The organism is Pseudoalteromonas sp. 2CM39R (genome assembly GCF_023161845.1).
The window spans coordinates 129,207-186,877 of the sequence record NZ_JALNTM010000005.1 but is presented as its reverse complement, the minus strand read 5'-3'; the positions used below and the strand labels follow the sequence as shown (position 1 = coordinate 186,877).

Genomic DNA, 57,671 nt, shown 5'->3' with positions numbered 1-57,671 from the left:
TTAGATAAGCACGGTATTGCTTACTACCCAGTACCACCACGCTATAAGTCTTGCTACTTCAGCCACACCTTTGCCGGTGGTTACTCAGCGGGTTATTACGCTTACCTTTGGACTGAAGTATTCGCAGCAGATGCGTTTGCACACATGACCGAAGAAGGTGGTTTAACACGTGAAAACGGTGATAATTTCCGTAAAGAGATTTTATCTAAAGGTAACAGCCGCGACTTAATGCAAAGCTACATTGAGTTCCGTGGTCAAAAACCAACAACAGACGCACTATTAAAGCGTCGTGGTTTAGTTGAATAATCTAAAATTATTCGCAAAATGATGAAAGCCCGCAATTAATGCGGGCTTTTTGTTATAGTGCAATTTTTAAAATTACAAATTAATCAAACATGACCTACTTATTTGCTGTAACCCTGCTTTGGGCCTTTTCGTTTAGTCTTATTGGTGTCTATTTAGCAGGCCAAGTGGATGCATGGTTTAGTGTGTTAATGCGCATTGGCTTGGCAACTTGCGTGTTTTTGCCCTTTTTACACTGGCGTAAAACCCCTAAAGCCTTAGCACTAAAGCTCATGGCAATAGGCGCAGTACAGCTTGGTGTGATGTACAGCTTCTATTACCATTCCTTTTTGTACCTTAGCGTGCCCGAGGTACTGCTATTCACGGTAATGACGCCACTTTACATCACTTTGTTAAACGATTTGCTTGAAAAGCGTTTTAATGCCAAGTTTTTATTCGCCGCAATGCTAGCTATTTTAGGTGCCGTTGCTATTCGCTATGAAGGCGTCGATGAAAACTATCTCATTGGTATGCTAATGGTTCAGGCTGCTAATATTTGCTTTGCTACCGGTCAAGTAACTTACAAACGTTTAATGCAAGATGAGCAACTCCCCCACTCTCGGGTGTTTGCTTGGTTTTTCATTGGCGCTTTAATTGTCGCACTAATTTGTTACGGCTTATTTGGTGATACCAGTAAGCTACCCACCACAACGACACAATGGGGCGTGTTAATTTACTTAGGCACGATTGCTTCAGGGCTTGGTTATTTCGCGTGGAATAAGGGCGCAACTATTGTCAATGTAGGTGCCTTGGCCGTAATGAATAACCTACTGATCCCAGCAGGGATCATCGTTAACATTGTGATTTGGAATCGTGATGCCGATATCATCAAGCTTGCCATCGGCGCAGCGATTATCTTATTAGCACTTATTATAAATCAGAAACTTAATAAAACTGCCACGGAGTCATGATAGGCTAAACTCTATTCGATTAGAGGGATGCTGTTATGCGCGCACTGGTTTTATGTTGTTTAGTTTTCGTTATTCAAGGCTGTAAGAGTCTGCCTGTGGATCAGGCAGTGCAAGTGGGTGCTAGGCCTTACTATTTAATCGACAAGATGACAGATGGGCCGTTAAAGCAGCAACTTGCTGAATGCGGTAGTGGCCCTTTCTATAAAACTGATTTTGTAATTGGTCATCGCGGTGCCCCCATGCAGTTTCCTGAGCATAGCAAAGAGTCATATTTAGCCGCTGCAAGAATGGGCGCTGGCGTACTTGAATGTGACGTTGCCTTTACTAAAGACAAACAACTCGTGTGTCGCCATTCACAGTGTGATTTACACACCACTACCAACATTTTAGCGATTCCTGAGCTGGCTGCAAAATGCAGCCAACCTTTTACCCCGGCCAAAGACGGCCAACCAGCTCAGGCTAAATGCTGCACCAGCGATATCACCCAGGCTGAGTTTTTAACCTTAAAGGCTAAAATGGATGGCGCCAACCCAAACGCCAAAACCGTCGCAGAATATATGCAAGGAACACCAAGCTGGCGCACTGATTTATACGCAAACAGTGGCACTGTTATGACCCACCAGCAAAGCATTGAGTTATTCAAATCATTGGGTGTAAAAATGACACCCGAGCTAAAAAGCCCAGAAGTTAGCATGCCATTTAACGGTTTTAGCCAGCAAGATTATGCGCAAAAAATGCTTGATGAGTATCGGGCTTTAGATGTGAATAGCCAAGATGTTTATCCGCAATCATTTAATCTTGAAGATGTGAAGTATTGGCTAAGCAATCACCCTGAATTTGCAAACAACAGTATTTATCTTGATGGTCGAGATGAGCAAGCAGACTTTGATGCTATGGATGAAACAACTTGGCAGCCATCAATGCAGGCTCTATATAACGATGGAGTACGCATTATCGCACCGCCAATGTGGATGCTTTTGAGCCTTGATGAGTCAGGTGCAATCGTGCCTTCCCTTTATGCTATTAAAGCTAAACAAGCCGGACTGAACATCATTACTTGGAGTTTAGAGCGCTCTGGTCCATTAAATAATGGCGGTGGTTATTATTACCAGTCGATTGCCCGTGTAATTAAACAAGATGGGCAAATGATGAAAGTGGTAGACGTCCTTGCTAAGCAAGTGGGTGTGATGGCTATTTTCTCTGACTGGCCTGCTACTCTTACCTATTACGCAAGCTGTATGCAGTATCCTGCCTCAGATAGTTAACTGAGTATCAATAAATTTCAAGGGCTTTTACTCGTCCAAAAGGTGGGGCTGAGGTATTATTAGCTAAACCGTTTTTTACAAGGATAAACATGATTATTCAGCACCATAGCCACGACATAGCGACCAACACAGGTGTAATGCGCACCAGTATTTATCGTCCTGTAGAAGAAGGTAAATACCCGTGTATTATCTTCTACTCTGAGATTTTCCAAGAAACAGCACCAATTGCACGCTCTGCGGCAATACTTGCTGGTCATGGTTTTGTCGTGTTAGTGCCAGAAGTTTTTCATGAGTTAAATCCTATTGGGACAGTACTTGCCTATGATGATGCTGGTAAAGACAAAGGCAATGCCGACAAATGGGCAAAACCGCTTGAGAGCCATGACTCAGACACTGACGCTTTAATTACATTTGCACCTCAGCAAGATTACTGCACAGGGAATGTAGGTGCGATGGGCGTATGTATTGGTGGTCACCTTGCATACCGTGCTGCTTTAAACCCAAGTATCAAAGCCGCTTTTTGTTTATACGCAACAGATATACACAGCGATACTTTACCAGCACAAGCAGGTAATAACTCATTTGAGCGCATGGCAGATATTAAAGGTGAGATCCACTTTGTTTGGGGTAAACAAGACCCACATGTACCAAAAGAAGGCCGCCTTAAAATTTACCAACAAGCGGTGGCAACAGGCATTAATTACCAGTGGCAAGAAGTGAACGCCCAACATGCGTTTATGCGCGACGAAGGCGACCGATACGACCCAGCTCTTGCCATCAGCATGTATCAACAAGCAGTCGCTTTATTTAATCACACACTTGTTTAAATCGTCATAGTGGCTACTTGATTAGTAAAATAATCCTTCAAGTAATCAAGTAAAACCCGCAGCTTTTTACTTCCCGCCGCCCCTGGCGGGAATACGCCATAAAGTTCAATATCAGCAGTTTTGTAATCATCTAAGATTGTGCGTAACAATCCTGCTTTGATCCTTGGCAATGCATCATAAACTGGGATTTTCGCTAAGCCATGCCCGGCTTCTACAAAGGCAGTTCGTGCTGCAGCGTTATTGGTACTTATGCCACCACTAACTGCCACCTCAAAGCGGCGTTTATCTTTTTCGAGCGTGACAACAGCACTACTTGGTTGATACACCACCCATGTATGATCTGCTAAATCGGCGATGCTCTTTGGTATAGGGTTTTTTGTAAAGTAATCGACTGAGCCACATAAGCAAGTAGCCATACTTGCAAGTTTAGTGGCTTGTAAGTTTGAGCTTTCAAGGGCCACGCCTCTAATCGCTAAGTCGTAGCCCTGTTTGATGATATCAACCACATCATCACTAAGCTGTAAATCAATATCAATTTTCGGATACAAACGCTTAAACTGAGCCAGTGCCGGTACCACAAGTTGCAAGCCTACATTCACCGGGCAACTCAATTTAATAACCCCAACCGGTTCACTCTTTAAGTTTTCAAGGTGTAAGTTAGCAGCCTCAGCGTGCTCGGTGATAGCCTGACAACGTTCATAATACGCCATACCTGCTTCGGTGAGGGTCATGGTGCGTGTTGAGCGATTAAGCAAGGTAAGCTTTAGTTGCTGTTCTAATTTCTTTAAGTGATAGCTAACAACAGCCCTTGATAAACCAAGTTGCTGAGCTGCTTTAGTTAAGCTGCCTTGCTGCACAATGTGGGCAAACACCACCATACTTTTTAGCTGCTCAAACGATACTTTCATACAAACTCCTAATCTAACCTGAATTATTGTATCAATTATTAAACCAATGAAGTCAAATTTATCTGCGTTGTTTAACTCTATTTTCACCCCTATAGTGTTATCAACGATGTTTAATACACAAAAAGGGATTCACTATGTCAGCTAAGAAAATTTTAATGGTACTCACTTCACACGATGAACTTGGCGATACCGGCCATAAAACAGGCTTTTGGGTTGAAGAATTTGCAGCGCCCTATTACGCATTTATTGATGCTGGTGTAGAGGTAACTTTAGCCTCTGTTAAAGGTGGCCAACCTCCGGTTGATCCAAACAGTGCAGCTCCTGATGCAGCAACCGATGCCACAAAACGTTTTGAGCAAGACAGTGCGGCAAAAACTTTAATGGCTAATACTAAACCTCTGGCTGAAGTTAAAGCCGATGATTTTGATGCGGTATTTTACCCTGGTGGCCATGGTCCGTTATGGGACTTAGTTGATAACCAAGATTCAATTAGCTTGATAGAGCAATTTCTTAACTCAGAGAAACCAGTGGGTGCAGTATGTCACGCCAGTGCCGTATTACTGAATGCGAAAAATGCCGCTGGTAAATCTGTGGTGTTTGATAAAAAAGTAACCGGCTTTAGTAATTCAGAAGAAGATGCCGTACAGCTTACCAATGTTGTGCCATTACTTGTTGAAGATGAGTTAATCAAACAAGGTGGTCAGTATCAAAAAACCGATGATTGGGGCGAGCTTGCGATTGAAGATGGCCTACTAATCACAGGGCAGAACCCTGCAAGTTCTGAGCTTGCTGCGAAAAAACTACTGACCAAATTAGGTTAAACAAGGTCAACATGCCCTAGGCCTTTAGTAAACACCTTGCATATCAAGGTGTTTACCTTCACTTTTAATAAGTTATACTCATTCGGTCACATTGATTTAAGAGCTTCTCATCATGACTGAAAAAAAAGCTGTCAAAATTCCTCCTATCAGTAGTAAGCGATTCGCAATTTTAGGCATTATGCTGGTGTGCTTGGTACTGCAAATAATTAATACCCTACCCGGCATAAACTTAAACGGCTTAGGTATTTTGCCAAGACAGATATCTGGTTTATCAGGGGTGTTTTTTGCGCCATTTTTACATGGTGGCTGGGCACACCTTTTTAGTAACCTAGTGCCATTTGCTATTCTCGGCTGGCTAGTTTGCCAATTTAGCGTAAAACGCTTTTGGCTGGTGTTTGCAGGCACAGCGCTCATTGGTGGATTACTAGTATGGCTATTTGGCCGCAGCAATATTCATGTAGGACTAAGTGGTGTTATCTACGATTTATGGGGCTACTTAATTAGCTACGGCATTATGCACCGCTCATTCAAAGCCATTTTAATCAGTATTGCGGTTGTTGTGCTATACAGCGGCCTGATTTGGGGTGTCTTCCCGCAGCGCATTCATATTTCATTCGAAAGTCATTTATTCGGCGCAATTAGCGGCGCATTCATTGGCTATATTATGGCAAAGCGTGATAAACAAAAGAGCCCTAAGCTTTAAACTGAAAGCTTTTAAATAATAATGACCACACCTTCACTGTTTAAGAAGCTCTTTCGTTTTGAAAAAGGCAGGCAACTTTCAGGCTACGATAAAATGCTAATTTGCACAGCCCGCTGGCCAATTAAATTTGATATGTATATTTTGCGTTTTCCTGAGGGCAGTGAAATAGCGGCTCACACCGATAAAGTCGCTAGTGGTAAACATTTCAGGCTTAATATTGTACTCAAAAAAGCGCGTGCAGGTGGGAAGTTTATCTGCTCTTCCCCACTCTATGAAAGCTCACGAATCAAATTATTCCGTCCTGATATCTGCGAACATCAGGTGACGCGGGTAACGTCTGGCAGCCGATATCTTTTAAGTATCGGCTGGATAAAAAATTAATAAGTTAACTCCCACGTTTAGAGCTATATTTCAATTGTTTATATAGGCTCATAAAAAACCTAAATAACAATACTAGTGCTACTACTGTAAGTAAAAATAATACGTAAAATAAAGACGTAGTAATGTTACCTTTCATTTGAACAATAACAGATGTGTACTTTATTACGAATAAAAGTAGGACTACTCCACCTAGAATACCCGCTACCAACTTCCATTTGAGTTTAACCATCAAAGCTTGCTCCCTTATAGCTTATAGTTCAACACTAGCAGCAGAAAGTGGTCAGTTTCAACTCCTTAACTTCATTGTCACCATCACAACGCCATGGTCGGTACTTTGATCGTCATAGGCAAACTGTGGGTTGATTAAGTGCTGATCATAGGTGTGATAATCAACCACCTCAAAAAAGCTGCCCTGAAACCCGGCATCAAACTCACGGGATAACAAAATATAATCAAATACTGAGCTGCTACTGCCAAAATAGTGGGTGGCTTCTCTGTCGTTCTCGGTGACAACATGGCGCTGATAGAGTTGCCAACTATCTTGTAGTTTGAACTCTGAACGAGATGGGCTATTTTGCCTATGACCGCTAAAACGAAGGTGGTCAGCGATTAAATGGTTGAGCACACCATCGTGTAACTCATTATTAAAGTCCCCCATCACAATTACAGGGTTATTGGTGTGCGCTCTGCGCTTAATGATTTCAACGAGTAACAGCGCTGCTTCACTGCCACGCTGCATACTTGATGCCCAGCGCCCAAGGGCTTGCGATTTTAACTGCATAACTAAGTTTTGCTGTTCGCTGTGGCTTTCATCATCTTGGTGATGGAGCATGCTGCGCTTTGATTTAAAGTGCACTACATAGCAATCGACGTGTCCTAAGTGAGGTACTTCAAGTGTCGCGCGAATAATACTGCGGCTAAAGTTAAAATTATCCCTCAAGCCCATCGCTAAAATATCATCTTGATCTGCCTCAACCTGACTGACAGCAACAACTTTATAGCGTGAGGCAATGGCCACAACCGGATCGCGATAAATAAAGTCATCAATCACCGTTGGCTCATCAACCACTGCAAAATAAGGGTAACCCTCTGCGTTAACTTGTTGTTTTAGTTCATTGATACTGAACACTTCTTGAAAGCCAATAATATCTGGCAGCTGATTTTTAAGGTAATCGGCCAACCAGCGCTGCTTTTTGGCCCACTGCTCAGCGCTATAAATACGCTGAAAATCATAAAATGCGTCAGGTGGCGCTAAATAATTATATAAATTAAACGTTGCCACCTTTAGTTGACTGTTTTCTATCACTTAATTCCTTATTCGTGTAACCACTCAGTGGCAATAATTGGGTCTTCAAAGTATTTCACTTCGCCACTGATAAACCAGTTACCCACTTTGCTTGCCACTTGTTGCCAGTTTTTGTTACCAAGCACAGCTATACGGCAAAACTCTTTGTTATGTTTAAGGCCTAACTTAAAATCATCCCACGCCGCTTGTAACTCCCAGCCTTCTAACTCAGTAATATCAACATAGGCTCTTATTTTTGCACTCGGAACTGCTGCTACAGCATTATCTATAAGAGGAGTGAGAGTTTTATAATCCTCGTGGGTAAGCTTTCCGACTACTTTAATTGTGAGATAAAAAGTCGTGCCAGTTCGCTCAAGGCCAATGGCTAAACCATGCTTTTTCATGTCATCCTCCTTGTTATTCATAATTAATAACTGTACTTCCCTTGCTCTATCTGATCAACTAGGATGGTAGTCTCGTAATGACATTCATTAAAGCACAATTTAGGAGTTTCAATGAGTAATACCGACAGTTATACGCCACCTAAAGTGTGGCAATGGGATGCAGAAAACGGTGGTGAATGGGCGAAGACGAATCGTCCGGTCTCAGGTGCAACCCACGAGCAAGACTTGCCCGTTGGTAAACACGATCTTCAACTCTACTCGCTTGCGACACCAAACGGCCAAAAAGTCACTATCATGCTCGAAGAGCTATTAGAGCTTGGTATTGATGAAGCCGACTACGATGCATTTTTAATTAAAATTGGCGATGGTGACCAGTTCTCTTCAGGGTTTGTAAGTGTTAACCCTAATTCAAAAATCCCAGCCTTAATGGATCACAGTACAGCGCCCGTTACTCGCGTGTTTGAGTCAGGTGCAATTTTACAATACCTGGCAGAAAAGTTTGATGCGCTGATCCCAAGCGATCACGCTAGTAAAACAGAATGTCGAAATTGGCTATTTTGGCAAATGGGCTCTGCCCCATACTTAGGTGGAGGCTTCGGTCATTTTTATAGTTATGCCCCTTTCAAAATGCAGTACCCAATTGATCGCTTCACCATGGAAGTAAAACGCCAGTTAGACGTATTAAACCGCCATTTAAGCGACCATGACTACATGGCTGGTAGCGAATATTCAATTGCCGATATCGCTATTTGGCCTTGGTATGGCAGCTTGGTACTTGGCAATTTATATGATGCGGCAGAGTTTTTAGATGTTGAGTCATATAGTCATGTGATGCGCTGGGCAAAACAAATTGAGCGCCGCCCTGCTGTACAACGAGGTCGCAGAGTTAACAAAACATGGGGTGATGAAGCTGAGCAGTTAGCAGAGCGCCACTCTAGGGAAGATTTTTAAGGGCTTAAGTGCCCTTTTTCATAAAAACAAAAAGTATGCAAAAGCTCAGTAAAGAAGATATCTACCAACGCCTCAGTAACACCGAGGATGCCCGTGCCTGCAAAGCGATTGATGAAGCTGCTTGTAAAGTGGTGCCCGGCAATTTCCTTACCTTATTAGTAAGCCAACTATTTAGTAAGTTTGCAGATGCCCTGTTAAACCCTAAAGTGACCCTGCCTTGGCTTCTACAAAGCATTAATGTACCAAGTAGTTTTATTGCTTGGCTTGTGCCTATTCGTGAGTCAGGCTCAATGTTGCCACAACTAGCCATCGCCAGTGCTATTCGTAGGCTGCCTGTTAGAAAGTGGGTTTGGGTGATTGGCGCCATAGTGCAAGCCTTGTGTATTGTTGGCATGCTTATATGTGCTTTAACACTCCAAGGTGCAACGGCAGGTTTTGCTATCATCGCTATTTTGATTATCTTTAGCCTTGCTCGTGGCTTTAATTCCATTGCTGCAAAAGATGTATTAGGCAAGGTCATACCTAAACAACAACGAGGCAGCATTAGCGGCCTTGCTGCGAGTTTTGCCGGATTTGCAACGCTCACTTTTGGTCTTGGTTTATGGTATCTACAAAGCCTTGGCTATGAAAATGGGGTGTATGTAGCTTTAATGCTGGCCGCTTTAATGTGGCTGTTTGCAGCGCTCAGTTATAGCCGCATTCAAGAATACAAGGGCGCAACCGAGGGCGCTGAAAACGGCTTTTTACATGCTTTATCAAAATTAAAACTGCTTTACCAAGATAAGCAATTTGCTCACTTTATTATCACTCGTGCGTTGTTGCTATGTTCTGCTTTGAGCGCACCGTTTTATATCGTTCTTGCCAGTGAACAGGCTTTCGACTTTTCACTACTTGCTACGTTTATGGCGCTTTCTGGGCTTGCCAGCTTAGTCTCTGCGCCTATCTGGGGTCGACTAAGTGACTTATCGAGCCGCAAGGTATTAGTGTTTGCTGCAATGCTCGTCACCCTCAACGGTTTCGCCGTTTATTTAGTTGCTTATCTGAGCCCACAAACGCTCAATGAGTTTTGGCTATTACCGCTCTGTTATTTTTTACTCACCGTAGCTCATCAAGGGGTTCGCCTTGGTCGTAAAACCTACCTTGTTGATATGGCTGAAGGAAACAAGCGCACAGACTATGTCTCTGTTAGTAATACAGTGATTGGGGTTATATTATTACTGCTAGGTAGCGTCGGCTTACTAAATACCTACTTAACGACTGCTGAGTTAATTTTTTTCTACAGTATCTTAGGCTTACTTGGTGCAATTAGTGCGTGGTTTTTACCCGATGCCTAGACCCTACAGTAAAAAAAGCGCATAATCGCGCTGATTTTATTTCCAAAAAGGACTTACTATGAAAAAGGCAGCTCTTGCACTTCTTACGCTACTTACACTTTCTGCTTGTAGCACCAGTGTGCCTATTCGTAACTTTGACGCAAACCCTGTACCGCAAATGGCGTCTGGCCAACATGACCTTGAAAGTATCAAAACCAATATTTTAAAAGCATGTATGAAACTAGGCTGGACGTGTCGTTCAAATGCCGAGGGTCAAATCTTAGGTAAACTTGATATTCGTAAACACCAATTACGTGTTGATATTACGTTTAACGAGCAAGAATATTCTATTGATTACAAAGATTCGATAAACCTTGATTACAATGGCAAAAAAATCCACCGCCAATATATCAATTGGGTTACCAACTTAATGCGCAATATTGATGCTGAATTAGCTTATAAATAAAATTGACGCAAAATCAGGTATTAAAAAAGGCGACCTAGGTCGCCTTTTTCTTTGCTAATTCTAGTTTTTTAAGTTCTTATCGAAGAACTCTAAAAACGCTTTCAACGTTTTAATTCTATACGGCTGGTGCGATAAGTAATGGTCGCCATCTTCGAGCTCAATGTAAGTAACATCTTTGCCTTCGTCTTTAAGTTCATCATCCATTTCACGGCTATGATAAACAGGCACCACGTTATCATCAGAGCCATGAACCAATAGCACCGGACGATTAATTTGCTTTGCAAAATTAACAGGCGACACTTTTTCTAGTTTATCGCCATCAGTTCCAAATTGCTTACGCACAATTTCTTTATTAGTGAAATAACGCGCTTTACTAACAATACGCTCAAGATCAGTAACGCCAGCAAAGCTTGCTGCACATTTGAATGTTTCTGGGTGTTTAACCACCGCCATTAATGCAGCATAACCACCATAACTTGCCCCGCCAATACAAATTTTATCTTTATTTGCGATACCTTCTTCAACAAGCCAATTCGCCGCATCTTGCAAGTCATCTTGCATTTCATTACCATAACCTTGAACTGCAGCCATCTCAAATTCATGGCCATAGCCACTCGAACCACGGAAGTTTGGTTGCAGTACTGCATAACCATTATAAGCAAGTAACGCAGTCCAATAGTCAAAACCAGCGTAATCACGAGCCATTGGCCCGCCATGAGGGAACACAATAGTTGGTAATTTATCCCCTTCTTTGTAGCCCACAGGTAAAGTTAAATACCCTTCAATAGTTAAGCCATCACGAGCTTTATAACTAATTTTCTTTTTACCGCTGTAAACAGTTTCATCAACATCTGGAAATGCCGAGGCAAATGCAGTTAATTCGTTAGAATCTCGGTCACCCAGCATATAGGTACCAGGGATTTGCTCACCTGAAACGTAAACCACATATTGACGCTGTTCTTTACTAGTATCAATAATATCAATATCAAACTTATCTGCCGGCAATACAGCGCGTAAGCCATTATAAAGGTTGTTTAAATCTTCATCCCAGTAACGGATCCCCTCATCTAATTGAGAGTGCGTAAACCCTGCTACTTCACCTGTAAGAGATGAATAGAATATATGACCGTCGAAGTCATAGTTATCATCGCTGAACACTAACTCTTTTTTCATGGTCGTTAGGTCCATTTTATAAAGCGCATCATAGCCATCTTTAAGAGCTTTGAAGTAAAGAATATTAGGGTCTTTATCGAAGCCCAAAACAGTCACTACATCAGGACTAAATGCTTTATATTTGAATAACGTTTTACGGTTATCTCGATCTTCGTCATAAAGAATATATTCAAATTCGTCTTCATCCATTTTTAGAGCAATACGCACATTACCTTGGCGGTCTGCTGTCCAATCGATAACTTTACTACGTGAGCGCTGAATTTTTTTCTTACGAAGTGTACTTAAATCAAGTTCATACACGCCAGGGGCATTGGCAACATCAAAATCACCTTGAACTAAAATTTTATCTTTTTTATCGGGTAAAAAGCTGATGACCTGATCACCAAATTGCGGTTGGCGTTCATCACGATTAAAGTTAGGCTTTATAGCCAGTTTCGCCTTGCCATCACCACCAATTTTATATGCATATAAACGCGTAGAGGTATATTTAGGGCCGCCAAATTGGCGTTGAATATAGCGGGCACCTAAAAGTAGTACCTCATCATTTGCCCATTCATACCAATCGAAGAAAATAGTGTGATTATCTGAACGAATAATAGAATCAGCTTCTTTAGTTTTACGGTTATAAACCATTAAAACCAGCTCACCATTTACATTTCGAATAAACGATAAATTTTTACCATTTGGCGAAAATTTTACTTGGCTAAAAGCGCGTAATGAGGCGAATGATTCTACAGGGAGTTGTGTGTTTTCAGCAGCACGAGGCATTAAGCTCAGCACTGCAAAAAGAGTAAGCAGTAAGTACTTCATAATAAAGTCCATTTCTTTTTTATTGTCGCGGCAATAGTAACATTAAATTACAAAAAAAGACTAATTCAAAAAATTAGACACCTCTTCTATTCGTTTAAAACGAACGTAATGCTCGATTAATAGCATTATTAATTTATTTTTTGCTAATTATAATAGCTGCACAACTTCAGTTTTCTTAGGTGACATGATGAAAAAAGTACTTGTGTTAAATTCATCTTTAAATGGTGAACAAGGTAATTCAACCAAGCTTAGCCAACTATTTGTTGAGCAGCTTGCTAACAACCAACAAATTTCAGTAACAACTCGCGATTTAAGCGACAATGCGATTGCTCACTTAACGCAGACAGAAATGGCTGCTTGGATGACTGATGCAAACGAACGTAGCGATGAGCAAAAGCTACTTGCTGCAATTTCTGACGATTTAATTGCTGAACTTAACGATAACGAACTGATTGTTATTGGTATGCCAATGTATAACTTTGGTATTCCATCAACATTCAAAGCTTGGATTGATCGTATTGCTCGTGCTGGTATTACATTTAAATACACAGAGCAAGGCGCTGTAGGTTTAATTAAAGACAAAAAAGTAGTGGTACTTGCTGCCCGTGGCGGTATCTATCAAGGCACAGAGATAGATACACAAACTAAATACTTAAATGATGTACTTGGTTTTGTGGGTATGACTGATGTTAACTTTATTTACGCTGAAGGCCTTGCGATGCCAGGTGCAGAGCAAAGCTTAGAAGCAGCACAAAACGAAATAAAGGCTTTCACCGCGTCACTTTAATATGTGATTAATAAAGCTAGATATAAAAAAGCGGTCATCATGACCGCTTGGTGATTTACACTGTGACCGATAAAAGCGAATCACCTTCAGATAAACCAAACTTTTCTTGCACAGAGGCTAGAATCGCTTCTTTATCTTCTTCTCCCAGTTGATCAGAATATTGCGCTAACAACTCATCTAAATAACTGACAACTTCTTCGCTATCAACCTGCTCAAGTGAATTACCACTTGGCGGTGGTGGTGGCGGACCAGGCGGACGCTCACCTTCAGGACGACCTAATTCACCGACTTCAGCGGCATCAAAGCCAGCTTCAGCCATAATTGCTTCCATTTCTTGACCCGGTTGAATTCCCGCATCCATAAATGTTTGCATAATAGATTGTGCATCTTCTGCAGTTAAGTTTTCAGGATCAAATTGAGCTAAGGTTTCATTCATTAACTCTGTTTGTTCACTGGTCAACGGCTCTGCTTGAGGTCGTTGCATGGGCTGAAAATTCGCACCCGATGAAACACTGTTGATCATCGTTGATTTTCCTTACGTTTTAGTGGTTTATGGTTGTTGAACTCGTCTTCAGTTACTTCACCATTTTGATCAGCATCCATGTCATTAAAAATGGTTTGCAGCATATCTTCAGGCATAGGCTGTTCACTAAACTCAGTAAAATCAATCGCCCCATTGCCATCTATATCAATCGATGCAAAGTCAGGTCGCTGGGGTGGACCGCCTTGATGGTCGCGAGCAAAGTAAGCGGGCGCTGTGGCTAACAACGAAATAGCTAAAACAGAAAGTGCAGATAATTGCTTCATAGCGAACCTCTTATGTCATTCAATTGACCGTAAGCATAATCTGAATACCATCCAAAAGTGTGTGGGCAATATGCTACAAATGTGGAAACTTTGTGGATTGCTTTAGTAATTAATCTAAGTTGCGACTTGCTACGTATAAGCACCAAAGCAATTTTCAACTCCACGTTTATGGCAGGCTCAAAAAAACAAAAAGTAAATCTTGTTTGGTTTAAACGTGACCTACGACTATCTGATCATCAGCCACTTGCCAGTGCAATTGCATCAGAGCTGCCTTGCTTACTTATTTACAACTTTGAGCCCCTATTACTCGAAGACCCCCATTACAGCTTTAGGCACTGGCGTTTTATTGCTCAGTCACTTAAAGACATCAACCAACAGCTCGAAAAATACAACGCTGAAATCGCTATTTATAATCAAGAAATGATTACCTTGTTAAAAACCCTTAGTGAAGATTTTGATATTGCAGGGGTTTATAGTCATGAAGAAATAGGTCTTTACAATACCTTTGAGCGAGATAAACAGGTCAAACGCTGGCTAAACAGCAAAGCAATTCCTTGGCATGAAACGCCACTTGGAGGTGTAAAACGAGCGCGGCCAAAACAGTTTGATTGGCAAACACATTGGCATGGCGTGATGAACCAACGCCTTGTAACGCCAAATTGGCAGGCTTTTAATGCAGTGCTGCCTCATAATTACCAAGCAGCAACCTGTGCTGATGATTTTCTAAAGCACGACCCGAAGTTTCAATATGGTGGCCCTCATGCAGCTAGAGCTTGCCTACAGAGCTTTGTAGAAGAGCGTGCAAAGAGCTACCAAAGTGGCATCTCGAGTCCTTCCAAAAGTAGAGATTCATGCTCTAGGCTTTCGCCTTACTTAGCTTTTGGCAACTTGAGCCTCAGACAAGTTTATCAAACTCTAAAATACTATTTAGCAAAGCAGCCTTTAAGCTGGCATCGCTCATTATATGCTTTCGAGTCAAGGCTTCACTGGCATTGCCATTTTATGCAAAAATTCGAAACTCAATGCAGCATGGAGTTTGCACCGCAAAATGCGGGCTACAAGCACTACCCTTATCGTGATGATGAACATCTTGCTGAGCACCTAAAGCGCTTTGAGCAAGGTCAAACAGGTATTCCCATTATTGATGCGTGCATGCGCTGCCTAGCAGCAACGGGTTACATTAATTTTCGAATGCGCGCTATGTTAGTCAGCTTTATGACTCATCATATGAACATTCATTGGCAATCCGTCAGCTTTATTTTATCGCGTTATTTTTTAGATTTTGAGCCTGGTATTCACTACCCACAAATCCAAATGCAAGCATCTGTCACAGGAACCAACACGATTCGTTTGTATAACCCAATAAAGCAATCTGAAGATAAAGACCCAGATGGTATATTTATTAAAACATGGTGCCCTGAGCTTAAAAACTTACCCATAGAAGATCTCCACCAGCCATGGCAACAGCCGCCAATGGAGGCCTTATTTAATAACTTTAAACTCGGCGAAGACTACCCTGAGCCTATGGTAGACATTGAACATGCAGCCAAACAAGCACGTGAGCGATTATGGTCATTTCGAGAACGTGATGATGTAAAGCGTGGTACAAAAGCCGTACTGAATAAGCATGTGATAAGCCTTAAAAGACAACGCCATGGCTCATAAAAAGCTTAATTTACCCAGCAAAACCTGCCCCGTTTGCGACAGGCCATTTATGTGGCGTAAGAAGTGGCAACGTGACTGGGAGCATGTAAAGTACTGCTCAGAACGTTGCAAGCGTGAAGCAAAAAGAAATATTGGCGTTTAAGTTGCACTTATATCGTTAACTCACAGTTTTCGGCACAAAACCCTGAAAGCCTTTCACGGTTGTCGAAAAAATTACAAAGGAGATGATGATGACGATTAAAAAATCTGCACATACGAGTTGGTCTGGTGATATTAAATCTGGCAAAGGCTATATTTCTAGTCAAAGTGGCGCGCTTGAGAAACAGCCATTTGGCTTTAACACTCGCTTTGAAGATAAGCCGGGCACTAACCCTGAAGAGCTGGTTGCAGCGGCACACAGTAGCTGTTTTAGCATGGCGCTATCGCTTGCACTAACTGAAGCAGGCTTTGTCGCTGACGACATAACGACCAAAGCAACAGTGAGTCTTGATGAAGTTGATGACGGCTTCGAAGTGAGCCACATTGCACTTGATGTTAGTGCTAAGATAAAAGAAATTTCGAGCGAAAAGTTTGAGCAACTTTGTGAGCAAACCAAGCAAGGCTGCCCTATTTCTAAACTGATGAATGCCGAAATATCACTCACCACAACGCTTAATTAATCTCTGTAGGCCAAGCACTGCTTGGCCTTTTCACAAACTAACAGACCCACAACACTTTATTACAATGTAAATACCTACTTGTTGTATTATCTTGATGAAGCAAAACCAAATACAACAAGGATATGTATGTTTAAACAACTTGCCCCTATTGCTCTGGCAGCACTTGCTTATTCAAGCAGCTCTATCGCAACAGAACAACAGATGAGTAAACAATGGTTCAATAGTATCGACTATACGCACATAGAGAGTAACAGATATAGTTTTAATGCTTACCAATTAGTGAGTCATTACTACTTTGAGGAGCAGCAGAGCTCTGGGGTACTTGATGATTATGGCTACCTAGATACAGATTCCAACATCCGAGTGAATTACTTTAATAGCGATTACACTGATTATCTTGGCATGTTTGGTGAAGGATTTTATAAAAACTGGTTTGTTACAGGTGAAATTTACGATGTTGATGATGCTGATGACTATACCTTAGGAATAGGCTATTTATTTGCCGATGCCTTAAAGGTCTCTGTAAATAGGGATGTGCGTGAATATGGTGATGATTATTTCCGCTTAAAAGCGCAGTATAACCTCCAAATAAACGATAAGGATTACCTTGGTTTTAGCGCGGAAACAGATGATGAACTCGACGTTTGGAATGTCTCTGCCAGATACTTTAATCATTTAAGTGGTAGCCATTACATTACTGTCGATGTTGGCCACCAAGACAGCCTTAATGATTCAGCAAGCAATGCCATGATCAGCTACTACTTCGGCGATCACTATGCCATAGGCGCAGGTTTGGATGATTCTGAACTCGTTTTACAAGGCAAGTACTTTATTAATGATAAATACTATTTAACCGCGAATTACACTGAAAGCGGCTCTGCTGAACTTTATAACCTTAAGTTTGTTGCCCAGTTTTAAACTGATATGAGCCAATAGCTTTAAACAAAAACGCCGCTATAAAGCGGCGTTTTCAGTTTATAGAATTACATATTACCTAGCTTAATCATCATTGCAGTGTACATTTTTAAGTTCAGTTCTAACTGCTCTTCAGTAATAAACTCATGCTCTGAGTGGCCTGTGTACTTTTTACCTGGCATTGATGGACCAAATGACACCGCATTATCAAATAACTTAGCATTTGTGCCACCACCTATTGATACAAAGCCCGCGTCTTTATCGCCGGTAAAGTGCTTAAAGATATCGAGTAACGCCTCTGCATGAGGCGCACCATCTAGCAGCATTGGCGTACCAATCACAACTTTAGTGTCTTTTAACGTAACACCATTAGTGGTTTGCCAAGCGCTAAGTGCTTCATTAATTTGCTGCTCAAGCACCGCTTCTTGTTTACCTACCGGACGACGCATATTAATCGACAATTTAATCTCGTTACCGTCACGGCTTAATAAGGTTGGCGAAACAGTCATCGGGCCCATAAAGTCATGCTTGTAACCAATTTCACCGAATTGTGCGCCGTATAAATCAAGACCAATTAGCTGATTGATAAACTCAATTGCTTGACCATCGCTATTGTTCTCAAGATCAATACCTTTAAAGATTTCTGCAAGGTGCGCAATGGCGTTTTCACCCGCTTCTGGCTCAGAAGAATGCGCTGAAATCCCCTTCACTTGTACTAACAAGCCATTTGTTTGCTCAGTCATCGCCACTTTGACGTTTTTAAGCTGAGCAACATTATCGTGCAATTTAGCCACAGTTGCTGCATCAGCGTTATGTACTAACACACTGGCATCTTCAGGGATTTGGCTAACAAAGGCGCCGCCTTTTAAGTCACTAACATATAAGCCTGTTTGTGCAGAGGTCGCTGAGAAAGTCGGGGCAATTAAGCTCCAGCCTTTTTCTGCAACAACCACAGGGTATGAAGCATCAATAGTGACAGCGTATTTTGGTTGCTGATAGGTTTTCATGAACTCTTCGAGTGGTGCCCAGTCAGACTCTTCTGCAAGGTAAACCATTAATTCAATACGGTTATTTAATGTAATACCCTTGTCTTTAATCGCCTTCATTGCATGCAGTGCAGTCGCAATTGCGCCTTTATCATCTTCTGTACCACGTGCAATTAGCTTTCCTGGCTCAGAGGTTTTATCCATTTTAAATGGACTTTCCTGCCATTTACTGGCATCTGCAGGTTGTACATCACCATGGGTTACTATGGTTACTTTTTCAGTTTGGTTACCCATGCCAATTAACACTGTGTAGCCTAAATCTTGATAATCAAAACCAAACTGAGCCGCTTTCATTTTTAAGAACGACTTAAAGCCAATGAAATCTGGGTTATCAGGAGTCGCTAGACCTTCTTTATTTACCGTTGGATACGAAACTAAATTCTCTAAGGTATGAATTTGCGCTTGTTGATATTGCTCTACCGCGTAGTTAGCCAGCTTTTCACTTTGCTCAGACACAGCAGCCTGACTAGAGAAAGCACTTAATAAAAATGCAGCAAGTAATGAATGTTTCAAGATAAGCTCCAGAGTTTAAGAAGGTTTTTAGAAAGTCGCTTTAATTGTAACGCTTATAACGCCGACATAACATCTCTAATTCAAGCAAAATAGATCGCTTAAAAATACCAACAAGGTACAATAGCCACTCACCCTATTAATTCGTTTGTTAGACTCATGAACCGCAGAAAAAAGATCTTCACTAAACTTAAGCAAAAAGATAAGCGTGCCAATGCAAAATTGCATAAAAGCAATAAACCGGCCTACATTTCAAAGGCAGAACGCGAAAAATTAGCACAGCAAGAAGCTGAGCAGGAAAGTTAAAATACCTAGCGGTCAGCGGTAAGGTTGTAGGCGCGATTTTATATCGCGCAACACGCAAAAGAAATTTCACGCCGCTGCCAGCTGTAGGCGTCACGCTTGCTTAGCGCGTCTCAAACGCCACCACAAAACAAACACCCTCGCGCGAAACAAATTTCACGCCTACAACACCTCAATTCACATTTGTATCAGACACGTGATCTGACTCGCTAACTTTACTCTCGTAGCTAGATACTCTGGTTTTGCGCGTAGAAATTTCACGCCTAGCAACTCAACTCTTTTCACACTCATTCACAAATTGTGCTTCACATAGTTCCGATTTTTAAGTATTTTAAAATTAATAAAATAACAACAATAAGATACAAGGGAATGAGACGTTTATTGCTGCTTAGCTGTGCGCTTTTGTTAAGTGCATGCGCATCTAAAGTTACCAACATAAAAGAAGACCGAGACACACTATCTAAAGCCGATGAAGGCTACCTACTGATTGGCATTGAAACTAACCGCAGTTTAAAAGCCATTTATATTGATGGTCCAAAGTCGCTAGTTCTTACGGCTAAGGACATTCGAAGTGGTAGCAATTATATTTTAGCGAATCTACCACTGGGTGATTACACCATCACACGCTTGAACTTAAGTCATTACTCATTTCTCAAATTTGATAACGATGAAGAAAGTTGGCAATTCACACTTGCCCCTAACAAAGTTAATTATGTTGGCCATTTAGACATAACAACTATAGGTTACTGGAACACACGCTCTCATATTGTTTTAGAAAACCGTAGTTCTGAAGCACTGCAATACATGGAACAAAACTTCCCAACGATTTTGTCTGGTCGCTCGCTAAATTATGGCGGCCCCGGCGAAGACTCATTCTTTGATTATTTGGAACAAACATTTTCGCAGCAGGAAGCAAAATAATGAAAAAGCTACTTATCTTATTATTTTTTATTTTTCCCTTGCATGCTGAAATGTTATCGAGTGAAGACTTAATGTATTCGCCCGATCAAAGCCAAGTTAAAGTATCGCCCAGTGGCCGTTGGATCAGCTTTTTAGAAGCGCAGGAAGACAAAACCAAAACTCTCAATATCATCGATATGGATTCGATGAAAATGTACTATATCGTCAAACTCGACGAGGATAATGATTTTTACAATTATCAATGGTTAACAGACGATGATATTTTTATCAGTGTAAAAAGTCGCGATAGTGACGATTTTGAAGTCGTCGTGAATGTTATTGAAGGCGAAAAAAAACCAAAAATTGAACAGCATAGAGTTAAAGCAAAAGGCTACATCGTAGATAGGTTACTCAGTGATCCTGAACATATCTTATTTGCTAAACCTGATAAGAAAAACACACTGCTTTATCAAGTGCCCTTAACAGCTTTATACAGTAATGATTACAGCTCTTATACTCCTATAGAAAAAGGTTTAAAAGGTGCCTATAGCTACTTCTTTGACGAGCACAAACAGCAGCTTTTTACTGCAAAATTTGATGAAGACGAAAAGAGTTTACAGTTCTTCTATAAGGTTATTGGCAATAAAAAGTGGATCCCGATTTTTACTCTCACTGACGCAGATTATCAGTTTTTACCCGTTGGATTTACAGACCAAGATCACCTTGCCGTCATTACCAACAAAAATACCGATAAGAGCCAGGTGAGCCTTTTTAATATCAACACACAAGAAATCACCGACACACTCTATGAACACCCAAAATATGACATTCAGTCCGCTGAGCTTGATGATAATGGCAAACTTATTGCTGCCTCGTATATCAAGCATGGTAAATATACTACCGATTATTTTATTGACGCCTATGAGCAATTGCATAGCAAAGTTGCGGAAGCTTTAGGAGACGAACAATTTTTTTGGGTTGATAGCTCTATCGATGGTAAGACACAAATTTTATTCAGTCACTCAGCCACCGTACCTGGCAAATACTATTTATACCAATCAGAAACAAATCACATGGAGTTACTGTTTTCTGTCGCCAAAAATAAAGACGCAACGTACGCTAAAACAACGTTTTTTAACTTTAAAGCCTACGATGGAACTAACCTAGAAGGTTACTTAACCAAACCTATTAACAACGATAATCAGGTATTATTAGTGATGCCACATGGTGGCCCAATAGGTATTCGTGAAAGTGATGAGTTTAGCCCTGAAGTGCAATACCTTGCCTCTCGAGGCTTTACTATTTTACGTGTTAATTTCAGAGGCTCAGCAGGGTTTGGTAAAGAATTTTTAGAAAGCGGTGTTGGTCAATTTGGTAACCTTATCGAACAAGACATTTCTGCCGCAGTGGCAGAAATTCGTTCACAATATAGCTTTAAACATACCTGCTCTATTGGCGCAAGCTATGGTGGTTATTCTGCGGTGATGCTGGCAATTAAACACCCTGATATTTATGAATGCGTGATTGCAAGTTTTGGGATTTATGACTTACCTCTACTTTATAACGCAAGTAATATCGCTTTAACTAAAGATTATCAAGAGCTTATAGAACGTACGGTTGGTGAATATAGCCAAGATTTAAAAGATATTTCCCCCGTCTATCAGGCTACATCTTTAAAAGCCCCAGTTCTTATTATTGCTGGTAAACAAGATGAAATATCGGGCTTTGAGCAAAGTAATCGCTTTTACTATGTTTTAAAGCGTTTAGGTCATGATGTTGAAAAAGCGTTTTTCGAGCGTTCAGGGCATGGCCATCAGATTTGGTATTACGATCAAGTAGAAGCAGCTTTAGCTAACGACTTTCTTGAAAGAAAACTTAATCTAAACAGTACATTGACTAATTATACTGAATCAGAAAAGAAAGCGGTTCAACGTGATGCCATATTGTTAGCAGATACTTTTGACAGTAAGACTATAGAAACTGATCGTAAAACAGAAAGCTTTGACTACTACCAATTAGCTGCCAACTTAGATCATGACCGAGCAATGTTTAATGTCGGCAGTTATTATCATCGTGGTGATAATAGACCAATCGATATCAAAGAAGCTATTGAGTATTACTCTCGAGCGGCAGAATTAGGCTATGAGCAAGCGCTGGAGCGTTTAGGCTATATATACTCTGTGAGTAAGCTAGTTAAACCGGATTATCATAAAGCAAAAGAGTTCTTTCAAACGGCCTTTGATAAAGAACATAGTGTTGATAATGCATTTAACTTAGCCTCTATCTATTGTATCGCTGATAATGAAATCAGAGATGTAGATAAGTGTTTATCTATGCTTAATAGCTATGCAAATAAAGTTGATAATGAATCTCGCCAACATGTTCGAGAACAAATATCAATCATTATGCAAGAAGGAAACTACTCCGAGAATGAGCTAAAAGGTCTTCACAGTGTCTTAGCTAAGCTTTATGGCTTGAATTACCCGAATGCTATTTTGGAGTTAGAACGCAAAGGATTATTTAAACTAGTACTTTCCGATAAGTTTAACGGTGAACCTGAAATAGAACAGCTATCAAAGCAATTAGATTTCATCTATAAACTCGATGATGAACAACGCTTTGGCATAGAGTTTTACATGAATCGTGATGGCCTCGATTCTCGTAGAGATCGACTTGTTGTGTTTACCAAATGGCACTTCACTCCTGACGATAAAGCGCTAAATGATTTTGTTTACTATCAGACTCTGTGGGGCGACCCAATTACCGAATGGTCTACCTACCGCACTTTAGATGAAACATCGACTCCAGGTACGTGGACACTAGATGTGATGGGCGCAAACCAACAGTTGCTCTATCAAAACACCTTTAAAGTGACAGCTATCAACTAAACTCAAAATGCGCAATTTCAATCAGGTAACGACTTAGGGGCCATGGCAAACTGGCCCCTCTTCTGAAAAGCATTAAAGAGTAACCATGAAAACGAAGCAACAACAACGCATTGAGTTAGTCTGTGACTACATTAGTCAGCATCTTGATGAACCTTTATCACTGGAGACACTCAGTGAGGTGGCATGTTGTTCGAAATATCATTTTCATCGTTTATTTGTCGCTGGAGTTGGCCTAAGCGTTACCAAATATGCGCAGCTTGCGCGCTTAAAGCGTGCCTCATTTCGACTTGCATTTGAACATCAACTTAAAATTATTGATGTTGCATTAGAAGCGCAATTTGATAGCCCAGAAGCATTTAGCCGTGCTTTTAAGCGCACCTTTACGCAGTCGCCTAGCGAATTCAGAAGCAAACCAAACTGGCCTAATTGGCACACACAGTTTGAATTTTCATTACCTGACAAAAAGGTTTGCCCTATGAATGTAAACATTGTTGATTTTAAAGCACAGCCGGTGGCTTTATTAACCCACCAAGGCGCTGCTAATACCCTAATGAATACCGCTGCAAAATTTATTGAGTGGCGTAAAGAATCAGGCTTTTCACCTGTTAAAACCAGTAACACGTATGGGATCCCGTTTAGCGATCCGGCCACCACTGAAGACCATGCATTTCGTTTTGACTTCGCAGGCAGTATCACCTCACCGATTACTGAAAACCCGCAAGGTGTGCGAAATGGTGAAATTCCAGCAGGACGCTGCGCCGTAGTTCGTCATAATGGCTCTCATGACACCATTAGCGATACAGTTTACTACTTATACCGTGAATGGCTGGTGCAAAGCCGCGAAGAAGTCAGAGACTTCCCTTGCTTCTTTCATTACCTCAACCTCATCCATGAAGTTGATGAATGTGATCTGCAAACGGATATATATTTGCCGATAAAATGATTGCGAGATGCGAGATGCGAGATGCGAGATGCGAGATGCGAGTTGCGAGTTGCGAGTTGCGAGTTGCGAGTTGCGAGTTGCGAGTTGCGAGTTGCGAGTTGCGAGTTGCGAGTTGCGAGACAAAGATTGTAGGCGCGATTTTACATCGCGCAATATAAAAAGATAACGCGCGAAATAAATTTCACGCCTACATCAAAAAACGTGGGAGCGGCTTTAGCCGTGAATAAAATAAAGCTGTTCGGCGTTAAAACACCTCCTACACCGTAGGCGTCACGCTTGCTTGGCGCGTCTCAACCACCACACAAAACAAGCACCCTCGCGCGAAATAAATTTCACGCCTACGACAGCTTATTTCACATTTATATCGGACACGTGCTCTGACTCGCTAACTTTACTCTCGTAACTAGAAACTCTGGTTTTTAATCTGAAAGCTGACGGCTGATAGCTGACAGCTCTCTTTACTCTTTCCCCTAGCAGCTTGCTAACTTTACTCTAGCAACTCCCTTCTCTAAAACCTATAACTCACACTGGCATTATACGAGCGGCCTTGTCCGGCAAGTTGCTCAAAACCATTGCTCATGTCTTGCTTATAATTAGCAATGCTTACACCGCCAAGCGGCTGTTGGTAATATTCATCAAGTAAGTTGGTAATTGCTAACTTAAAGGTTAAATTTTGCCACGTTTTCTGACTTGAGATAGCTAATAGCTGATAGCTGTCGGTTTGGTTTTCTAAACGGCGCTCATCAACATGGGTTTTACTATCAACCCACTGCCAGCTCAGTGCGTTTTGCCAGCCTTTGTATTCGTGCTCTAGGCTCAGCTCAGTGTGCAGTGGCATAATTTGATATAAGTCTTCATTGCTATCATCATGCTCGCCATGAGTACTGGTTAGTGAGCCTTTTAACTGCCACTTTCCTGCTTGCTTTGTGTTGTAAAGCTCTACCAGGCCAGCCAATTTTGCACCGTAAAGTGTCGCATCTAGGTTCGTAAAAGTAAGAATATTACGCTTGGTATGCGCCATGTCGGTGCGATTAAAGCTCTTAGTTACTTCAGCATCAATATAATCATTTACTTGCGTGTACCAAACATTTGCCGTTATTTGCCAGCTATCGTCTTTGGCAAGTTTGGTGTAGCTAGAGCTCAATGTGTGAGCTGTTTCGGCTTCTAAATCTGGGTTACCAATATAACCATTACCATCGCCAAACCAACCAATCATGGTGGTTGCCATCCTACCTACACCCCAGCTGTAACGCTCATATAAATTAGGGGCGCGGTTTTTACGAGCTAAACCAAATTGTAGCTCATCGTTGTTCGATAATTGATAGCGAGCAAGTAAACTAATATCAACTAAGGTGTCGTCACGTTTACGGTCTAATTGGTTAAATTCCATCGCAGCTTGGGCGTCGGTTTTTGACATATCCATCATTGAGCCCATATTAGCCATACCGCTCATGCCACCTTCGTTATAAGCCTGCACTTCGCCAGTATCTGTGGTGACTTGCTCAACACGAACACCTGCCGACACCCACCATGCTTGGTTTACTTGGTTTTGGTACTCAGCAAATGCCGCAAGGCGGTCACGTTTGCCATCGTTAATGTTTACGTACTCATTTGGGCCCATCATCATTGACCCTGCAACCGCCGGCCACCAATCATCAATTCGATATCCGTAATATTCTTGCCCAAGCATTAATGATGACTGTTTTGATAAATCAGTGCGCCAATGAACTTGATAACTGTAATCTTGTGCATCGGTATTCATTGGCATCATGCCGGTTTTCTCATTACTGAAAAAACCCATTTCGTGTTTTACATCATGCGCATTCACTTGCACCTGCAAATCACCATTTTCAAGCTCACGTTGATACTGAGCAACGAAACCATAGCTGGTGTTATCGGTCATATCCATGTATTGATTTGCAAAGCCTTGGTAAGGAATTTTTTGATGCGTCAGCTTAACTACAAGCTGTTGTTTCTCATCACGAATAGCGCCCGTTAAAGCATGATTTTGCACTCGATATAAGGTATCAAGTACACGCTCACCATGCCCATCATCATAGCTGTTAGCATCTTCAAAGCTGCCTTGGTAAGACAAGCTAAACTGTTTGCTCGCAAGGCTGGCACCTAGCGCGTATGATTGGCTATCGTTAACGCTTTTGTACTGGGCGGTAACATAGCCTGCGCGCCAGTTCACTGAATCTGTATCACTAAATTCAGGGGCAATCGTATTTACTCTAATAACACCGGCAATATTATCACCACCACTACTTACCGGTGATACACCAGCAACAACACTGTAAGAGGCAATTTGGTTTGCCGACACATAAGAGAGTGGCGGGTTCATTTGGTTAGCACACGCTGCTGTAACATCAGCACCATCGACTAAAACTTTAACTCTATCGCCCATCATGCCGTTCAGCACAGGAAAGTTAGACACCCCTCCGGCTGCTGAAAAATCAACACCTAAATCTTTCAGTAACGCGTCTGCAGAGCCAACTAATTGATGGTTATTTTGGGCATGACCTTGTACTTCTATCACTTCAATAGAATCATCAGCAAAGGCCGAAATACTTAAAACACAGCTAAGTGCTGCAGCAATTTTAGAAAATAAAAAACTAGGGCGAGAAGATTGCGTGTTCATAACTCTTTTAAAATCAAAGCAAATAATTAATGACGCCGATTATAAAACTCATTAATTAGTCTGAACACGTGACATATTGTCGCACCCTGTCACAGGTATATAATTAGCGCAATACCACTAAAGGAATACGGCTATCTTCAAGCATTTTTAAGGTCGTGCTACCTAAAAAGAATTGCCGCCATTTAGAGTGACCAAATGCGCCCATCACCATTAAGTCAACGGCGTGGTCACTTTTATATCGCCACAGCGCTTGGTAAACATCACCATCGAGCATGCGCGCTCTCACATTAAAGCCATTTTCAGCCAGCCTTGCTGAGGCAGTATCAAGTTTGTCTTGGCAGTGACCGTCTTGTTTATCAACCATCACCAAATGGCAATCTAAGCCGGATAAAATCCCGCCATTGATAATTTGTGTAATCGCTTTGTCGGTACTTTCGCTGCCATCATAAGCCAGCATAAAGTTTGTAGGCTCATGAAATTGCGGCGGCACAATCGCAACCGGGGTATGCACCTGACGGATCAGCGTTTCAATATGCGAGCCCAGTACTTTAAAATCATCGTAATGGCCTTTACCAGAGCGGCCAATAATCATCACACGGGCGTTGTCTTCATGTTCAAGTAAGGCATCAACAAGACTCATTGAAAGCTGCTGTTGCTCAATCTCGGTTAAGCCTGCATGCTCGGCTTTTTTCATTGCTTCATCTAGCAATAATTGACCGTGCTGCGACGCTACTTTGTTGCGCTCTTGTTCAAGTTTTGCCAATTGCTCTAACAATGAGGTTTGCGAACCTAAACCAATAATTGCGGTTAAATCATCACTGCCCTGCGGCAAAGGTGGCTCTAATGCATGCAGAAAATTAATTGGATGGCTGGAGCGCTTAGAAATCCAAATAGCCGCTTCTGTCACCGCATCGGTCATGCATGAACCGTCGATACAAGCAAATATCTTTTTCATTGCGCTCTCCTTTAAACCAATTTAGTTAACCAAGTATAGTTGGCTTTTTATCAGTATTTATTTTGAACAGCAAAGACTTAAGAAGTTCAGGTTATTTTCTTATAGCAAACAAATATAGAACGTTCCAAAAAGTACTGTATCAACCCCATTAATTTGTATTACAATAGCGCTGGGCACACATCTCTACTCCAGAACAAAGTATTTGTTACTGGCATTTTCAATTATCAAAAATCTATTTTGTTTTTAAATTTATTTTAAAGGAATTACATGACTAACGTAGCCAACTCCCAAGGCAACGCAAGCACGTTTACCATTCTGATAGTATTGGCTTTAGGCACATTCATTTTAGGCCTATCAGAGTTTTCTATGATGCCAATGTTGCCCCTGATCAGCGAAACATTTTCGTCTACGCCTGCGCAAAGTGGTTATGCCATCAGTGCTTACGCGATAGGCGTAGTCGTCGGTGCGCCGCTATTTATGATCACAACCGCCAACATGCGTAAGCGCAATGCCCTGTTGATGTTTGTCAGTATGATGTTTTTATTCAATGGCTTAAGTGCTTTTGCAAACTCGCTTGAGCAACTTATTTTATTTCGATTTTTAAGTGGTTTACCACACGGTGCCTACTTCGCCGCCGCTATTTTATTGGCGGCCGACATCGCCCCTGCCGATAAACGCGCAAGCTTTATGTCAAAAGTATTTATGGGTTTAACCATTGCTACTATCGTTGGTGTGCCCATGGTCACCCTTGTGGGTCAAAACTTTAGCTGGCGTTATTGTTTAGCGGGCACCGCTATACTTGCATTAGTTGCCTTGGTATTGATTGTGAAATACGTACCTAACGTAAAAAATACCGCGCCAACATCGATTCTCGATGAGCTAAGTGTATTAAAGAACAAGCTCGTATGGACTATTCTGGGTATCATCATTATTGGTTTTGGTGGTGTATTTTGTGTTTACACTTACATTGCCGACACTATTTTAGAAGTCACCCATACCCCTGCTTACACTATCTCTATTGCGATGATCATGTTTGGTATTGGCTGTACTTTAGGTAACTACGTATTAGGTAAAGCCGCCGACTACTCACCGCTGAAAACCACAGGGGCTGCGCTAATTGGTGCGGTAGTATTTGCAGCCAGTTATGTAAGCGCAAGCCATAATATTTGGCTGTTATACGCGGTGATTTTCTTTATTGGTTTTAGTGTTGGTTTAGGTACCGTGATCCAATCGCTATTAATGGATGTATCACCACAAGGGCATGCCATGATTGGTGCACTAGTCCAGTGTGCGTTTAATACAGCTAATGCGATTGGCCCTTGGCTTGGCGGTATGGCTATTGCCGAAGGCGCACTCCCTAGTCAAACAGGCTATGTTTCGGCGGCACTATTCTTAGGTGGCTTTTTAATGTGGTCGTTAAGTGCGATGCAGATGAAAAAACTACGAGTCGAAAGTTAACAAAAATGTAGCAGCGATTTTATATCACGTAGGATAAATGGCGTTTAACCAGAATGATTTAACATTCGGCGTTAAAACGCCTCCTACGCTATCAAACTTACTCATCCTGAAATATCTCTTCGATACTCAGGTTGAATAAACGCGCGGCTTTAAATGCTAATGGCAAACTTGGGTCAAATTTACCTTTTTCAATCGCATTAATAGTTTGCCTAGACACATCCAAAAGCTCTGCGAGTTTCGCTTGGGTGTAGTTGTGCTCAGCACGAAGCACTTTCAAGCGGTTTTTCATTCTTCGCCCTCGTCGTTTAACTGCTTATTCATCATTAAAAGACTCACTAAATAGGTTAAACCCATAAAGAGCACGAGGTGAGATATATCTTCTTTAAAGCTTATTAAACCACTTGATTGCACCACCGAATAAGCCAAACCAAATACTAAGCTTGCCCCCAAGGTAATGGCCATTGCATTAAGGTGCATACGCTGCTGCAGCTCATCCATTCCTTGTAGTTGTCGTTTGTTAGATAAAATCATCATGATGCCAACTACTACATTGATTAAGATTGCCACAACACTAAAAATAGCCTGCTCTTGCCATAAAAAATGCGGCCCAAATGAGGCAATTGCTAATGTAATCACCCATGCAGATGTCCATTTAGCGAGGTTTAGCGTGTTCTGCTTATTACGTTGTTTAAAGGTTAATCCTGTTTGATTCATTATTCTCACCTTAAAAGTAAAGTAAACTTGACTAAAGGTTAACCTAGCAACACAAAAAGTCAAACAAACTTTACAAAAAGTTTTATATACACGACATCAATATGATTTTTTAATCTCAAAAAAGGCAAGGCACTTGCTGTTAATCTCATAATATTGTATTAATCAAAGAATTCCGTAATCTTATAAAAACGGGTCCAATCGGGCTGCGTTTCTAACAATAACAATGAAGATAACACTATGAATACGGCACTGTTTTTCGTTGGCGAATGGCAAGTTACTCCGGCCACTAATTCAATCCGGCGCGGTGAACAAACAAAGCATCTTGAACCCAAGGCGATGGATGTATTACTGCTGCTTTGCGAAAAACAAGGTGAGCTACTAACAAGTGAAGAAATTATCAGCCACTGCTGGCCAAATGTAGCGCTCGGTGACAACCCCTTACATAAAGTGATCACCCAATTACGTAAAGCCTTTGAAGATAAAGCAAGCGATCCGCATTACATAGAAACCATTCGTAAACGCGGTTATCGAGTAATTGCCGAAATCAACTTTCCACTCAACGAAGAACAAAAAGCCAGCCAAACCAGTTGGCAAGGTGATTCGCCCTTTGTTGGCTTAAGTGCGTTTGCACCAGAGCAAGCTGATGTGTTTTTTGGTCGTAACAAACAAATTGCCACCTTGTTACAGCGAGTGTCGGCTCAAATTGAGTTTGGTCGCGCATTTTGCTTAATTTTGGGAGCCAGTGGTTCAGGTAAATCGTCGTTAGTTAACGCAGGTGTATTGCCCGCTTTAATGTCGAGTAATGGCTACGATGGCATAAGAGTACACAGTTACTGCCAACTCGACTTTGCCGATGTCAGCAAAGAGCGCTTACTGCTTGATTTAGCCTCAACCTTGCTCGATTTAGAAATAAACGACGCACCTGTACTTAGCGATATAAGCGCCGATGCGTTGGCTGAATTGTTATTAACAGATCCAGAACAGGTTATTTCTCGCTGTAAAGCAGCACTTGCAGCGCTAAATAAAGAGCGCACTACGCCCTATTTATTTTTATTTATCGACAGGCTCGAAGTGCTATTGTCATCGCCGCTATTTAGCGATGACGAGCGCAACCAGCTGTTAGCACTTATTGAGCGCTTAGCAACAAGTGGCTGCATGATCATTTTTAGTGCCTGTCGGAATGACTTTTACCCGCAAGTAGTGAGTCAACCAAGTTTAATGGCAGGTAAAGCCAATGGCGCACATTTTGACTTATTAGCGCCAACTCGCTCTGAGCTTAAGCAAATGATCCGTTTGCCAGCACTTGCAGCAGGCTTAAGTTGGCAACATCACCCAGAGCATCACACACCGCTTGATGAACAACTTTGTAACGACACTGCCAATAACCCAGATGCATTGCCAATGCTGCAATACACCTTGCAACAGCTTTATTTGCAGCGCAGCCCAGACAACGAATTATTGTTTTCTGAATACCAAACGCTTGGCACCATCGAAGGAGCCATCGGCCAAAAAGCCGAACAAGTATTTTGCCAATTACCCAAAGACCAACAAACTGAACTTGCTGCAGTTCTTTCTAAGCTAATCACTTTAAACCCAGATGGCGAAACACTCACTAGCCGTGCAGCACGTTGGAGCGAATTAACCAGCCCTGCTGCGACCAAGCTTGTTCAGGCCATGGTCGACAGCCGCTTGTTTGTATCGCACCTTAAAAATGAGCAAGCCTGCTTTAGCCTTGCCCACGAAGCGCTGCTGCGCCATTGGCAACGCGCCATAGATTGGGTACAAGAACACCAACAAAGCTTAGCAATTCAAAGCCGCGTGCAACTAGCCACCGAGCGCTGGCTGCTTGAACATAAACACAGCGACTTTTTATTAACCCAAGGCAAACCGCTGCAAGAAGCACAAAGCCTAGTTAAAAACCCTATGTTTAGCTTATCGAGCGACGAACAAGCGTTAATTAAAGCTTCTAACAACAAAGCCAAACGTAAAAAACGTGTGTTACAAATAACGGCGGCTGCACTTGTTTGCTTAACCTTTATTGCCACATTTATGAGCGTGCGCAGCTACCACGCCGAACAAATAGCAACACAAAAACGCCAAGAAGCTGAAAGTTTATTGGGCTTTATGGTTGGTGAATTTGCCGACAAACTCAGAAGCGTAAGGCGTATGGATTTACTGGATGGTATTAGCAACAAAGCCCTTGAATACTTCGCAAATCAAAAAGTTGACGCTTCATTTTGGAGCTTCCTAAGAAGTGAACAAACATTCAAACAAGAATTCCAATATATACAAACCTTAATGGCAATGGGAGAAGTTGCATATTATAGAGGTAGACTTGACGAAGCCGAAAAGGCATTCGAAAGTGCTAATAATTTACTTAATCCTCTTGTCACAGAATATAGTTCTAGGATGGAAGTATTAAAAACAAAAGGAGCAAATTCTTTTTGGTTAGGGCAGATAGCCTATGATCAGCAGAATTATAAAGTAGCTAGGCCATTCTTTGAAGAATATAAAGTGACTAGCGGAAAAATGTATAAAATTAACCCCAAATCCAAAGACGCTATTACAGAGATGTCAGATTCTAGTAGCACTCTTGGCGCCCTATACTTGAAACTTCAAGAGTATAAAAGAGCTAAAAATGCTTTTCAAGAATCAATTAAGTTTATTGATTTAGGACTCTCCGAGCAGCCCCAAAATGAATATTTATTGATGACTAAAGCAGAGACAGGTACTTGGATTGCTAATGTCGAAGACCATTTAGGATTTCCTGATAGAGCGATCACTAAACACCTCGAAGCCCAGTCACAATATAAAGAACTTTTAAAAAGCAACAAAAATGACCGTATCCAAGAATATTTAGCTCATTCTTACTCCCTAATCGCCTTTATATATGAGGGAGAGGGCAACTACAAAAAGGCATATTCAAATATAAAAATTGCAACTTCAATATTACAAGCCGTTTCCAATAGAGATAAAGATAATAAAGAGTGGGAAAAACAACTTCAACTATATAAAGCTTTCATGATCCCACTAAGCTTTAAAACAGGGCATACAGTGTCAAACGATGACCTGCTGTCAATTGAAAAATACAACTTCAAGATCAGCATTGACAAAGTAATATCAACCAATCACCTCATTGATTATTATCAAACGATTGGAGATTGGGGTAAAAGTGATGAGTTAATTAAAACGAATATTAATATTATAAGTTCAACTAAAGAATTAGATGAATACAACAATGCTATTTTTTTGAGTAAATTTCACTTCCTCTACGCAAAACAACTTTCAAATAAACACCTTGCTACTGAAGCTAATGAACAATGTAGAAAATCATTAGAACTAGTAAAGCCTTTATTAGAGAAAAGCAATAAAACATCATTTAAAAAGCAATACTCAAAATCATCAGAGTGTTTAGTTAAATCCATTTAAAAAGGAAAATTAATGTCTAATTATAAAGTATCACCTCAAATCGATGTTGTAGTTATCGCAACTTTTAATCCAGAAACAGAAAGCTACACGTTTTCCTACTATGATGACAATGGAAATCAAACTGATGGAGATGTAACTGTCACTGTTCAGAACACATTGGTCAACTACAAACTAACAGATAAAAATGAAGAGTTAATTTTTAACGATCCAGAACTATCACCACTTAATGCTCTTGGAGAAGAAATCATTGATGGAAACCTGGATGATATAACAGTTAGTATTTCAAACGATAAGAAGACTGTTACAGTTATCGACGCAGATCTAACAAATGAACAAATTGCAGTTCACCTTGTTGTTTCAAGTGAAAAAGGACAATTCGTTAGTAGTGATCCTAGGATTACAAATAAAGGTGAAAACTAAAAAACATACAAAAGGCTCCACCAAGGAGCCTTTTTCATTTCAAAAACAACAACTTAAAACCAGAAGGTTACCGGAAGGTTAATTTGCACTTTTTTAAGTAACTTTATAGACACCAAAATCGTTTGCATCGGCAAAAAGGAAACGAACGTGTCTACTAATAAAAATGAACAACCAAGCACTAATAAATCAGAAGCGAAAAGCGCACTTGCGCAGTCTATAAATTCAGAGCAACTTGCACTGATTGCCCAAATGTTTCAGAACATTCCTGAGGGAGTGTTTATCATTAATGGCCAAGGCACGTTTGAATTTGCAAACCCGATGGCGGCTCAGCTTTTAGGTGACAACCAAGAAGCGTTAATCGGGCAAAACATTTTACATTACCTACACGACACCGACCGTGATAAATACATGTATACCCTACTCAGTTGGTTAGACCATAAAGACTCGCCGATAAGCCTTGGGCCAAACGAAGTTAAAATAAACCGTGCCGACAGTAAAACCCTTGAGGCGGATTTATGTATATCTAGCCTGCCAAAAAACATTGCCGTTGCAGAAAATTTATTTATATGTGTATTACATGATTTATCATCACACAAAGAACAATATAACCGTTTAATTAAACAGGCTACTACTGACCATTTAACTGGCCTTGCAAATAGATTAACCCTTGAAGAGTCATTAAAAGAGCACTGGCAAGAAAGCGTACAAACTAATCAAGCTATTAGCACTATATTAATCGACATTGATTACTTTAAATTATTCAATGACCGATTTGGTCATGTAAAAGGCGATAAATGCTTACAAAAAGTAGCAAGTATAATCGCAGAATCACTCCCTTCTCGCGATTGTTTAGCAGCCCGTTATGGTGGAGAAGAATTCGCCATTATATTACCCCGCTGCCAAAAAGACACGGCCGCCGCTATTGCTAAACATATTCAAATAAAAGTAAATAACATGCCATTTACTGACATAGGTTTACCGAGTGATTTTAGAATAAGTGTAAGCCAAGGAATTGCTTGCGAATTTAATAATCAATATCGTACTTCAGAGGCATTAATTTGCGCTGCAGATACTGCTTTATACCGAGCAAAAACAGAGGGCAGAAATAAAATCAGTATTAGCGCATAATAAAAGTTAATTTAATGTAAATTCAGTGAGCTAAATAGCTTGTTTAGATAATCATATAGTATACTTTTATGTTATTTGTTTGTTCCTTTTTTATTGATAAACTGCGAAGCGAAATCAACGTTAGATGGGATCCAACAATGACAATTTTTAAAAAAGTACCTTTGCAACTCGCAATTGCAAGTACGCTAGCTACATCAGTGACTGCAATCGCTGCTGAGCAAACAACTGACAACACCGTTCAAGATGTTGAAGTTATTTCTGTTACAGGTACTCGCCGTAGCCTTCGTAGCATTTCTGAAAGTACCGTGCCTGTCGATTTATTAACAAGTCGCGATCTATCAAGTACAGGCCAGCTTGATATGAGCCAAGTATTGGCATCACAATTACCAAGCTTTAACTACCCGAGTGCCACAATTGCTGATGGCACTGACCACGCGAAACCGGCTGTTTTACGTGGCCTTGCTCCGGATCACACATTAGTGCTGATTAATGGTAAACGCCGCCATGCCGGTGCATTATTAAACTTAAATGGTACGGTTGGCCGCGGTTCAACGGCAGTAGATCTAAATAATATACCTACTTCTGCAATTAAACGTGTTGAAATTCTACGTGATGGCGCTGCAGCTCAATATGGTTCTGACGCGATTGCCGGTGTGATCAATATTGTATTAAAAGATGCCGATGAAGGCGGTAGCGTGAGCTACACATACGGTGAATACGACACACAAATGGCAGGCTCTCCTCAGCTACTAAACACCACAACGGATAGCGAAGGCAACTTAAGCTTTGAAACTGGCAGCGACCGTGAAGTAAACGACGGAATTACGCGTACAGCAAGTGCTAATGCGGGCTTTGCACTTGGCGATAATGGCTTTATTAATGTGTCGATTGAGTCACGTAATAACGAGCCAACAAATCGCTCTGGCTTTGATGCACGTGAGCAATATAGCCGTGATGAGAATGGCGATTTAGATTCACGTGAGTTTGACTTTGACCGCTATAACCACCGCTTTGGTAAAGCCGATATCGAAGACTTCGCGCTTTTTTACAACCTAGGTTATGAGTTTGATAACTCGCTGTCGCTTTACTCATTTGCAAGTTACTCAAACCGTAAAGGTAACTCAGGTGGTTTTTATCGTCGCGCTAAAGATTCTCGTAACTTAACTGAAGTGTACCCTGACGGTTTCTTACCGCAAATTGATACCGATGTTGATGACTACTCATTTGCAATTGGCTTAAATGGCGAAACTAATGATTGGGCTTGGGATGTAAGCACCAATTATGGTCGCAACGATTTTGGCATTGGCGTAAGTAACAGCTTAAATACCTCGATGGGTGTTAGCAGCCCAACAGAGTTTGATGATGGCTCGCTTGTTTATGAACAATACTTAGTGAACATGGATGCAAGCAACACACTAGATTTAGGTTTACCTGATGATGTGTTTGTTACGATTGGTGCTGAGTATCGTCACGAAAACTACCAAATTAAAGCAGGTGAAACAGCATCTTACCTAACTGTATTAGATGACGATGGCAACCCAGTTGCTGCCGGTGGCGCGCAAGTGTTACCTGGCTTCTCACCAGAAAGTGTAACCGATAAAAGCCGTCATAATATTGCGGTATTTGCAGAGTTTGATACTTACCTAACTACAGATTGGAACCTTGTTTTAGCAGGTCGTTTTGAAGATTACAGTGATTTTGGTAGTACCTTTACCTCTAAACTTGCTTCGCGCTACAGCATTAATGAGTCGCTGTCGCTACGTGGTGCAATTAGCACAGGTTTTAGAGCGCCTTCACTGGCCCAAACATCTTATAAATCAGTAAGCACTGTTTTTGAAAATGGTGTGCCAAGTGAAGTGGGGTTATTCCCTGTTGATGAGCCAGCAGCGCAAGCACTGGGAGCTCGTGATTTAGACGCTGAAGAATCAGTTAATATGACGGCGGGTTTCATCTTTACGCAAGGCGGCTTTAGCTTAACCCTTGATGCGTATCGCATTGAAATTGACGACCGTATCGTATTATCTGAAAACTTAAGCGGCCCAGAAGTTGAAGCTATTTTAGCCGAAGCGGGCGAAGTAAATACGCAGCGCGTTCGTTACTTTACTAATGCCATTGATTCACGTACGCAAGGTGTTGATATTGTTGCGACCTACTCATTAGGTTTAGAAAGCTATGGTGATTTACGCTTAAGTGCAGCAGTTAACTTTAACGACACCGAAGTGACACATGTTAAAGAAAACCCAGCAGAGCTAGAAGCCCTTGGTGATAGCTACGAGTATTTCTCTCGTCGTGAAATCACACGCTTTGAAAAAGGCACACCAGCCGATAAATGGAACCTATCTGCAACATGGGATTATGAAAACTTCCAAACTACATTACGAGCAACTCGTTATGGTGAAGTAGTTGATACATCAAGTACTCCTGATGGAGATGAAGTACTTGATGCTAAATGGATTGCTGACTTAGAAGTGGCTTACCGCCCTGATGAGCAGTGGAAGTTCGCATTAGGTGCCAACAACCTGTTTGATCAGTACCCTCAAGATACTGTAAGCAACATTGGTTTTAGTAATTTTAATCAAATTTTCCCTTATAGTGGCTTTGCGCCATACAGCTTAGATGGCCGTTTTATTTACGGTAACATCACTTATAGCTTCTAAAAAATAGGGCGTGAAAGCAGTAATTGCTAACACGCCCTAACCTACAATGATGAGTGAATAAATTAACTAATTTGAATAGTGTGATACGCCAATAAAGTGCCATCACTATTTTGTGCTGTGTTTAAAATAAACTGCTCATAATCACTACCAAACACGTTGTCGTTGCTAGCAAGGGTTGTATCTTGTTCACCACGTGATTTGTAATCGCTATGAGTGGTACAAATTTCTTTTGCAAACGCATCAGTAAAACAGAACTGGCTAATTACATAGTCGTTATTGTTGTTTGCTACTTTAAAGTGAATATGAATAGTACGACCTGCATACCAACCTGGGAAATGCGTTTTAAAGTTCACACGACCACTGCTATCTGTGATCAATGAACCACGATACCAGGTACTTGCCTCAGCTTCGGCATCGTCACCAGTACAGAAATCACCCGCAAAACGTGAGCTATCAGAACTACTGCTAGTGTCGCCCGAATAAATACCGCTGGTATCACAGTGCCAAACCGAGATTTCGTAATTTGCTAATGGGTTACAGTCGCTATCAATTAACTGTAAGCACAGCATCATAGGTAAACCCGTTAGGCCATCAGAGATGTCTTCGTCTGAATCAGCTTGGAAGTAACACGGGCCTTCGGTTGTTGCTTGAGTCAGAGCTAACACACATGCGGTTGATGTTTCAAAAATGCTGTCATCAGGGAAGTCATCGGTAATAAGTGCTGTTGTGCCCGATACATAATCACTGTCGTTCGTGGTTGTTGTATCATCTGTATCAGTGCTGGTGTCTGTATCTGTTGATGTATCGGTGTCTGATGTTGTATCGGTGGACGATACTGTATCTGAGTTACAGCCTAAAAATGCCAACATAGGCACAGCAGCAACTGAAACACCTAATGTTTTAAGCATTTTTCTACGAGTATAAAGTTCAGGTTTTAAAGTCATCTTGTGCCCCTTCGCTAACATGAGTAATTAACGTCGAGTATAAAGAACAAATGTAGAGACTTTGTGTAGAAAAAGTGGTGCTTTTATAGAGTGACTAGGATGCACATGCCAAAAAATAGACATTTATAGTATATTCATTTCTGGCTATTACATTTTACTATTACATCTATGAAGTTAATTCACAAACTCTTAATTACCAATCTTATCATTACGCTACTACTGGTGCTGACCATGTTTGGTCTAAATGCAATTTCCAATAAGCGTATGCTCAATAATGTGTTTGAAGATATAGATAACGAAGCATTTAACCGAATAGCCACTGAAATTAGCCTGCAGTATCAGCAAACGGGTTCGATTGGGATGTTTATCGATTCTAAAGCCCTGTGGTATGAGCTAATCAACCGTAATTTTCATTCAAGCCGTTTATTGTTTTCGCCCAATAGCCCAAAACCAGGAGAGCCCGGCCCTTTTCCATTAAATGGGCCTCCTGAAAAGCATATGCAAAATGAGCCGATGCCACCCCCTGATGATTTTGGGGTACCACCATCGTTCGACCAACCACCTGAATTTGACCCATCAAAAGAGTTTAAAGAGCCTGCAAACTTTGCTGACATGCATGAACCGCCACCCCGTAATAAACCCATGCCTGATGACTTTATGCCCTTTGAAAAACGCCTAAGTTTGCTTGATGAAAAGGGCGAAATATTGATTGCAGGCAATACCGAAACAGAGGTCGTAAACGAACAAGAAATTACCCACAATGGCGAGGTTGTTGCGGTGCTTCAGCTGCATGCTAACCGCAATCATGTTAGTGCGCTAACTCAGCATTACCTTAATACACAAATTAATATCAGTTTATGGACAGCAGGGATTGGTTTATTAATTGCGTTATTGTTTAGTTACTTACTCGCACGTCATTTTACTAACCCTATTTCGCAGCTAAAAAAAGGCGCGAAAGCCCTTGCAGAGCGAGAGTTTGAGACCAAAATAACCGTCAACAGTAGTGATGAATTTGCGACCTTAGCGGATGATTTTAATCGTATTGCTACAGAGCTCAGACGTTTTGAATCGCAGCAAAGCCAATGGCTCATGGATATTTCTCATGAGCTACGCACGCCTTTAACTATTTTAGAGGGTGAATTAGAGGCTATTAACGATGGCATTATCGAACCAAACCAAAAGGCAATAAACTCACTACAAGAAGAAGTGGCGCTGTTAAGCCGACTTGTGAACGACTTACATAAAGTCAGCTCACTTGACAGACACAGCTTTAACTATCATATGGAAACCATTGATTTTAATGCCTTGGTGGCCCTACAAGCGCATAAGTATGCGTTTAAATTTCAATCCAAAAACATCACGCTTAATGCCACCTTACCAGAGCAAACAGTGATGGTTTTAGCCGACCAAAATCGTATTACACAAGTTCTACAAAACATTTTAGAAAATAATTTACGCTATACCGATGAACAGCAAAAAGTCTGGTTAGATTTAACCGTGTCTAACCATCATGTATTTTTATCGATAGAAGATTCAGGCCCCGGTGTTCCTGATGAGGCTCTTGAAAAACTATTTGATCGTTTATATCGCACCGATAGCTCTCGTAACAGAAAAACTGGCGGTTTTGGCTTAGGCTTGGCGATTTGCCAAACAATTGTTGAAGCCCACCTGGGAAAAATAAATGCAACTAAAAGCCGTTTAGGCGGTCTGTGTATAACGTTAAAACTCCCGCTTGCAGAGGCGCAATAATATGTCAGAAACCTTAGCTAAACAGCATATTCTCGTTATTGAAGACGAAGTTAAAATTGCCGAATTAATAGAAAAGTATTTATATCTTGAAGGGTTTAAAACAAGCCTAATTCACGATGGCAACTGCGCACTGGATGCTGTTAATGAGCTAAACCCTGATTTGATTATTCTCGATATCATGCTGCCAGGCACTAACGGAATCGAGTTGTGTAGCAAGATAAGACAATTCAGTGATGTGCCTATTATTATGCTTACGGCACGGGTTGAAGAAATTGATCACTTAATTGGTTTTGATGTTGGGGCCGATGACTATGTTACTAAACCATTCAAACCAAAAGAGTTAATGGCGCGTGTGAAAGCTATTTTAAAACGACGCCGAATGCCAAGTAGCAAACCTAGTACATTCAAAGCAGGCAATATTATTGTTGATCCGAGCGAATACAAAGTACTGGTAAAAAATGAAGAACTGAAACTAACAATTAATGAATTTAGCTTGTTAAAAATATTAATTGCCTCACCTAATAAGGTTTTTTCACGCCAAGATTTACTAACTATGACCCAAGGGAAGTACTTTGAGAGCTACGAGCGCAGTATTGATTCGCACATTAAAAACTTGCGTAAAAAGCTGACTCAAGCCGATCCTGATAGTCATTACATTGAGTCAATTTATGGTGTGGGATATAAATTTAAAATTTAAACAACCTTTTTCACACTTGCGACGACTAACTAAATAACATAACCCATTAGGACATCATTATGAATTTAGTACGTATTAGCGTAAGTGCACTCTTAATCACGGCCACTACTGCTTGTATTGGCCTCTCTAATGCCAGCACAACAAACAACCAGGGTGATTATCGCGTTATCACTTTTAAAGACTGTAAAAAGGTAAGCGAAAGTCCCCTCAATAACGAGCAAATTGCAGCATACCTAGAGCTTGAGCGTGAACAAGTAAAACTTGAAGCACTTGAGCAACCAATTAATGACATAGAGCTACAAGTTACTGAGTACTCTGAGCAAATAGAAGCAATCACCGAAGAAGCAGTTGTTGAAGACGAGAACCACTTGCAAATTAATAAAAGTTTATTAAAAGAGCAAGATAAGTTGGCTAAAGAACTCAATAAACTTATGGCTGCTCATGATGCCGATTTTAAAGCTCTGGAACAGCAAGCAAAATTAATTGAACATGCCGCTAAGCAGTTTGATAAAACTATGAAGCCTTTGATGGAACAAGGTGAGTCAACCCATATACAAATTTTAGCGCCGGGTGAAGACGAAAAACCAGGGTGTTTTTACACTATCTAAAGCACGTTACCTAGGTGTGCATAAAGTTTCGCATGTGATTGCCGAATGTCTTCTTTATGCACTTGCTTAAACCATTTTAATGCTTGATCTTGCTTTCCTGCTTGCCAATTGATTTCAGCAAGACGTAACTTATAAATAGCAATCACATGTCTATCTGAATCTGTATCCATGTACTTAAGAGACTGTACATAAACTTCATCGGCTTGCTCATAATTTGCCAGAAGTTGGTGGGTACGCGCTAAATTACCTAAAGCAACAGAGATTTTGCGGTTATGGTTGGTTTTTAAAATCCAATCAGCGGCGGTTTTTCGATTTGCAAGTGCACCGTCTATATCACCTAATGAGTGATAAACATTTGCTTTATTCGAAGCCAGTTCAAAGTGGAAAATGGGATCTTTGCTTTTGCCAAAGCGTCGCTCTGCCCTATCAAGAATTTGCAATGCCGTTTCTTTGTTGCCAAACACGTATTGTAGATTAGCCAATTCAACCATACGCATAGGGTTACCAAAGGAGTCGAAGATTGCTTGCAGTTTTTCAAATGCTTTTGTGGCATATTTACGACCAGTTTCAAAGTCGCCTAAATAATGCATTGATTTGGCGTAATAAAAGTAAACTTGCACCTGAAATACAACAGGTAACTCTTCACTGGTAATGAAAGGCTCAGTGCTATCTTTCAAGATTTGATATTCCATTTTGTCGTAGAAATAATCAAACTGATAAGATTTAATCTCATACCAACGCGCAGAGCCAAGCTCACTGCTTGCTAGCTGTTGATTAATGTAATCTAAGCAACTAATTTGTGATTGTTTCTCACAAAACATCTCATGATCACTAAAATTTTCAGAGGCATTGGCATTAAGGCTCGATAATCCTAACAATAACAAGGCTAACTTTTTCTTCATGCACTATTTTCTCAGCGATAACTCACTCAGAAAACTAACAAAATTTAACAGCTTATAACAGTAATTTTTAATTAAATTGATAAGTGTAACCCAGCACTAAATTTTGATCTGAGCCGTAATCGCTGTCTTCTGTTGCACCAAATAGTTTAAAACTTTGTTGTTTATCAAATTGATAACTTGCACCAATAGCGGCGAAATAACCTGAATAATCGTTAGAACCTACCGAATACGCTGCTGCAGTCATTAATGTCCATTTTTCGGATAATGGTTTTAGAGCAAACGCGCCCAAGTAACCACCATCACTACTATTTGGAATGAGAACCCAACCCTCAGGTCCAGGAATTTCTGTTGTTAAACACGCACCTTGCCCTGCTAAACAAGCAATGTCACCATCAACATGGCTATAACCACCCATAGCGAAAATTTGCCAACCATAGGGCGCAATATCAAAGTAACTCAGTGGCATAAAAGTGCCAATACTGTAGGTTGTGCGCTCAGCTCCTTGATCATAACTTTGCTTACCAAAGTTAAAATTAACAATGCCAATATCAAATAGCCACGAGCCACCAACACGCCATTCATCACCATTGGCACTCACACTAGCATTAAGCTTTTTTACTGCTCCCAAACTTAGCGAACCGGTGATCCTTAATTCATCTGAATAACTTGCGCCAAACTGAGTGACGACCTTGGTGGGATCTTCACTCAGTTTAGTTTGTTCACCCGAAGCGCTTTGTGCTGCTGATGCACTAAACACTGACATTACCGATAAAGCAGCGAGTACTCCTTTTTTACCTAATACCATATTAACGTCCTTTTAGTTTGACTGAGTCACAATTCATAATAACTGTGTATTAGGTAAATAAAAGTGTTTATTTTATGTTCTTTTGAAAGTTATCACTAGAGGGGATTAATTTTGTAAAAGCTGGCTAAACACTACTTTAGCCAGCATCCGATCCCTTAAAGAAGGAGTAAACTACCTAAACCTAGGAAGGTAACAAAACCAACGATGTCGGTGACTGTGGTCAGGATCACAGAACCTGAAAGGGCTGGATCGATTTTAAGCTTATCTAAAATCGATGGGATCACTACCCCTGATAACGAAGCAGCAACCAAGTTAAGTAAAATAGCGATAGTAATTGTTAAACTTAACATGCCATCGTTGAACCAAAAATAAGTGAGTACACCAATCACAAAGGCCCAAACACAGCCATTTAACGCTCCTACTCTTAGCTCTTTTTTCAGCAATGCTCTACGGTTGGAGTCGGTAACCTGACCAAGCGCTAAACCGCGCACAATAACCGTTAACGTCTGACTACCTGCAATACCACCCATAGAAGCGACAACCGGCATTAATACCGCCAGCGCAACCACTTGCTCAATAGTTGCACCAAACAAACCAATAAACCAAGAGGCCAAAAACGCCGTTGCTAGATTAATACCAAGCCAAATACCGCGGTTTTTTGCTGACTTAGTGACGCTTGAGAACAGATCCTCGTCTTCACGTAGACCACCGGCTTTTGCAGCGGCTTCGTCGGTGACTTCTTGACGCAATTCATAAGCTGATGACACTGATAACCGGCCTAATAGTTTGTTGTCGGCATTAACAACTGGCATTGCCATTTGTTCACTGTGAATAACCACTTCGGCCGCCTCGTATAGGTCGTCATCAGCATGTAAAGCCGATACATCTAGGTTCGCGTAATCCAGCAGGCTGTCGTTATCATTGGCTTTAAATAAAGCATTGATAGCCACTTCACCAATGAGAGTGCCCTTACGGCTGACTAGATAAATCACCTCGGTATATTGCGGTAAACCTTTTTGAAAAATTTTACGAGCCCCGGCCACGGTGAGTTTTTCTGACACTTTTAGCGCATCAAAATCGAGCCAGTGACCTAACTGCTCTGGATTATATTGCTGTGCAAGGTCGTACTGCTTTGTTTGAACTTCATCAAGTTGTTTGCGTGCATAATCAACAAAGCGCTCAGGAATAATTTCTTCAAGTTCAAGTAACTCTTCTACGCTCACTTCATCAAGTAGCTTAAAGCCTTCGGCTTCTTCTAAGCTTTGTAATAACCAGCGACAGCTATCACCACCTAAGTTAATGAAGATTTCATGTTGTGTATCTTCATCGAGTAATTGCCAAATCTCTAGACGCTGTTCTTTAGGTAAGGCTTCAAATAATAACGATAAATGCTCAGTAGAAAGCTTTTCTTTAGCATCAGCAAGTAACTTATTTTTACGTGTTGTGGTGTCACACTGAAGCAAGTCATCAATTAACTGGGGAAGTTGGTCAACAGGATACTCAATCATTTGAGACCTCGGTTAATTACATCAATAACAATAGTCTAACGCAGCTCTGAAAAAATAACTGCTCTGAAAAGGTATATTTTTTTGCAACATGCCACTTACCGTCCACTGCAAGAGTTAGTTATTTAAAGCACGACCCAGGCTAGGATCACTGCAATTGCACAAAAACGAATAATCAAATGAAATTAAGATCTATTATCATTCGTATTATAATGATATTATTCCACCTCTTTAAAATTATTTAATAATAAATACGAGTATAGGAATGAGGAAAAAAATAAAGTATTTACCACTTGTAATTGCATTTGCACTCACTGGATGCGGTGGTTCAGATAGTAATAATGCACCTGAGTTCACAAGTAACTTAACGTTCACTTTAGATGAAGATTCATCTATTTCAGGCCAAGTTGTGGCAACAGATGATGATGCTGTTAGCTATACCCTCGGCTCAGCAGCAAGTAACGGATTATTTGCTTTAAATGCTGATGGTACATTTACCTATACCCCAAAAGAAAATTTTGCAGGCCAAGACACGGTTACCGTTACCGCCACTGATGGCAACTTAAGTACTGATGCAGTACTTACTTTTACGGTTAACAACGTTAACGATGCGCCAACGCTTACGAGCCAGTCAATCACAGTAACCACCTCAACAACAACTGAAGGTTCATTAACTTTTAATGATGCCGACGGTGACACTGTAACTGTCTCTTTAGTAACGCCTCCTACCAACGGTACCCTTAATTTAGATGAACAAACGGGGGCATTTACATTTACCGCAGAAACGCTGTCAGAAATTAACGATAGTTTTGTTATTGAATTTACCGATGGCAATATTAGCTCGCCTATCAGCGCAACCATTGAATTAAAACCGTCGTATGTTACGAACGAAGATAAGCTCAATTATTACTACAGCTCTGATAAGTCTCATTTAAAACAAGCCCAAGCGATTAGTGAAAATATCAATGATGATATTTACATGGACGAAGTAAACACACAATTAGCAGTTGGTTATATTGCAGCAGGCTTTGAAGAACAAGCAGAACAAAACTTTTCTGCCATTAGTGCATTAGATAAACTCGCAAGAGCACACCGAGATGCTGGTGAAAAATTAGACTCACTATTTCTTTCAGATAGAGCTGCAGAGTACCGTGCAAAATCTGAAGCAGCATATAATCAATACGTTGCAGAAAAGGGTCTTGAGAACATTGACTTAAGCGACCCTAGTTTCTATTTAGGTCTAATAAATGATTACAATGAAGCTAAACAAGTTACACAAGCTAATGACTTATTAGATATTTTGAATCTTTACGCAAACACAGTCCGAGAAGAAGAGTACAACAAACCTTATGGCCGATTCTTAACACCTTTCAAAAATGCATCAGAAGCTGCAATTGAAGCCTACGTAGAGGATAGAACGGATTCAAATAGAGCTAATGCTTTACAAATTATTAGAGCCTATGGCGAATTATCAGTTAAAACTGGTTACGAGATTCAAAGAAGTGGCGCTTTTAAAGACCAGCGTGTAGAAAAGAGAAAGGCCTTAAACATCAGTTGGGCTACTGAGTTGCTTCTTTCAATCAACGAAGTGGAGCTTGCAAAAGACTATACAAATTTGGTCTTATCTTTATATGGTGTGACAGGTTTTGATGAAAATTATCCTTATGAGTCAAGCCCATACTCTGAGGCAACATTAAATACTTATACATACCCATTAGTCTCTTTATCAGCATCAATTAAAGCACTTTATGGAGTAAATGCAGAAAATAACCTAGCTTTTTCTTTACTTACAAGTGATAGAAATAAAACCAATGCTAGAGAATTTATGTTCGCTTATGAAATTGCAGACAATTTAACAGCTGGTTTCTCTATGGCAGATGCTGTTGCAACTGCAAAAGCTTATTTCCTAGAAGGTGAAGAGGTTGAAGCTAAAAGTTTTTATGATTCACTAGTGGGTGGCTCTTCAGCACCTGGTGCTGCAATGATTTTACAATCACGAGATGAAGATGAATTAGCAATTGAAGTACTAAATTATGCAGCGACAGTACTTTATTCAGAAGACTATATTTTAAATGAAAGAGTAGCTCAAATTGTTGGCTTCCAAGGCTGTGCAGCATTAGTACGTTTTGATTTATCTCTTAATGCAACTGAGCAAGCTAATCAGCATGCTAATGAGTGTTCAAACATTATTGATAACTACATTGCTAGCAATAACGGTAATTTTGAGACAACATCTAGCATTGCAGCTTATTCAAACCTCATAAATGTTTATGTAAACTTAAACAATTATGCTGCGATCCCTACCGTAGTTACAAAGCTTGATACTGAAATAAAATTGTTAGAAAGCAATGAATCCCAAATTGAATATCGTCTGAAAAATTTAGGGTATTTAATTGCTGCAGATCAGGTTGATACTGCACTTAGTTGGCTAGAAAGCTCACTAACTGAACTAGATACAGAAAAAGCTATTATGGAAATTGATGATTTCACTGATATGCTTGAAACTGTATTTAAAACAACAATTAACGATCAAGAATCAAGGACTGGCTTTTTTGCTCAAGACTCAGTTCTCACAGCACTTGCTAAACATCACACCAGTGATGAAGACTATGCGACTAACTATGCAAAAGTTATCTCGTTGGTTAAACAGTTCACAGATAAAGCGACTACATTTGTTAACCTGCAATCTGATAAAGTTGTACAAGATAACATGGAAACGCTCGTTTCTACTTATACTTTCTTAGATGAACCGGCATTAGTTCAGGAGTTAATCAACTCAACGCTAAATGGCGATGCTGACAAGCAAGCTCTATATACTTTGCAAGCAAATATTGTTGCGCGTAGAGATGACTTCCCTGCATCTTCGATCGCAAGTATCGATACGGACCACGATGGCAAACCCAACTTCTTCTTATCAGGCGCTTCAGAGCAAGCAATTGCCGACTCAGGCTTAATTGCTGATAACGATGCCGACAATGATGGTATTGAAGACAGTATCGATTTAACTCCTTTAGGGGAGTAGTACGTTCATATCACGGCGAGGCAGTTATGCCTCGCCCGTCAAGTTAAAAATCTCAAAAAATTCATAAAAATACAAACCAAAAGAATTTAATATTCCTTAAAAAGTTAAAAACCCAACAAATGCAATTGAGATCTATTTCTATTCGCATTTTTAATTGATACAATTACCCGCTCTTACCTTTGTGCAAAATATGCAACAAATTAAGCTATTTAATAAAGGTAATTAACTATTGCCAGCTCTTAAGCGGCCTTCTCTTTAATCTAATTGGTACTATTTCAGGAGTTTTACCATGCAAATGCGCTACTTATCAGCGTGTTTGATGCTTTTACTTAATGCCCCTTTACACGCTAATGAAGTAAAGCAACAAACAACAGATCCTCAATGTAACGATAAGAACAATAAGCAATGCAAAGAGATAGAGCGCATTACTGTTAAAGGGCAATACATCGGAATTGAAGTACCTGAGGTGATAGGTCGTGCCTATTTAGATAGAAACTTTATCGAAGCAACCCCCAAAGGTAATGGTGATATCAACGAATTGATTGCCTTACTACCGGGCGTGCAATTAAGTGAAGACTACTACTCAATTGATAACCTTGCTGAAATTAGCGCCCCTGAAATAAGTATCTCGGGTGCAAAGCCTTGGCAAACAGGCTTTATGATTGATGGCATGAATTATAACAATCGTCTTGATCCTGCCAGTGCGAGCCGTATTGGAGCCTCTGAAAATGAGGTGTCAGGCGGTGTGCAGAGCATGAACATTAACAGTCAAATTGTTGAGTCGATTACTGTTTACGATCATAACATTCCAGCAGACTTTGGTGACTTTTCTGGTGGCGTTGTCGATGCCGAAACTATTTCACCTTTTTCTACAGATACTCGTGTGAGCTTTGGTATTCGTGGTAACCGCAGCGACTGGGGTGAATACCATATAATCGATAACGATGAGCCAGATGACACTGCTGAAGGGCAAAACGCCATTGAGCCACCGGTTTATGAAAAAACTAATATCGATTTTTCAATACAAAAAAAGTTAAATGAACAGCATGCTTTACTAATGAGCGTAAGCTATTTAAAAAGTGATATTTCGGACATTTCGCTCTCGGCGCAGAAGGTCGAAAGTAGAGAAAACATCAACGCATTACTGAAATATAGCTATCGCGATGGCTGGGTTGATTCACTTGATTTAAGCGTTATGTATGCACCTTATACATCGGACTCTTATTTAAAAGACGTTCTCAATAGTGACTATCAAGTTGAGGGTGGCAGCATTGGTTTTACTGCAAATTTAGCTGAAGAAACACGCTTTGGTCATTTCAGCAGCAAATTTAATATGAGTCAAAGTGATAACAACCGTACAGGGCCTGCCCACTTTTATACTTGGCTTCAAGCAAAAGGTAAAGAGTGGGGTCAATTAGCCGATCAAAGCGTCGACTCAACTCCTGTTTCAGAGTACGGCGGCTATGGCAATCTTGATAATACGCAAACAAGCTTTAATTGGCGAAATACCTTAACGCTTGAGCGTAAAAAGTGGGGCAATACTGAACACGCAATTCGCGTTGGCGCTGAACTTAACCATCAAAACTATGAGCGTACTCGCCAACAAAACTATTATAAGTATGACTCGCCAATTCAATACTCATCAACCAACGAACAACTTAATTGTAGTGGCTATACCCTTGATTGTGTTGAGCAAAGCTTTTATGTCGATTTAGATACCCTTGCCGAACAATTAGGTGGAAGTATCGACTTTAATAACCCAGAGCACTTACTTGCCTACTCTAATAACGTAGCCACAACAGCCCAGTATTTTAACTCTCGTCTTGTCACACCAAGTGAAAATATCGATGTAAGCTTAAATAAAGCAGCACTGTATGCTACCGATGTGATCACCTGGAAGCAGTTTGATTTTCATTTAGGTGTTAGATACGACTACGATGATTTTTTCAAAAATCACAATATCGCGCCACGCTTTTCAATGGGTTATGACGTATTTAACGATGGCAATACACTACTGACTGCGGGTTTAAACCGTTATTACGATGCAGGCCTACTCGGTTATAAAATCAAAGAACAGCAAAAGTTTGCTTATCGTGAGTATCGCCCTATTCAAAACGGTTATTTACAAGCTTGGCTTCCTTCTTCTTACACAGGTAACTTTCGTTATATTTATGACAATGTAAAAAATCCTTACGATGATGAAATTGCCTTAGGTCTTCGCCACGCTACCGAGAGTTTCGGTAACTTTGCAGTTAAATACATACATCGTGATAAAAAAGACCAGTTATCCAGAAATGAAAAAACCAATCTAAAGAACGACGGTTATCAATATATTACTATTTATAATAGTGGTACTGGCGAAAGTGAGCGTTATTCGCTGTCTTGGGATGCCAAATTTGGCGACCATTCGATATGGGCCAATGCATCTTATAGCCAAAATAGTGAAAGCAATAGCGACTACACAGCAACTCCTGACAACACCCCTATCGAGACACTGGTTTCCTATGAGGGTGAGCTCATGAGCCTATCTGAATTAGATACCCTTAAAGCGAATTTTGGTCGCCCTGTAACTGCAAACTTTGGTTGGAACACAGATTGGACTGATTCTTTTTCAACTGGTTTAACAGCAACTTACAGCGGCAGTTACACAACTGCAATTAAGTCTAGTAGCGATCAACGAATTGGTATTGGTAGTGAGTGTACTACGTGTGAAGCAGTTGAAATATTTGTGCCAAAATACGAAGCACATACCTTTGACTCTCGCATTATGTTTGCCTTAAGTAGTCGTTGGAATTATCAAATAAGTCAATCTCAATCTCTTGAAGTTCGCCTTGATATCAGCAACTTATTCAACGCACGTAGTCATGCTATTACAGAAGGAAACTCTGGTATTGAACCCGGTAGAATGTTTTGGTTAGGGGTGTCGTATAACTATGAATAAATGGTTATTTCTCTTTACGTGCAGCATTTTTACAGCGAGCGCCTTTGCGCAAGAGCAGTCATTACGTGAATTATACGCAAAGCCACAGCATGAGTGGCCAGCTATTATTAGCAGTAAAGATGTGCCAGCTGCACCGCTCAAACCTTTAAAAGCCAAGCCGATTAATCAAAGTGATGAGATCATCGCATTAGGTGAAAAACTATTTAACGATACTCGTTTGTCGCGAGATAACACGGTAAGCTGCGCAAGTTGTCATGAGTCTCGTTTAGCGTTTTCAGACAGGCGAAAGTTAGCTGTCGGCATTGACGGTCAAGTCGGCACACGAAACACCCAAGCCATTATTGGTATTGATCATTGGCAAAGCTTCTTTTGGGATGGCAGAGCTAAAACTGCAGCTCAGCAAGCGTTAATGCCAATTGAAAACCCAATAGAAATGGGCAGTTCGGTTGAGCTTGTGCTTAAAAAAGTAAACCGTGCTGAAGACTATAAAAAACCAATACTCAATGCCTTTGGCAAAGAAGCGCTTAATAAAGAGCTATTAGCTCTATCGCTTGTTGCTTTTGAGCGCACCTTTGATGTACCTGAGTCATTATTCACGCGCTTTATTGATAAAGCGCAAACGAATCCTAGTGAAGCAGTTGCACTTTTAGACGATCAACAACTTGAAGGTTTACATCTATTTAGAACCAAAGCGAGGTGTATGACTTGTCATGAAGGAGCTTTACTCAGCGACAATGAATTCCATGTAACTGGGCTACATTTTTATGGTCGAAGACTTCAGGATTTAGGGCGTTTTGATGCCACCCAAGACCCCGCTGATATTGGCAAGTTTAGAACCCCATCTCTTTTAGCATTACAACAAAGTACACCTTGGATGCACAATGGCGGTTTTCAAAGTTTACTGGGAGTTGTCAATTTATATAACGCAGGTGGAGCTCGCCCTAAGCCAAGAGCTAAGTTTAAAAATGATCCCCACTTTCCTAAAACGACTGAGCTATTACATAAACTAAAGCTCTCGAAGCAAGAAAAAAATGCTTTAGTTGCATTTTTACAAACCCTTTAAGTATTAAGCCCCTCGTTTTGTGGGGCTTAATTACATTTTAAAAGACTATTTTTTAGAATGTCACTTCACACCCGGATATTGAATGTAAATAAGATCTATTATCATTAATATTTATGTGATAACCTTCCCCAGCCTTCAGGAATAAATTAACTAGGATTTAAAATGAATAACAAACTAAAATATTTACCGCTTGCTATTGCGATTGCTTTAACAGGGTGTGGAGGATCAGACAGTAATAAAGCTCCTGAGTTTACAGGCTCGATGGCATACACTTTACAAGAAGATACTCAATTAACAGGTCAAGTAATTGCCCAAGATGATGATACTTTGACTTATACTGTAGCGTCAGCTGCGAGCAACGGTTCATTTTCTTTGGATGAAAATGGCAACTTCACTTACACACCAAATGAAAATTATTTTGGGGAAGATAGTGTTACTGTAGCCGCATCTGATGGCTCATCAAGTACTGAAGCAGTGATTAATTTTACGATTAATAACGTAAATGATGCCCCCATTCTTACGAACCAGTCAATTACAGTAACAACTTCATCTATAACAGAAGGAACACTAACGTTTAGTGATGTTGATGGCGATAACGTAACAGTTAATGTAGTAACACCACCCGCGAATGGTGAGTTAGCCTTAGATAGCCAAACAGGTGACTTTTCTTATACAGCACAATCTCTTACAGAAATTGATGACACCTTTGTCATTACTTATACCGATGGTATTATTGATGAGCCAATTACAGCGACAATTTCATTAAAGCCTTCGTACATTACTAACGAAGATAAACTAAGTTACTATTACAGCTCACCAAAATCGCACTTGAAACAAGCTGAGGCTATTGCGGCAAAAATCAATGACGATATCTATCTGGATACTATCAATGCGCAACTAGCTAAAAGTTACTATACGGCAGGCTTTATTGACAAAGCAGATCAGTTATACAGCTCAATTAGCCGGTTAGACTCGCTAGCAAATGCCTATAGAGAAACTGCAGGTACTTTAAATAAGCTGTCTCAAATAGAGGAAGCTGCAGAATTTAGAAACAAGGCAGTAACTGCATATAATCAATACATAGCCGAAAAAGGACTAGACAACATTAGTCCAAGTGACCCTACTTTCTTTATTAATCTTGCAAATGATTTTAATGAAGCTGGTCAATATGAGGACGCGGCTGATCTTTATAAAGCTCTTGAGCTTTATGCAAACCAAGTTAGAGAAGAAGAGTACACACCAACTTATGGGCGCTTTATAACAGCATTTAGAAATGCGACTCAAGCAGCAGTCGATTTATACCAAACAGAGCCAAACACCACCAACTTAACTTTAGCAACACAAGTTGTAAAAACTTACGCGGGGTTACTAGAAAACACAGGGTATCAATACCAAAAAAAAGGTGAATATAAAGGCCAGCCTATTAACCGTTTAAAATTAACATTCATAACGGGTGTGATTAATTTTGCTATGCAATTAAATGATACTGAAATGGCAAAGTACTATATAAACTATGCACTATCACTATATGGGCACTCAGGGTTTGACAGCAACTATCTTTTTGATGCCTCTCCTTACGGCGAAGCAACACTTGCAGTATATCAAAACCCTTTACAAGATCTTTCTGCATACATTGGGTTTATATATAAAATACCGCTTAATGATAACCCTGCTTATAACTTAATTTCCGAAAAAGATGACCAAGCTGATGCTGTGGCAAATACCCAAGCATACGAGATTGTAACCGCATTAAATGCTGGATATACAATGGAAGATGCCATTGCTGAGGCCAAAAATTACTTTTTAGAGCAAGATGAAGCTAATTATACCGATTTATATTTAGCGCTTGCTGATGGTTATTCTGACCCAGGTGCGGCAATGATAGCCTATAATAGTGGACAACCAGAGATTGCTTTAGCTTTGCTTAAAAAAGCTAAGGAATATATGTTCACAGCACAGTTTTGGGATGAGCAAGGGAAAACGCAAACTAATCGATTGGTAGGGGCTCAAGGGTGTACTAAACACCTAAACTTAGAAATGATTGTGGGTAGCCAAGAACAGGCTCAAGAGACTGCTCAGCAATGCCTTAATTGGTTTGAAGAAAATGCCAACTCATTATCTACCCGTGTTGTCATCGATGGTTATTCTGATCTTATTCGTGCTTTTCAAATAACAGGCCTCGATAACGAAATAACTCCACTTATCACTAAGCAAAAAACGCAGTTAGACCGCTTAGAAAAGCCTCAAGACAAAGTCACGATGTTACTTGAGTATTTGGGATATTTAATTGAGACTGACCATGTTGATATAGCTTATTCATGGGCATTAGAAGCTATTAACTTAGTAAGATCGAATATCTCTACTTATGATGCCGATAAGTTAGATGCTACCTTAAAGCACTTATATAATAGCTTACTATCTCCTGAAAAAGTCGGTAGAAACTACTTTACCCGAGATTCATTTATAACATCACTTAGTAAGTATCAGTCAAACAGTGAACAATACGCAGATATTTATGCTGATCTAAATAACCAGCTATTGACACTCGTCAGCTTTAGTAAAGATTTTGTGTTAACCCAAACAAATAAAGTTATACAAGAGAATATGGAGGGCTTTGTTTCACTATTCACTTTATTAAATGCTACAGATTTAACAGCAGAGTTAATAGAGCATGATGTAAATGGCGAAGCTGATAAACTGGCCTTGTATGCGTTACAAGCATCGTTAATAGCTAATAGAGATGACTTTCCAGGACAACACATCGCAAGCGTGGACACAGATCACGATGGTAAACCTAACTTCTTCTTATCAACAGCAACACAACAGTCTATAGAAGAGTCTGGCCTCATTGCTGATGATGACGCTGATAACGATGGCATTTTAGATGAAAACGACCCTACTCCACTAGGTGAATAACACCCATAGCCCATGTAATAGCATGGGCTTTCTTATCCTTTTAATTGACTTGGCGTAAGCCCGGTCCAGCGTTTAAACGCTCGTCTGAAATTAGCAATATCATAAAATGATAAGCGCATGGCGACTTGCTCATTACATTGCTCGCGCATGGCAAGTAGGTAAATCGCTTTGCGCTTACTTTGCTCATCATACAAGGTAGAAAACCGCACGCCATGGGCTTTCAGTTTGCGCTTGAAGGTTGCAGGGCTCATGGCAAATTGGCTGGCTACTTGATCTAAATTTAACGCCGGAGTTTGATAAATTAATCGGCTTACTGCTTCCACAAAAGTGCTATTTGCAGAATTTAATGCAGCTAGCTGCGAGTTAATTTGTGAGAACCTAAAACTACTAAACGCGGGGTTAGTAAGCCTAAGCGCGTGTTTATTTAATACCCAGCGGGTTATAGGCTTTTCAAAAGCGACTTTAAGGCCTAAATGCTGCTCGTATTCTTGACTATGTCTGGCGCGTTTATAGGCAAACTCAAACTGACAAGGGACTCGCTCACCCGCCACCTTTTTTAGAACTTGGTAAAACGCGGCGCTATAAATTTCCATGACGTACTGGCTTATTTCATCATCCAAGCCCACAGCATTTTGCAGCACAATGTAATACTGCTCGTTATGCACATAACTATAACTAAATAACAAAGGTGCCAGTTGCATGCGCAAATTGTGTAACTGCTTTAAAGCTTGGCCAATGTGAGCTGCATGTAACACGCCTTGGGCGGCAACAGAGGTATCGTTTGCCAGTTGACTGCCTAATAAAAAACCGCTGTCGGCGGACTTCATCAGCTGCTTAAATTGCGCCAATAAACGCACTTGCTGCGAAATACTAAACTGATGCTGCACACTCATTAAGTCTTGCTCAAACACCCCAGTGCCTCTGAGTAACTTATGTAGTGCAATGCCGCGACTTAAGGCCAGCTCCACCAGCGTGGTGATCAGTCCCTGTGCGGTGAGGTATTTGTCATCTTGATTAAGATACGGCTTCACAATGGCTGACTCTTTGTAGTTTTTGTTGTTGTAACTTAGCGTGTAAACGCAAGCTTAAACTTTGTGGTGTATCGCTTTGCATACTACCCACTAAGGCCGCTGTTACATCTTGAAACTTTGCGTGTTTTTCGCCTTCGACCTTAAAAGCACAATGGCTCAGCGCCGAGGTAATTTGCGCCACCAGCTCTTTTGCTTGTACTGCACTGGTATTTGGCATTAGCACCATAAAGCAGTCTCCTGCATAGCGACACACGACATCGCTAAGGCGGCAATTCATCAATAAAAGCTCGCTCACTTCACCTAGTAAGCGGTCGCCTTCAATAAAACCAAATTCAGCGTTAAAATCAGCAAAACCGCGAATATCAATGGCGGCTAGTTGCAATGGCTGTGGCTCACTTAACTGCTCTTTTAGTACATCTTGTAAGTAATCAGCCTTATACAGCCCTGTTATTGAGCACACTAACTCATGCTCACGATGCTGTGCTTCACGGCGCTTTAACTGCCTGTTAAGTACATATTGCTCTTGATGCCACTGATAAAGCCCAAGGCTTGTGAAAATCATGCCAATCGGCGCAGGCAATGATTCAATCCAAGTAAGCCACGTGTTAGTTGGTTGATGTAACCACTCATCAAATAAATCAAGGGAAGCTGAAAACATAAAAAGCCCAAGCCCAAGCACTAAAAAGCTGGTGACTTTGCCGGGCGGCCTCGAAATAAGCAGCGCAGCTATCCAAGTAAGGGTCATAAGCACAATGCCACCCTCGCCTAAAATATCTAACCATGCGATATCAGCAAAAGGCTTTAATTCTCCTGCTTGCGCGCTTAGCAAAAACGCAAATACAAACAGAGCAATAACAGCATTGGTTAAACAACGATGATGAGTAAAAGGGTTATATCGCATTCTCAGTACCTAACAATAATTCACGCTGCCATGCTAACTCGTTAGCGTTTAAAGCAGCAGGGTCATATTAGCTCAATGATGTGACAGCAAAACGACAGTCAAATCTTGTTAAACCCCTTAAGCACTGTATTTACCTTAAAAAGATGGGGTTATTGCAGCTCAAAAGTACTTTTAAAAGCCTCTAATCACTTGTTTTTACTGGCTGTTAGCGATTTTCTGTCACATTTGCGTCATTTAAGCTGCGTACTTTGCTCATCAAACCAAGGACAACCAGGAGCAAACCCATGAAACAATTTAAAACGAAGGCGTTAGTAAGCGCCCTCGCCTTATGCCAATTTGCCGCTTACGCACAAGACGAACAAAGCAGCGATGAGAAAAAAGTAAAAGTCTCTGAAGAGCTTGTTGTATACGGCGAAATTGGTTATCGCAACCGCTCACAGGAGCTGGCACCAACGCTTGAATACTCACAAGAATACTTTCAACGTTTTGAACCGCTGACTGCCGGTGATGCATTAAAACGCGTACCGAGTGTGACGTTTTTATCAGATGTTTTAGAGTCTGATGGTGCACGTATGCGTGGCTTAAGCCCAGCTTACACCAAGGTACTTATTAACGGTGAAGAAGTACCTGGTGCAGGTGCTGACCGCTCATTCTTTGTTGACCGTATTCCTGCTGAGCTAATTGAGCGTGTAGAAATTATTCGTGCTTCAAGTGCAAACCGCTCTGCTGATGCCATTGCCGGCACTCTAAACATTGTATTACGTGACGGTTACAGCCTAGATGGTGGTTACCTTCGTGCGGGCGGTCTGCGTTATGATGATGGCGAATTAAAAGAAAGCTTTGCTGGTGTTTACGGCACTGAGTTTGCTGGTGGCCGTTTATTACTTGGTGCGAACTTACAAGGTCGTTATAACCCAAAACAAAAATCAAGCCTACGCTATGGCGACAGCCCAGAGAATAACGCCAATTACAAAACCGAAGAATTCGATAACCGCGAAGATCAATCAGACATCCGTGACGGTGACGACACCTCGCTAAACGCCAGCTACGAAATTGCTTTTGATGACGGCAGCAAGTTCGATATCAGCGCAATTTGGGTTGATACCGACCGTACTGAAGATGAGCGTTCATTCGAATATGACGATCCAACAGCAATCAATAACTCAATTGTTGAAGGCGGTAACCTTGAGACCGACAACGCC

49 protein-coding genes (2 of these 49 cut by a window edge) are annotated in these 57,671 nt (G+C 40.8%); 32 read left to right on the top strand and 17 right to left on the bottom strand.

The window, feature by feature from the left end; all coding sequences use genetic code 11:
* The 4 genes from MTF66_RS13365 to MTF66_RS13350 form a co-directional block, all read left to right on the top strand.
* On the top strand, nt 1-306 hold the end of the coding sequence (locus tag MTF66_RS13365) for a M3 family metallopeptidase (protein ID WP_054561958.1). It extends 1,833 nt beyond the left edge of the window; only the last 306 of its 2,139 coding nucleotides appear in the window; its start codon lies beyond the left edge, outside the window; its stop codon occupies nt 304-306.
* Between the two features lie 89 nt (nt 307-395).
* The gene (locus MTF66_RS13360; RefSeq protein ID WP_054561959.1) at nt 396-1,253 is read left to right on the top strand and encodes a carboxylate/amino acid/amine transporter; all 858 of its coding nucleotides are present in this window, start codon (nt 396-398) and stop codon (nt 1,251-1,253) included.
* Nucleotides 1,254-1,288: 35 nt separating this feature from the next.
* Nucleotides 1,289-2,518: a glycerophosphodiester phosphodiesterase family protein gene (locus MTF66_RS13355; protein WP_248527438.1), complete on the top strand. Its 1,230-nt coding sequence runs from the start codon at nt 1,289-1,291 to the stop codon at nt 2,516-2,518.
* An 89-nt stretch (nt 2,519-2,607) separates the two neighbouring features.
* Nucleotides 2,608-3,345 (top strand): dienelactone hydrolase family protein, encoded by a 738-nt coding sequence (locus MTF66_RS13350; protein WP_248527437.1) that lies wholly within the window; start codon nt 2,608-2,610, stop codon nt 3,343-3,345.
* Here MTF66_RS13350 and MTF66_RS13345 read toward each other — a convergent pair.
* Nucleotides 3,342-4,253, bottom strand: a complete 912-nt coding sequence (locus MTF66_RS13345) for a LysR family transcriptional regulator (RefSeq protein ID WP_248527436.1) — start codon at nt 4,251-4,253, stop codon at nt 3,342-3,344. The genes MTF66_RS13350 and MTF66_RS13345 overlap by 4 nt on opposite strands.
* Nucleotides 4,254-4,387: 134 nt before the next feature.
* Here MTF66_RS13345 and MTF66_RS13340 point away from each other — a divergent pair, with 134 nt between their 5' ends.
* The 3 genes from MTF66_RS13340 (at nt 4,388) to MTF66_RS13330 (ending at nt 6,158) form a co-directional block, all read left to right on the top strand.
* Nucleotides 4,388-5,074 carry a type 1 glutamine amidotransferase domain-containing protein gene (locus MTF66_RS13340; protein ID WP_058585516.1) on the top strand — a complete coding sequence of 229 codons (687 nt, stop codon included), beginning with the start codon at nt 4,388-4,390 and terminating at the stop codon, nt 5,072-5,074.
* Nucleotides 5,075-5,186: 112 nt separating this feature from the next.
* Entirely contained in the window at nt 5,187-5,777 is a 591-nt protein-coding gene (locus tag MTF66_RS13335; RefSeq protein ID WP_248527435.1) for a rhomboid family intramembrane serine protease, read from the top strand.
* 21 nt (nt 5,778-5,798) lie between these two features.
* Nucleotides 5,799-6,158: a 2OG-Fe(II) oxygenase gene (locus MTF66_RS13330; protein ID WP_248527434.1), complete on the top strand. Its 360-nt coding sequence runs from the start codon at nt 5,799-5,801 to the stop codon at nt 6,156-6,158.
* A 286-nt stretch (nt 6,159-6,444) separates the two neighbouring features.
* On the opposite strand, the gene MTF66_RS13325 is transcribed toward MTF66_RS13330, so the two are convergent.
* Both MTF66_RS13325 and MTF66_RS13320 read right to left on the bottom strand, forming a co-directional pair.
* Nucleotides 6,445-7,464 carry an endonuclease/exonuclease/phosphatase family protein gene (locus MTF66_RS13325; protein WP_248527433.1) on the bottom strand — a complete coding sequence of 340 codons (1,020 nt, stop codon included), beginning with the start codon at nt 7,462-7,464 and terminating at the stop codon, nt 6,445-6,447.
* An 8-nt stretch (nt 7,465-7,472) separates the two neighbouring features.
* On the bottom strand, nt 7,473-7,847 hold the full coding sequence (locus tag MTF66_RS13320; protein ID WP_058585519.1) for an STAS/SEC14 domain-containing protein: 375 nt from the start codon (nt 7,845-7,847) through the stop codon (nt 7,473-7,475).
* A 111-nt stretch (nt 7,848-7,958) separates the two neighbouring features.
* On the opposite strand from MTF66_RS13320, the gene yghU reads away from it, so the two are divergent.
* From yghU to MTF66_RS13305, 3 genes are read left to right on the top strand one after another with little or no spacing between them, the layout of a single operon-like run.
* A complete protein-coding gene (yghU, locus tag MTF66_RS13315) occupies nt 7,959-8,798 on the top strand; it encodes a glutathione-dependent disulfide-bond oxidoreductase (RefSeq protein ID WP_248527432.1) in 840 nt (279 codons plus the stop codon).
* Nucleotides 8,799-8,833: 35 nt separating this feature from the next.
* Nucleotides 8,834-10,132 carry an MFS transporter gene (locus tag MTF66_RS13310; protein WP_055021473.1) on the top strand — a complete coding sequence of 433 codons (1,299 nt, stop codon included), beginning with the start codon at nt 8,834-8,836 and terminating at the stop codon, nt 10,130-10,132.
* Nucleotides 10,133-10,190: 58 nt separating this feature from the next.
* A complete protein-coding gene (locus tag MTF66_RS13305; protein ID WP_054561969.1) occupies nt 10,191-10,577 on the top strand; it encodes a hypothetical protein in 387 nt (128 codons plus the stop codon).
* A gap of 60 nt (nt 10,578-10,637) precedes the next feature.
* Here the strand turns inward: MTF66_RS13305 and MTF66_RS13300 are convergent, their stop codons facing one another.
* Complete coding sequence (locus tag MTF66_RS13300; protein ID WP_248527431.1) at nt 10,638-12,560, bottom strand: S9 family peptidase; 1,923 nt, start codon at nt 12,558-12,560, stop codon at nt 10,638-10,640.
* Between the two features lie 187 nt (nt 12,561-12,747).
* On the opposite strand from MTF66_RS13300, the gene MTF66_RS13295 reads away from it, so the two are divergent.
* Nucleotides 12,748-13,347, top strand: coding sequence for an FMN-dependent NADH-azoreductase (locus MTF66_RS13295; RefSeq protein ID WP_248527430.1), 600 nt, complete (start codon nt 12,748-12,750; stop codon nt 13,345-13,347).
* A gap of 55 nt (nt 13,348-13,402) precedes the next feature.
* Here the strand turns inward: MTF66_RS13295 and MTF66_RS13290 are convergent, their stop codons facing one another.
* Both MTF66_RS13290 and MTF66_RS13285 read right to left on the bottom strand, forming a co-directional pair.
* On the bottom strand, nt 13,403-13,870 hold the full coding sequence (locus MTF66_RS13290; protein ID WP_248527429.1) for a hypothetical protein: 468 nt from the start codon (nt 13,868-13,870) through the stop codon (nt 13,403-13,405).
* Nucleotides 13,867-14,154, bottom strand: coding sequence for an EF-hand domain-containing protein (locus tag MTF66_RS13285; protein WP_248527428.1), 288 nt, complete (start codon nt 14,152-14,154; stop codon nt 13,867-13,869). The genes MTF66_RS13290 and MTF66_RS13285 overlap by 4 nt, the downstream gene beginning before the upstream one ends.
* 168 nt (nt 14,155-14,322) lie before the next feature.
* Here MTF66_RS13285 and MTF66_RS13280 point away from each other — a divergent pair, with 168 nt between their 5' ends.
* The 4 genes from MTF66_RS13280 to MTF66_RS13265 all read left to right on the top strand — a co-directional run bounded on the left by MTF66_RS13280 (nt 14,323) and on the right by MTF66_RS13265 (nt 17,396).
* The gene (locus tag MTF66_RS13280) at nt 14,323-15,819 is read left to right on the top strand and encodes a cryptochrome/deoxyribodipyrimidine photo-lyase family protein (RefSeq protein WP_248527427.1); all 1,497 of its coding nucleotides are present in this window, start codon (nt 14,323-14,325) and stop codon (nt 15,817-15,819) included.
* Nucleotides 15,809-15,961, top strand: coding sequence for a DUF2256 domain-containing protein (locus MTF66_RS13275; RefSeq protein WP_082401584.1), 153 nt, complete (start codon nt 15,809-15,811; stop codon nt 15,959-15,961). The genes MTF66_RS13280 and MTF66_RS13275 overlap by 11 nt, the downstream gene beginning before the upstream one ends.
* An 88-nt stretch (nt 15,962-16,049) precedes the next feature.
* Nucleotides 16,050-16,478 (top strand): OsmC family protein, encoded by a 429-nt coding sequence (locus MTF66_RS13270; protein ID WP_062565084.1) that lies wholly within the window; start codon nt 16,050-16,052, stop codon nt 16,476-16,478.
* A gap of 126 nt (nt 16,479-16,604) precedes the next feature.
* Nucleotides 16,605-17,396: a putative porin gene (locus MTF66_RS13265; RefSeq protein ID WP_058585527.1), complete on the top strand. Its 792-nt coding sequence runs from the start codon at nt 16,605-16,607 to the stop codon at nt 17,394-17,396.
* 65 nt (nt 17,397-17,461) lie between these two features.
* Here the strand turns inward: MTF66_RS13265 and MTF66_RS13260 are convergent, their stop codons facing one another.
* Nucleotides 17,462-18,952 (bottom strand): dipeptidase, encoded by a 1,491-nt coding sequence (locus MTF66_RS13260; RefSeq protein ID WP_248527426.1) that lies wholly within the window; start codon nt 18,950-18,952, stop codon nt 17,462-17,464.
* Between the two features lie 156 nt (nt 18,953-19,108).
* Here MTF66_RS13260 and MTF66_RS13255 point away from each other — a divergent pair, with 156 nt between their 5' ends.
* From MTF66_RS13255 to MTF66_RS13240, 4 genes are all read left to right on the top strand, one after another.
* Complete coding sequence (locus MTF66_RS13255; RefSeq protein ID WP_064971746.1) at nt 19,109-19,255, top strand: DUF2986 domain-containing protein; 147 nt, start codon at nt 19,109-19,111, stop codon at nt 19,253-19,255.
* Nucleotides 19,256-19,621: 366 nt separating this feature from the next.
* A complete protein-coding gene (locus MTF66_RS13250; protein WP_058585529.1) occupies nt 19,622-20,173 on the top strand; it encodes a hypothetical protein in 552 nt (183 codons plus the stop codon).
* A complete protein-coding gene (locus MTF66_RS13245; protein WP_248527425.1) occupies nt 20,173-23,040 on the top strand; it encodes a prolyl oligopeptidase family serine peptidase in 2,868 nt (955 codons plus the stop codon). Before MTF66_RS13250 ends, MTF66_RS13245 begins: the two co-directional genes overlap by 1 nt.
* Before the next feature lie 85 nt (nt 23,041-23,125).
* Nucleotides 23,126-23,983 (top strand): GyrI-like domain-containing protein, encoded by an 858-nt coding sequence (locus MTF66_RS13240; protein WP_248527424.1) that lies wholly within the window; start codon nt 23,126-23,128, stop codon nt 23,981-23,983.
* Between the two features lie 508 nt (nt 23,984-24,491).
* On the opposite strand, the gene MTF66_RS13235 is transcribed toward MTF66_RS13240, so the two are convergent.
* Nucleotides 24,492-26,624, bottom strand: coding sequence for a TonB-dependent receptor (locus MTF66_RS13235; protein WP_248527423.1), 2,133 nt, complete (start codon nt 26,622-26,624; stop codon nt 24,492-24,494).
* Between the two features lie 103 nt (nt 26,625-26,727).
* Nucleotides 26,728-27,579: a universal stress protein gene (locus MTF66_RS13230; protein ID WP_062565077.1), complete on the bottom strand. Its 852-nt coding sequence runs from the start codon at nt 27,577-27,579 to the stop codon at nt 26,728-26,730.
* Between the two features lie 267 nt (nt 27,580-27,846).
* Between MTF66_RS13230 and MTF66_RS13225 the strand changes: the two genes are divergently transcribed.
* Complete coding sequence (locus tag MTF66_RS13225) at nt 27,847-29,037, top strand: MFS transporter (RefSeq protein WP_248527422.1); 1,191 nt, start codon at nt 27,847-27,849, stop codon at nt 29,035-29,037.
* A 97-nt stretch (nt 29,038-29,134) separates the two neighbouring features.
* Here the strand turns inward: MTF66_RS13225 and MTF66_RS13220 are convergent, their stop codons facing one another.
* Nucleotides 29,135-29,326, bottom strand: coding sequence for a helix-turn-helix transcriptional regulator (locus tag MTF66_RS13220; RefSeq protein WP_054551820.1), 192 nt, complete (start codon nt 29,324-29,326; stop codon nt 29,135-29,137).
* Nucleotides 29,323-29,751, bottom strand: a complete 429-nt coding sequence (locus MTF66_RS13215; protein WP_054551821.1) for a hypothetical protein — start codon at nt 29,749-29,751, stop codon at nt 29,323-29,325. The genes MTF66_RS13220 and MTF66_RS13215 overlap by 4 nt, the downstream gene beginning before the upstream one ends.
* Before the next feature lie 237 nt (nt 29,752-29,988).
* Between MTF66_RS13215 and MTF66_RS13210 the strand changes: the two genes are divergently transcribed.
* From MTF66_RS13210 to MTF66_RS13195, 4 genes are all read left to right on the top strand, one after another.
* A complete protein-coding gene (locus MTF66_RS13210; protein ID WP_248527421.1) occupies nt 29,989-33,180 on the top strand; it encodes a winged helix-turn-helix domain-containing protein in 3,192 nt (1,063 codons plus the stop codon).
* A gap of 12 nt (nt 33,181-33,192) precedes the next feature.
* On the top strand, nt 33,193-33,600 hold the full coding sequence (locus tag MTF66_RS13205; RefSeq protein ID WP_248527420.1) for a DP-EP family protein: 408 nt from the start codon (nt 33,193-33,195) through the stop codon (nt 33,598-33,600).
* A gap of 147 nt (nt 33,601-33,747) precedes the next feature.
* A complete protein-coding gene (locus MTF66_RS13200; protein WP_248527419.1) occupies nt 33,748-34,728 on the top strand; it encodes a diguanylate cyclase in 981 nt (326 codons plus the stop codon).
* Between the two features lie 137 nt (nt 34,729-34,865).
* On the top strand, nt 34,866-37,385 hold the full coding sequence (locus MTF66_RS13195; protein WP_248527418.1) for a TonB-dependent siderophore receptor: 2,520 nt from the start codon (nt 34,866-34,868) through the stop codon (nt 37,383-37,385).
* A 62-nt stretch (nt 37,386-37,447) separates the two neighbouring features.
* On the opposite strand, the gene MTF66_RS13190 is transcribed toward MTF66_RS13195, so the two are convergent.
* Entirely contained in the window at nt 37,448-38,329 is an 882-nt protein-coding gene (locus tag MTF66_RS13190; protein WP_248527417.1) for an intradiol ring-cleavage dioxygenase, read from the bottom strand.
* Between the two features lie 231 nt (nt 38,330-38,560).
* Between MTF66_RS13190 and MTF66_RS13185 the strand changes: the two genes are divergently transcribed.
* The 3 genes from MTF66_RS13185 to MTF66_RS13175 are packed head-to-tail and all read left to right on the top strand — an operon-like array spanning nt 38,561 to nt 41,383.
* The gene (locus MTF66_RS13185) at nt 38,561-40,078 is read left to right on the top strand and encodes an ATP-binding protein (protein ID WP_248527416.1); all 1,518 of its coding nucleotides are present in this window, start codon (nt 38,561-38,563) and stop codon (nt 40,076-40,078) included.
* Between the two features lies 1 nt (nt 40,079).
* The gene (locus tag MTF66_RS13180; protein WP_062565069.1) at nt 40,080-40,775 is read left to right on the top strand and encodes a response regulator; all 696 of its coding nucleotides are present in this window, start codon (nt 40,080-40,082) and stop codon (nt 40,773-40,775) included.
* 59 nt (nt 40,776-40,834) lie between these two features.
* On the top strand, nt 40,835-41,383 hold the full coding sequence (locus tag MTF66_RS13175) for a hypothetical protein (RefSeq protein WP_248527415.1): 549 nt from the start codon (nt 40,835-40,837) through the stop codon (nt 41,381-41,383).
* Here the strand turns inward: MTF66_RS13175 and MTF66_RS13170 are convergent.
* From MTF66_RS13170 to MTF66_RS13160, 3 genes are all read right to left on the bottom strand, one after another.
* Complete coding sequence (locus tag MTF66_RS13170) at nt 41,380-42,285, bottom strand: lipopolysaccharide assembly protein LapB (RefSeq protein WP_248527414.1); 906 nt, start codon at nt 42,283-42,285, stop codon at nt 41,380-41,382. The two genes, MTF66_RS13175 and MTF66_RS13170, sit on opposite strands and share 4 nt — an antisense overlap.
* Before the next feature lie 67 nt (nt 42,286-42,352).
* On the bottom strand, nt 42,353-43,090 hold the full coding sequence (locus tag MTF66_RS13165) for a hypothetical protein (RefSeq protein WP_248527413.1): 738 nt from the start codon (nt 43,088-43,090) through the stop codon (nt 42,353-42,355).
* 155 nt (nt 43,091-43,245) lie between these two features.
* Entirely contained in the window at nt 43,246-44,598 is a 1,353-nt protein-coding gene (locus tag MTF66_RS13160) for a magnesium transporter (protein ID WP_248527412.1), read from the bottom strand.
* Between the two features lie 262 nt (nt 44,599-44,860).
* Between MTF66_RS13160 and MTF66_RS13155 the strand changes: the two genes are divergently transcribed.
* The 4 genes from MTF66_RS13155 (at nt 44,861) to MTF66_RS13140 (ending at nt 54,537) form a co-directional block, all read left to right on the top strand.
* Entirely contained in the window at nt 44,861-47,617 is a 2,757-nt protein-coding gene (locus MTF66_RS13155) for a cadherin-like domain-containing protein (protein WP_248527411.1), read from the top strand.
* 289 nt (nt 47,618-47,906) lie between these two features.
* Nucleotides 47,907-50,558 (top strand): TonB-dependent receptor plug domain-containing protein, encoded by a 2,652-nt coding sequence (locus tag MTF66_RS13150; protein ID WP_248527410.1) that lies wholly within the window; start codon nt 47,907-47,909, stop codon nt 50,556-50,558.
* Complete coding sequence (locus tag MTF66_RS13145) at nt 50,551-51,621, top strand: cytochrome-c peroxidase (RefSeq protein WP_248527409.1); 1,071 nt, start codon at nt 50,551-50,553, stop codon at nt 51,619-51,621. Before MTF66_RS13150 ends, MTF66_RS13145 begins: the two co-directional genes overlap by 8 nt.
* Nucleotides 51,622-51,783: 162 nt before the next feature.
* On the top strand, nt 51,784-54,537 hold the full coding sequence (locus tag MTF66_RS13140; protein ID WP_248527408.1) for an Ig-like domain-containing protein: 2,754 nt from the start codon (nt 51,784-51,786) through the stop codon (nt 54,535-54,537).
* Between the two features lie 32 nt (nt 54,538-54,569).
* Here MTF66_RS13140 and MTF66_RS13135 read toward each other — a convergent pair whose 3' ends face one another.
* Nucleotides 54,570-55,568, bottom strand: coding sequence for an AraC family transcriptional regulator (locus MTF66_RS13135; protein ID WP_248527407.1), 999 nt, complete (start codon nt 55,566-55,568; stop codon nt 54,570-54,572).
* A complete protein-coding gene (locus tag MTF66_RS13130; protein ID WP_248527406.1) occupies nt 55,552-56,469 on the bottom strand; it encodes a sensor domain-containing diguanylate cyclase in 918 nt (305 codons plus the stop codon). Before MTF66_RS13130 ends, MTF66_RS13135 begins: the two co-directional genes overlap by 17 nt.
* A 284-nt stretch (nt 56,470-56,753) precedes the next feature.
* Here MTF66_RS13130 and MTF66_RS13125 point away from each other — a divergent pair, with 284 nt between their 5' ends.
* A protein-coding gene (locus MTF66_RS13125) for a TonB-dependent siderophore receptor (protein ID WP_248527405.1) crosses the window boundary here: on the top strand, nt 56,754-57,671 show its 5' end (the start). Its footprint extends 1,383 nt past the window's final position; the window shows 918 of its 2,301 coding nt (coding positions 1-918); it begins with the start codon at nt 56,754-56,756; its stop codon lies off the right edge, out of view.

What these genes read in the sequence shown, in the direction of transcription:
- MTF66_RS13360 (WP_054561959.1), top strand. Translation starts at nt 396, where the DNA reads ATGACCTACTTATTTGCTGTAACCCTGCTTTGGGCCTTTTCGTTTAGT.
- MTF66_RS13355 (WP_248527438.1), top strand. Translation starts at nt 1,289, where the DNA reads ATGCGCGCACTGGTTTTATGTTGTTTAGTTTTCGTTATTCAAGGCTGT.
- MTF66_RS13350 (WP_248527437.1), top strand. Translation starts at nt 2,608, where the DNA reads ATGATTATTCAGCACCATAGCCACGACATAGCGACCAACACAGGTGTA.
- MTF66_RS13345 (WP_248527436.1), bottom strand. Translation starts at nt 4,253, where the DNA reads ATGAAAGTATCGTTTGAGCAGCTAAAAAGTATGGTGGTGTTTGCCCAC.
- MTF66_RS13340 (WP_058585516.1), top strand. Translation starts at nt 4,388, where the DNA reads ATGTCAGCTAAGAAAATTTTAATGGTACTCACTTCACACGATGAACTT.
- MTF66_RS13335 (WP_248527435.1), top strand. Translation starts at nt 5,187, where the DNA reads ATGACTGAAAAAAAAGCTGTCAAAATTCCTCCTATCAGTAGTAAGCGA.
- MTF66_RS13330 (WP_248527434.1), top strand. Translation starts at nt 5,799, where the DNA reads ATGACCACACCTTCACTGTTTAAGAAGCTCTTTCGTTTTGAAAAAGGC.
- MTF66_RS13320 (WP_058585519.1), bottom strand. Translation starts at nt 7,847, where the DNA reads ATGAAAAAGCATGGTTTAGCCATTGGCCTTGAGCGAACTGGCACGACT.
- yghU (WP_248527432.1), top strand. Translation starts at nt 7,959, where the DNA reads ATGAGTAATACCGACAGTTATACGCCACCTAAAGTGTGGCAATGGGAT.
- MTF66_RS13310 (WP_055021473.1), top strand. Translation starts at nt 8,834, where the DNA reads ATGCAAAAGCTCAGTAAAGAAGATATCTACCAACGCCTCAGTAACACC.
- MTF66_RS13305 (WP_054561969.1), top strand. Translation starts at nt 10,191, where the DNA reads ATGAAAAAGGCAGCTCTTGCACTTCTTACGCTACTTACACTTTCTGCT.
- MTF66_RS13300 (WP_248527431.1), bottom strand. Translation starts at nt 12,560, where the DNA reads ATGAAGTACTTACTGCTTACTCTTTTTGCAGTGCTGAGCTTAATGCCT.
- MTF66_RS13295 (WP_248527430.1), top strand. Translation starts at nt 12,748, where the DNA reads ATGAAAAAAGTACTTGTGTTAAATTCATCTTTAAATGGTGAACAAGGT.
- MTF66_RS13290 (WP_248527429.1), bottom strand. Translation starts at nt 13,870, where the DNA reads ATGATCAACAGTGTTTCATCGGGTGCGAATTTTCAGCCCATGCAACGA.
- MTF66_RS13285 (WP_248527428.1), bottom strand. Translation starts at nt 14,154, where the DNA reads ATGAAGCAATTATCTGCACTTTCTGTTTTAGCTATTTCGTTGTTAGCC.
- MTF66_RS13280 (WP_248527427.1), top strand. Translation starts at nt 14,323, where the DNA reads ATGGCAGGCTCAAAAAAACAAAAAGTAAATCTTGTTTGGTTTAAACGT.
- MTF66_RS13275 (WP_082401584.1), top strand. Translation starts at nt 15,809, where the DNA reads ATGGCTCATAAAAAGCTTAATTTACCCAGCAAAACCTGCCCCGTTTGC.
- MTF66_RS13270 (WP_062565084.1), top strand. Translation starts at nt 16,050, where the DNA reads ATGACGATTAAAAAATCTGCACATACGAGTTGGTCTGGTGATATTAAA.
- MTF66_RS13265 (WP_058585527.1), top strand. Translation starts at nt 16,605, where the DNA reads ATGTTTAAACAACTTGCCCCTATTGCTCTGGCAGCACTTGCTTATTCA.
- MTF66_RS13255 (WP_064971746.1), top strand. Translation starts at nt 19,109, where the DNA reads ATGAACCGCAGAAAAAAGATCTTCACTAAACTTAAGCAAAAAGATAAG.
- MTF66_RS13250 (WP_058585529.1), top strand. Translation starts at nt 19,622, where the DNA reads ATGAGACGTTTATTGCTGCTTAGCTGTGCGCTTTTGTTAAGTGCATGC.
- MTF66_RS13245 (WP_248527425.1), top strand. Translation starts at nt 20,173, where the DNA reads ATGAAAAAGCTACTTATCTTATTATTTTTTATTTTTCCCTTGCATGCT.
- MTF66_RS13240 (WP_248527424.1), top strand. Translation starts at nt 23,126, where the DNA reads ATGAAAACGAAGCAACAACAACGCATTGAGTTAGTCTGTGACTACATT.
- MTF66_RS13235 (WP_248527423.1), bottom strand. Translation starts at nt 26,624, where the DNA reads ATGAACACGCAATCTTCTCGCCCTAGTTTTTTATTTTCTAAAATTGCT.
- MTF66_RS13230 (WP_062565077.1), bottom strand. Translation starts at nt 27,579, where the DNA reads ATGAAAAAGATATTTGCTTGTATCGACGGTTCATGCATGACCGATGCG.
- MTF66_RS13225 (WP_248527422.1), top strand. Translation starts at nt 27,847, where the DNA reads ATGACTAACGTAGCCAACTCCCAAGGCAACGCAAGCACGTTTACCATT.
- MTF66_RS13220 (WP_054551820.1), bottom strand. Translation starts at nt 29,326, where the DNA reads ATGAAAAACCGCTTGAAAGTGCTTCGTGCTGAGCACAACTACACCCAA.
- MTF66_RS13215 (WP_054551821.1), bottom strand. Translation starts at nt 29,751, where the DNA reads ATGAATCAAACAGGATTAACCTTTAAACAACGTAATAAGCAGAACACG.
- MTF66_RS13210 (WP_248527421.1), top strand. Translation starts at nt 29,989, where the DNA reads ATGAATACGGCACTGTTTTTCGTTGGCGAATGGCAAGTTACTCCGGCC.
- MTF66_RS13205 (WP_248527420.1), top strand. Translation starts at nt 33,193, where the DNA reads ATGTCTAATTATAAAGTATCACCTCAAATCGATGTTGTAGTTATCGCA.
- MTF66_RS13195 (WP_248527418.1), top strand. Translation starts at nt 34,866, where the DNA reads ATGACAATTTTTAAAAAAGTACCTTTGCAACTCGCAATTGCAAGTACG.
- MTF66_RS13190 (WP_248527417.1), bottom strand. Translation starts at nt 38,329, where the DNA reads ATGACTTTAAAACCTGAACTTTATACTCGTAGAAAAATGCTTAAAACA.
- MTF66_RS13185 (WP_248527416.1), top strand. Translation starts at nt 38,561, where the DNA reads ATGTTTGGTCTAAATGCAATTTCCAATAAGCGTATGCTCAATAATGTG.
- MTF66_RS13180 (WP_062565069.1), top strand. Translation starts at nt 40,080, where the DNA reads ATGTCAGAAACCTTAGCTAAACAGCATATTCTCGTTATTGAAGACGAA.
- MTF66_RS13175 (WP_248527415.1), top strand. Translation starts at nt 40,835, where the DNA reads ATGAATTTAGTACGTATTAGCGTAAGTGCACTCTTAATCACGGCCACT.
- MTF66_RS13170 (WP_248527414.1), bottom strand. Translation starts at nt 42,285, where the DNA reads ATGAAGAAAAAGTTAGCCTTGTTATTGTTAGGATTATCGAGCCTTAAT.
- MTF66_RS13165 (WP_248527413.1), bottom strand. Translation starts at nt 43,090, where the DNA reads ATGGTATTAGGTAAAAAAGGAGTACTCGCTGCTTTATCGGTAATGTCA.
- MTF66_RS13160 (WP_248527412.1), bottom strand. Translation starts at nt 44,598, where the DNA reads ATGATTGAGTATCCTGTTGACCAACTTCCCCAGTTAATTGATGACTTG.
- MTF66_RS13155 (WP_248527411.1), top strand. Translation starts at nt 44,861, where the DNA reads ATGAGGAAAAAAATAAAGTATTTACCACTTGTAATTGCATTTGCACTC.
- MTF66_RS13150 (WP_248527410.1), top strand. Translation starts at nt 47,907, where the DNA reads ATGCAAATGCGCTACTTATCAGCGTGTTTGATGCTTTTACTTAATGCC.
- MTF66_RS13145 (WP_248527409.1), top strand. Translation starts at nt 50,551, where the DNA reads ATGAATAAATGGTTATTTCTCTTTACGTGCAGCATTTTTACAGCGAGC.
- MTF66_RS13140 (WP_248527408.1), top strand. Translation starts at nt 51,784, where the DNA reads ATGAATAACAAACTAAAATATTTACCGCTTGCTATTGCGATTGCTTTA.
- MTF66_RS13130 (WP_248527406.1), bottom strand. Translation starts at nt 56,469, where the DNA reads ATGCGATATAACCCTTTTACTCATCATCGTTGTTTAACCAATGCTGTT.